The following is a 57,274-nucleotide window of genomic DNA, read 5'->3' as shown; positions in this document are numbered from 1 at the left end:
TACCCTTGCCTCTGCGACGAAGCCATGGGCGACGTTATAATCGGCCAGCTCTCGCTCATAATCACGTGCGATACCCGCTCCTCGGGGCAATACACCTTGATGGAAATCGGAAAACTCAACGCCAGACTCTTCTAACTTAAATGATGGTTCTTTATCAAAGCCTTTGATCTGGTCTTCACGAATAATTGACCGGCTTGCACTTATATGAAGATCCGTCTCTGATTGATTAAATGTTAGTACCACCGGTTTGGTAAGAAATTTTTTGAACTCACCATTGTAGGAAACCAATTTTGATACACGAGTAATCAACTGATTAGGACCATCTTCTAACTCAATATTACTTGGCGATTTTGTGAACGCCCCTAACGGCTTACCATTGATGGCCAAGAGTTCGACATCTCGTTCAAAAGACACGTTAACCGCAGCCTGTGAGTTTGCTGCCACGAGCAAAGTTGCTACTCCCAGCAATTTCTTCAGATTATTATTCATATGTCCCTCTTTATGAAAAATGCGAGCACCCGGAGATGCCCGCAATGTGTCATCTAATCAGTAGAATCATGCACTATTAGAAGTAGTACTCTGCACCAAACATGAAGCGTGTACCGTCATGTTCCTCATTATTACCTAGCATGTCGTAATTACGAACATCGAAGTACAGTGCAGTACTTGGCAGTAAGTACATCACACGACCTGTAATGGCTTGAGAGGCCGTGTCTTTAGTGAATACGCCATTGTCATCACGATCTACTGCTTTATCGGCATCTGTCGTTGCTGCATAACCTAGCTTATAGACCCAAGTCTGATCCATCATATATGCAACAGTTGCAGAGTATGCATCTTGCTGGTTATCAGTACGATCGTTCCACATTGGTTTGTAGGCAGCAGTGAAAGTGAAATCACCAAGGTTCAAGCTACCACCAACAATAGCGTAAGACTCATCACCCGCTTTTTCACCAGCGCCATTTGTGTAATCATTCTGCGTGTAGTAACCGGCATGAACGTTAAAGTTAGAGCCTGTGTAAGCCGCCGCAATCGAAGCAATCATTGCGTCTGTTGATGTATTCATACCACTAAGAGTCGCCTGGAAGTCAAAACCGCTCCAGTTAGCAGAGTCAAAGCGAATTGTGTGATTCGCACGGTCAGCAAAACCTGTCCCAATGGCGCTATGCCAATCGAACACGTTACCTAGGCCTGGGTTTGTGTGCGGCCAGTCAACGTAATCGTAAGCGGCGACTAGCTGACGGCCATATTTAATTTGACCAACGCCGTCAAACTCAAAACCGACGTAAGTGTCACGACCACCGAATGCCCCCCAGCCGTCATCATTACCTCCGCCACCATTATCAGCGTTACCTGTTTCCATCTGGTAAATGAAAGCAGGAGCCATCGCGTCGTATTCTACTTTACCTCGGATACCAATACGGGATTCAATTTCTACTGCAACATTATCATCTTCACCCTTGGCATCCGCACTCCAGTACTGCAAGCTACCTGCTGCCTGTCCGTACAGCACTACGTTCTCACCCATCAGCTCGATGGCTGCGTTTGCATTACCAGCAGCTGCACACATCGCGACTGCCGCGCCCAATAGAGAACGTTTGAACATCTTATCCATGGAAAAACTCCTAAAAATACTAGCTGTGTTTACTTGTGCCCAAAAGGTTGGCCGCCGAGGGCAACAAGTAACTCTCCCAATATGCAACCTGCCGAATGCAGCTTGCTATATTTTTTAAACTTAGATTGAACTATTTATTTCAACCTCTGTCCTTCTTCCCCCCTAAGACTACTTTCACATCAAAAAACATCAAACAGAACTTAATTTATTCTTTAAAAAATATGACTCAGTGCAAAGTTTTTTGCGATTAGTGATCCGGATCAAATCGCATTCTAAATAGATACAAACAAAACAAAAACATGATTAATAACAACAACTTGAACATATAAAAGTATCAACAACTTATAGCTACCTTTAAAATGATCTATCCATCACTAGTGCATTTGCCAGCACTTTTTTGTCTCAAAGACAGCTAAAAACCCCAAAGAATTCGCATCAAAAAATAACAAAGGGGTTTTATTTTTATGCAAAAAAAATAGCTCTAAAGACAGCACTTTAGAGCTATTTCACGTTAATTTCGTCAATAAATTAAATTTTGACGTTTTTAACGGTTTTACCGTGCCATGAAGTCAACAAGCTGCTGTTCATCCCAAATTTCGATGCCAAGTTCTTGAGCTTTGGTTAATTTTGACCCCGCAGCCTCCCCGGCAACCAGTAAATCTGTCTTCTTAGAGACACTTCCCGTTACTTTGGCACCAAGGTTTTGCAATGCCGCTTTGGCATCAGAGCGGGTTAGCTGTGACAAGCTACCTGTCAGCACAACCGTTTTTCCATCTAACGGTAATTCAACATCTTCATCACGTTGTTCAATCGCCGGCCAATGAATCCCCACTTCAATAAGCTCTTTAATCACAGTCAGGTTATGCTCTTCACGGAAGAAGTTGTAAACGTGTGCCGCAACAATCTCACCGACATCTTGAACCTCAACCAGTTGCTCTTTGGTTGCCGCCTCAATGTCAGGAAGTGTGCCGAAGTGCATGGCCAAGTTCGCAGCTGTTGCTTCACCCACTTCACGGATACCCAGTGAATACAGGAAACGAGGCAGTGTCGTCAGCTTTGATGAAGATAGTGAGTCCACCAGCTTTTGTGCCGATTTAGGGCCCATTCTTTCCAAAACCGTCAATACGCCCGCTGACAACTTGAAGAGATCGGCAGGTGTGGCCACCATTTCACGGTCAACCAGTTGCTCAATAATTTTTTCGCCACACCCATCAACATCCAGCGCTTTACGCGACACAAAGTGCTTGAGGGCTTCTTTACGCTGGGCTTGGCAGAAAAGTCCACCGGAGCAACGTGCAACTGCCTCACCTTCCACTCGTTCAACTTTGGACTCACACACTGGGCACACGTCTGGGAAAATAATTTCCTTGGCATCAGCCGGGCGGCGCGATTCGACAACAGATGCAATTTGCGGGATCACATCACCGGCACGGCGGATAATTACGGTGTCTCCCACCATGACACCTAAACGAGCAATCTCATCGGCATTGTGCAATGTCGCGTTACTTACCGTAACACCACCAACGAATACCGGCTCCAGTTTTGCTACTGGCGTTATCGCACCGGTACGCCCAACCTGAAATTCAACATTCTTAAGCGTGGTCAGCTCTTCTTGGGCAGGGAATTTGTAGGCAATCGCCCAGCGAGGGGCACGTGCAACAAAGCCCAAACGCTGCTGGATAGCAACATCATCGACTTTGATCACCACACCATCAATTTGATAAGGTAGCGCCTCGCGTTTTCCACCAATTTCCTGGTGGTAAGCGATCACTTCATCCATGCTGGCAAGTTGGCGAATTTCAGGGCACATCGGCAAGCCCCACCCTTTAAGCTGTACCAAACGATCATATTGGCTTGGTGCAAGCTCGAGCCCTTCAACTACACCCACAGAATAGGCATAAAAACTCAGAGGTCGTGTAGCTGTAATCTTAGAGTCAAGTTGTCGTAAGCTACCTGCCGCTGCATTACGCGGATTGGCAAATGTCTTTTCACCCTTCTTCAAGGCTTTTTCATTGAGTGCTTCGAAGCCTTTTTTCGGCATGAAGACTTCACCACGAACCTCAAGGCGTGCCGGCCAACCCTCGCCGCGAAGCTTAAGCGGGATAGAACGAATGGTACGCACGTTCTCTGTGATATTTTCACCGGTGGTGCCATCACCTCGAGTCGCTGCTTGAATCAGTACGCCGTTCTCATACATCAAGCTCACAGCCAAGCCATCAAGCTTGGGCTCACAGCAATAAGTCAGAGAGGATTCTGAGAGCAGGCGATCCAGCATTCGCTTTTCAAAAGCATGGAGATCTTCGTCGTTGAATGCATTGTCCAAAGACAGCATCGGGATTTCATGGGTGATCTGGGTAAAGCCGTCCAGCGGCTTACCGCCAACACGCTGACTCGGTGAGTCAACCGTAACCAACTCAGGGTTTTCGGCCTCAATCGCCAGCAACTGCTGCATCATACGGTCGTATTCAACATCAGGTATTTCCGGATTGTCTTCTACGTAATAGCGGTGACCGTGATAGGCAAGTAGTTCGCGCAACTCATCGAGCTGCTGCTGAATATCGTGGCTCATATATGTACCTGTACTTATACCAAGCGATTTCACCTTATTAAGGTATTGCTTGGGGGAGATATAAAAAAACAAGGCCCCTTATACCATATGTATAAAGGGCCAATTGTGTTCGTTAAAAGCTACAAAAAATTAATTAGCAGTATAGCGCTGCGCTTTGTCGCGGTAGCCATTAATACGATGCGGCGTGATAAGGTTTCGCTCATGGTCAAGCACATCACCGCCCAAGCTATCAGCAATACGCTGAACAGTTTGCAGCATCAAATTGAAGTTCTGATCAGCACGGCCAACCTCGCATGGCAGCATAAGGTAGAATGCTACCCCCGGCGTTTCAAAGCTTTCATTGCCACCTTCAGGGAAATGGGCCGGATGCACCATATTGGTCACCGAGAAAATAGCAGGCCCAGTACCCGCAGCATCTGCATGGCGGTGATACACCGAGTTTTCACCGAAGATCAGGTGGTTTTGTTCAAAAGCGTTAAATAGTCGGCTGCCACGGAACATCTCACCATTACGGGCGTGAACATTCAATACCAAGTAATCAGGTGGCAGCACTTCTTTCTCGACCTGCTGTTCCGGCTCTTCAACAGGCAGGCTTTGCTCAACAACTGGCTCTGAAACGGGTTCAATAACGGCTTCTTCCGTTCGTACCGTTTCTACCTCAACGTTAATTGGGGACTCAATCGCTACTGAAGCGGTAGCAATAGGTTCAGCGGTCTCTGGTTGCTGAGTCTCAGCTTGCGCAGGTTCTTCAAGCGTGACTTGCTCAGCGGTAGCAACATTTAGCACCGGCTCAACTTTTTCTGCCACCTTCTCTGTCGACTCTGGTGCCACAACTTTAGGGGCTGCCTGCTCTTGAGCTTGCGGTACAGGCTCTTGCTTTGGTGCTGCTACCGGTTTAGGTTCTGCAACTACAGGTTGTTCAACAACTTTTGGCTTGTCGACAACAACAGATGCCGGCTCTGGGGCAACCACTTGTTCGGGAGCGGGTGTCTCTACTGCAGTCATCGCTGGACTCGGTGCATTTTGCCCTTGGGTAGAAACTGAATCGTTGATGGCAGGGCCATCGAGTAATGGGTCAGCATCCAACTTTGCACCGAAGTGCAATTCGGGTTCTTTCCTTTCATGACGAGGTGCCTCGGCAACACTTGTATCAGAGCCCACCACTCTGACACTGCCTACACCATCTTTATCAAACCCTTCCGAATCTCGGGAAGACTTGTCCAACTTACCCAGTGGCTTCTCACCAAACTTTGCAGGTTTTTCTTTACGGCTACTCCATAGCCCATGAAGCAACAATCCTGCAATGGCAAGTGCACCGACAATAATAAGAACCAGACGCAATTCCTGCATACGAATACTCTGAATTAACTTGTAACCCATTACCGGGTAAATCAACATCTAGGTTACAGCCACTGCTCGCCAGTGGGTAACCTCTACTACTTAGCTTGTTACTTTTTATCATAGTCAGTCATACAGCTATGACAAAAAAGTGCAAATTAAAAAGCCAACTACAACCCTTCACTGAAGTAGTATACATCAGTCATTATGGACTTAACTTTACTCTAATGTATCAAAACTCAAATCAGAATGAGAAGGTGAAAGTCGTTATTCGTGCAAGATAGTGCTGCCGAGCACAAAAATGAACAAGCTTTGACCATTTTTGCTGTCATCAGAGCGTTCCCAAACGGCGTTAATTTGCTTATAGCTATTAATCACCGTTACTATCAGGCCAAGAATGATTACATCTTTATCCCATTTTCGACTTGCCAAGGAGCCTATATGCAATCTACCCGGCAGCCCCGCCCCCAGCTAACAGCCCCATTAAGTGGTGCCGGTTATTTCTTTCGTGGCATTTCACTGGCGACCCAACCTGGAACGCGTCGCTTTGTCCTCTTTCCTCTATTAATTAACATTGTGCTGTTTGGCACGGCCTTCGGATTGGTACTCAGTCAGCTGGGAACTTGGATTGATGGCTGGATGAATCAACTGCCAAGCTGGCTAGATTGGCTGTCTTACCTGCTGTGGCCTTTACTTGCTATCGCCACCCTAGTCACTTTCTCCTATTTATTCAGTACTATTGCCAACTGGATTGCAGCGCCATTCAATGGTTTGCTCGCTGAGCACCTAGAAGCCAAGCTGACTGGCCAAAAGGCCCCGGATACTGGGATCACCGGCGTCATGAAAGATCTCCCTCGGATCATGCACCGCGAGTGGATCAAGCTAAAGTACTACCTACCTAAAGCCATTGGGCTTTTCATCCTAATGTGGATCCCGGCTATTGGTCAGACTGTAGGCCCAGTTTTGTGGTTCTTGTTCAGTGCCTGGATGATGAGTATCCAGTACGCCGACTACCCGTTCGACAACCATAAGGTGCCATTTCCAGCCATGCGCGATGCCCTGAAAACTAAGCGCGGCACATCGCTAAGCTTTGGTAGCCTGGTAATGCTTTGCACCATGACCCCAATCCTCAACCTGTTCGTAATGCCGGTAGCAGTATGTGGCGCAACGGCTATGTGGGTTGACCATTACCGCGAGCAGCATAGAAATTACTAAATTAGGTCCTGGGTCCTGGGTCCTGGGTCCTGGGTCCTGGGTCCTGGGTCCTGGGTCCTGGGTCCTGGGTCCTGGGTCCTGGGTCCTGGGTCCTGCAGGATCTTTTAAAGCTATCTTTATCAAGTCAAGCTATTCGCTCTTCTCGCTTTTCTCAAAATCAGCTCCTCCTAGGAACTAGCCTCTGCTCTCCCAAGGACCTAGGACCATTTCTTCCCAGGACCAACTTCCACTGACATAAAGACTCACGCGAAACTTGTCGTATCCCACCTTAGTCCCTTGACCGTACATACTGTTGTTCCCATATAACAATAAGATATAACCACAAATTACTTTGCAAACCTCGTTTAGGGGTTATGCTTAACGTGTCTTATGTTTTTAAACGCGTTACGAAGGAACGACAACAATGAGCAAGATCTACGAAGATAACTCCCTGACTATTGGTAATACTCCGCTCGTTCGCCTTAACCGAGTAAGTAAAGGAAACGTCTTGGCTAAGGTTGAAGCCCGTAACCCGAGCTTCAGCGTTAAATGTCGTATCGGTGCCAATATGATTTGGGACGCCGAGAAGAAAGGTATTTTGAAAGAAGGTGTTGAGCTTGTTGAGCCAACAAGTGGTAACACAGGTATTGCTCTTGCGTTTGTTGCTTCTGCTCGTGGCTACAAACTAACGCTGACTATGCCAGAGAGCATGAGCCTTGAGCGCCGTAAGCTACTTAAAGCCCTAGGTGCAAACCTTGTTCTTACAGAAGCGCCAAAAGGTATGAAAGGCGCTATCGAAAAAGCTGAAGAAATTGTTGCTTCGAACCCAGACAAGTACCTTCTACTACAACAGTTCAACAACCCAGCCAACCCTGAAATCCACGAGAAGACAACAGGCCCTGAAGTATGGGATGCCACCGACGGTGAAATTGATGTCTTTGTTTCGGGTGTAGGTACCGGTGGTACGCTGACAGGTGTGAGCCGCTATATCAAGCAGCAAAAAGGCAAAGCCATTACTACAGTGGCAGTAGAGCCTACTGAGTCACCAGTTATCACTCAGGCCCTTAACGGCGATGAAATCAAGCCTGCGCCACACAAAATCCAAGGTATCGGTGCTGGCTTCATTCCTGGCAACCTAGATCTTGAATTAATTGATGAAGTTGAGCGCGTAAGCTCAGAAGATGCAATTGATATGGCACGTCGCCTGATGGAAGAAGAAGGTATCCTAGCAGGTATTTCTTCTGGCGCAGCAGTAGTAGCAGCAAACCGCATTGCTGAACGTCCAGAATTTGCAGGTAAAAATATCGTTGTTGTGCTACCAAGTTCAGGTGAGCGCTACCTGTCATCAGCACTGTTTGCCGGTATCTTTACAGAAAAAGAAACCCAACAGTGATCACACTTTCACATGTTGACGTAACGAATGTTACCCAAAAGCCTCCCTATGGGGGGCTTTTTTGTTGCATTTTGGCCGTAGCTTTAATATAAATCCGTTGTGTTTTATTTCTAGCTTCAAAATAAAGCGGTCAAAAAAAGGACGGCTAGAGGTTGGAACAGAGAGAAAAGTCACAAAAAATTGACTTGGATTAATCTCAAACACCGAACTGTTGGGTAGTTTATAATCCCAGATAGCGAGCTTAGCATAAACAGGTTAAGCTTACTTTCAGTTACGTTAATATTAAATAAATAATATCTATATCGGGGTGAAAAATGTATCAGAAGCAAGTTGAGATCACTGCAGAAAACGGTCTACACACTCGTCCAGCTGCTCAGTTCGTTAAAGAAGCTAAAGGCTTCGACGCTGACATCACAGTGACTTCAAACGGCAAAAGCGCAAGCGCTAAAAGCCTATTCAAGCTTCAGACTCTAGGTCTAGTAAAAGGCACAGTAGTAACTATCTCTGCTGAAGGTGCTCAAGCTCAACAAGCTGTTGACCACCTAGTTGCTCTAATGGACGAACTGCACTAATCCGCAGTCCGTTTATTACTTCCCCTAGTTTTAAGTCAATTTAAGGTAAGGCTATGATTTCAGGTATCCTGGCATCTCCTGGTATTGCTTTTGGTAAAGCACTACTACTGCAGGAAGAAGAGATTGTTCTAAACAAAGCTCCAATCGCTGCAGACCAAATCGAGAACGAAATTCAGCGTTTCTTCGATGCTCGAAAAAAATCTTCTGAGCAACTAGAAGTTATCAAAGAAAAAGCACGTGCAACCTTCGGTGAAGAGAAGGAAGCCATCTTTGAAGGCCACATCATGCTGCTGGAAGATGAAGAGCTTGAAGAAGAAATCATAGCCTTCATTAAAGACAACAATGCGTCTGCAGACCTTGCGATTCACTCAATCATCGAAGAGCAAGCATCTACGCTAGAATCATTGGATGATGAATACCTAAAAGAGCGCGCAACGGACATCCGTGATATCGGTAACCGCTTTGTGAAAAACGCACTGGGTATCAGCATCGTAAACCTAAGCGCTATCAACGAAGAAGTTATCCTGGTTGCTAACGACCTAACGCCTTCTGAAACTGCGCAAATCAACCTAGATTACGTTCTTGGCTTCATCACTGATATCGGTGGCCGTACGTCGCACACCTCTATCATGGCGCGTTCTCTAGAGCTACCTGCAATCGTAGGTACTAACGATATTACAGCTCAGGTTAAGAACGGCGACATGCTGATTCTTGATGCAATCAACAACACGATTGTTATCAACCCATCTGAAGCTGAACTAACCAAATTCAAAGCGATCCGTGACGCACACGTTGCCGAGAAAGAAGAACTGGCTAAGCTAAAAGACCTGCCAGCTATCACGCTTGACGGCAAGCAAGTGGAAGTTTGCGGTAACATCGGTACAGTTAAAGACTGTGACGGCGTTAACCGTAACGGTGGTGAAGGTGTTGGCCTTTACCGTACTGAATTCCTGTTCATGGACCGCGACGCACTTCCTACCGAGGAAGAGCAGTACGCAGCTTACAAAGAAGTTGCGGAAGCAATGCACGGCGAGCCAGTGATCATCCGTACTATGGATATCGGTGGTGACAAAGATCTACCGTACATGGATCTGCCACAAGAAATGAACCCGTTCCTAGGCTGGCGTGCGGTTCGTATCAGCCTTGACCGTCGCGAAATCCTACGTGACCAGCTACGCGGTATCCTTCGTGCATCTGCGCACGGTAAGATCCGTATCATGTTCCCGATGATTATCTCTGTTGAGGAAATCCGCGAACTGAAAGCTGCGATTGAAGAGTACAAAGCAGAGCTTCGTGCTGAAGGCCACGCGTTCGACGAAAACATCGAGATCGGTGTAATGGTTGAGACCCCTGCTGCAGCAGCGATTGCTCACCACCTAGCAAAAGAAGTTGAGTTCTTTAGTATTGGTACTAACGACTTAACCCAGTATACTCTTGCTGTTGACCGTGGTAATGAGCTGATTTCTCACCTTTACAACCCACTATCACCTGCTGTCCTAACTGTGATTAAGCAAGTTATCGACGCTTCTCACAAAGAAGGCAAGTGGACAGGTATGTGTGGCGAGCTAGCGGGTGATGAGCGTGCAACCCTACTACTACTAGGTATGGGTCTGGACGAATTCAGCATGAGTGGAATTTCGATTCCTCGCGTTAAGAAGATTATCCGCAACGCTAACTTTGCTGATGTTAAAGCAATGGCTGAGCAGGCGCTTGCTATGCCTACTGCTGCTGAAATTGAAGCTCACGTAGAAAAATTCATCGCAGAAAAGACCATCTGCTAATATAGCTGCAGATAGAATAAAAACGCTTAGGAGCAACGATATGGGTCTGTTTGACAAACTTAAGAAGCTGGTTTCTGATGACAACACTGAAGCTGGTGCTATCGAAATCATCGCACCACTTTCTGGTGAAATCGTAAACATCGAAGATGTGCCAGATGTTGTTTTCGCAGAGAAAATCGTTGGTGACGGTATCGCTATCAAACCTGCTGGCAACAAAATGGTTGCACCAGTAAACGGTACTATCGGCAAGATCTTCGAAACTAACCACGCTTTCTCTATCGAGTCTGACGACGGCATCGAGCTATTCGTTCACTTCGGTATCGACACAGTTGAACTGAAAGGTGAAGGCTTCACTCGCATCGCTGAAGAAGGCCAGACTGTTAAAGTTGGCGACACTATCATCGAATTCGACCTAGCACTTCTAGAAGAGAAAGCGAAGTCAACTCTGACTCCAGTTGTTATCTCTAACATGGACGAAATCAAAGAGCTGAACAAACTTTCTGGCGCAACAACTGTTGGTGAAACTCCAGTTCTTCGCATCAAGAAGTAAGATTGTCACAATCTTTGCCAAAAGCGCTGCCCTCGGGCGGCGCTTTTTGTTTATTGGAAGAACGGTTCTGTGGTCCTGGGTCCTGGGTTCTGGGTTCTGGGTTCTGGGTTCTGGGTTCTGGGTTCTGGGTTCTGGGTTCTGGGTTCTGGGTTCTGGGTTCTGGGTTCTACAAGCAGCTTTCGTTTATCGCTATGATACGTCAAGCACTTGCTTCTGCTTTTCCTAGGAACTAGGACCTGCTCTTCCTAGAACCGCCTTTCCTGATCTTCTAGAAACAAAAAATCCCCGATCAAAGATCGAGGATTCACTCAAAGTTTAGCTCCACAGGGCCTTAGGGCCATATAACCGCTTTTGCTTTTCCGTTCTTACAACGAATTCAACATCTCAACCGACGGGGCAAAGAAGTAAGCACCGGTTACAGCGGTAGTGAAGCGCAGCAGCTGGTCGGTCTTGCCGTCTGTGTGGCCGTACATGCTCTCTAGCATAGCTTTGAAGTTATGTTGGGTGTTGCAGTAGGCAATAAACAACAAGCCGTGGTCGCCGCTTACAGAGCCATATGGCAGGCTGTGGCGAACAATCTTAAGGCCCTTGCCTTCTTCTTTGATATCAACACGGCCTACGTGTGAGGCTGCTGGTACATCTTCAAGCTCTACAGAGTCTGGCTTGGTACGGCCAACCACTTTTTCCTGAGCTTGGATATTCAAACGGTTCCAAGCCGGTAGGTTGTGGACGAAACGCTGCAGCATCACAAAACTACCACCGGTAAAGTCACCTTCTTGGATCAAGGCTACATCCTGACGGGCTTCCAACGTTTTCGGGTTCTCGGTACCGTCGATGAAATCAGTCATATCACGGGAATCTAGGTATTTGAAACCATAGGTTTCATCCATGATTTCAACATGCTCGGCGATCGGTGAGATGAACTGGCGAAGCAGGTAGAAGTTCAGGTCGTGACGGCTTGAGTTAACATGAAGCAATACATCACCACCGGTTGCCGGTGCTGTCACTTTACCTTCACCTAGTGGTGTGAAGTCATCGAACTCTGCCGGCATGCCTTTTTCAAGTGATGCCCAAAATGTCTTACCAAACGCGATACTCGCTCGTAGCTCGGCACCCGGTTGTTGGTTATTGATCTCTTCAACCAATGTGTGGACTTGCTGACAGCGCTCAACAAGTGCCTTGTTTTCACCTGTTGCCTTCATAACAACATATAGTGCAAATGGTCCTGCTTCAGGCAAAATCAAAGGTTGTGCCGTAGCCATATTTTTCTCCTAATTTATTATCATTGCTGTACCAGCGTTATACTGCCTAAAGTATATCGATAATACAGCTCGGAAAATTGATCGTTATCAGCAGAGTGGGATTACATAATTCAAATCAATATGTGTCTTATAGAGATTTTCAATAACTTTAGCTACCACCTCAAGCATATTTCTGCCTCCTTACCGCCATTACTGAACGAAATAGACGCTGAAAAATGCTGAAATGTTCAACTTGTGTCTATTTTGACCTGCTAAGGTGGAGTAAAATTTATACAAACACAACACATTAGCTGATACCAATAACAAGGATTAGATCATGGAGACAGGTTCATCATCATTTCCGACCAAAGAGGTGGCTGGTACCCTTTATCAAGCCAAGCAAACACAGAAGCTGATAGATATCCATCAAAACAGTGCAAACAAGTTCGAAGATGATCCGAAAAAGGATCCTGACACTGTTGTGATCTCAGCCGACAACAAGGCCAAAACTCAGGAAGAGCGTTTGATCATCAAAAAGAAAGTGGCGGATGCCATCACCGATCACCGCCCCAAGCCAGATTTCTACAGCCAGAGCATTACCCCTGATCAGGGAACAGATAGCGGAAATATCCTTGATACCTCTGTGTAGTGTTTTCCTTTCTCTTGTCGTAAATGCAAAAAAGCCCGCATCGACTGCGGGCTTTTCAATTCGAGAAGTAGATAGAAACCTTATACCGACGTTACTTCCACCTGAAGCTTCACTTGCTGATCGCCGTTATTATCCAACCCTTCAAACATGGTTGGTGCATTCAAACCGGTAGAGAGCGTTGGAGACACCAATGTACGCCAACCGCCGTCATCAAGGCGCTCCTGAACTTTGAAGGCAATCTTCACTTCTTCCGCTGATACTTCCAGCAACTCTGCGCTGCCGACAAGTTCGCGACTATGATCTTCACTATCTATATTACTACCAAAGAAGACAGTTTCTTCTCCTGGCAATAGCGACAAAGATGTATTGACCGATTGCGTGCTTCCGGACTCACCGGTCAATTCGAAATTAACATCGAGTAGCCAATCGGCCATGGCTAACGGGCTTAGCAGTGCGCTGAACAGCACCAACCCTTTACCCCAATCATTCATTGTACTTACCTCTCTACGGGCTTGTCCGCGAATGTATTTCTGACCCTTGAGCTTCTGAGCAGGTACCCTCCTAGCCAGAATGTCAGCAGCAAGCTGATTGCCCGGGTCCAACTGAAGGCCCCGTGGGTCAACATCAGTTGGTACATTTGCAGAACACAATCTGTCGTAAAGCTCAGCAGCAGGATTCCCCTCCCGTGCAGCCATACGTAATTAATTAGTTTTTTGTTTTTATGTCGGTATCCGGCCATCCACATAAAGATAAGGGCCGGAAGGCCTAATAGCATTGCCAGATATAGGTTTTCTCGCAATGGATATAAAATCTCCAAGACTTGGGCCCCTTGCTGGCGGCTTGCGCCCGCCATGACAAAAATCACCCAGCCCTTGGCACTAAACAACCAGCACAGCCATAACATGGCAGATGGTTTCAACAAGCCATGCTTGTCGTAGGCGTCTATCGGATATAACACTCACTTTCCCCGTTTCTCACTGCTTAATATGCAATGGAGCTTTGCCTCTAGTATTTCAATAGCTAAGTTCGTTATTGGCAGCTATGGGCATAATTCAATTACTGGGGCCGATATAACAACACTGTTCAGTACTAGGCACACCTTAATCTATCTGCTCACAACTACCACCCAAAGAGGTAAATTCTGTGGTTCAACGCACTATTTGGGTGTTCGTCTTGTCGGAATGATCACGTTTTGTGGGATGAGATTGACGAAATTTCTAGTTTTATTACAAAAGTCACATCAGGAGTAAATATGTTCAACTTCCAGCAGTTTAGCTTAATAATCATTGAAATTCATGATGTTAATGAATATTAACGCAAATTACACCCTGTTCATATTTTATTCAGCTGATGTAAGATTCCTACCTCTTTAGGAGGGGATAATTACAGCAATGTGCCAAATCATGAAGGCACTGTATAATCTGGTCAAAGACCCATTCATAGGACAAACGATGGCCACCAAGAAGAGTCAAGGGACCCCTTCCCCAGAAACCCAAGCAGAAGCAATGAAGATTGCGCGAGCAACACAGAAACCCGGACAAAGCAAGGAACAAACCAAACTGATCGCCCAAGGGATCCAGCACGGTATCGAGCAATACAAAAAGCAGCAGAAAGCCAAATCCCGCGAGCGGGACAAGCTACGCAAGAAACAAGCAAGAGACAAAGTGCAAGACATAGAGCAAACCACTACCGACGTTCCTGCAGTAGAACAAGTGGTTGTGAGCAAGCAGCACTGGCTACCTTGGTTGTTGCTGGTTGTTTCTTGGATTGGATTTATTAGTTTCCTTCAACTCGGTTAACCATATAAGGAGTCATGGATGATCCAGCAACAAGGTTTTCGTTATATTCCTCTAGTCGCGCTTATGGCCATACTTACCGGTTGTGGCAGCCCAGATTCAGCCCATAGCAATGCCGTTAGAGTCAACCAAGTCTGCGGCGAGAAGCCAAACTGTGTCAGCACCTTGGATAACCGTGAAGAGCACGCCTTAGCCCCCTTTGAGCTCAATGAAACAGGGTTAGAGCAATGGGCAGATATCGAGCAACTCGCCCTCACCCTACCCGGCGCCTCCCTAGCCAAACGTACCGAGGAATACCTGCATATCGAATGCACCAGCACAGTATTCCGTTTTGTTGATGATTTTGAAGTACAGCGGCAATCAGGCCAACTTACCGTGCGTTCTGAATCTCGTACCGGATACTCTGATTTCGGTGTTAACCGCGAACGGGCAGAACAATTCCGAGCGCTATTGAATGAAGCAGGATATCTGAAGAAAAACTGATCCAGAGCAACAAAACAACTGTAAACAATTCTCATTTAGATCTAAAATCAAACTAGTTTCCTGATGGAAGATCGCTATGAGTATTGCCAGTTTTTTGTTATTCGGCATCCTAGGGTTCCTGAGCATGGTGTTGGTTAACCTTGTCGAGTCACTGTTACTCCCCGGCACCATGAACACTCTGACGCTGTGGGTTATTATCTACAGCCTTTGGCTCTTCTTGATTGCCTTGGGGGTATACCACTGGTACCGCGCCAAATAGCTTTCCAAGCAATAAAAAAGCCATGCTCGAGAGCATGGCTTTTGCTACATATACAACGAAATCTCGTTGCTAGATATTTTTGTCCTTGCCCAGCGACAATAGCCAGACACAAATCACAGCTACCGCAGCAAAACCAGACAGGATGATAACAGGCATGGCCGCATAGCCCAGTACATGCCAGAAGATCGATTCTAATGTACTCATTGTTGCTCCTTATCTGAGGCTTACTGCCAGCCTTCGATACCTGACATGTCAGGCAGTTTGTGGGCAATACCCTTGTGGCAATCTACACAGGTTTTGTCGCCGTTTGCCAGCGCCGTTGAGTGCTGCTTGGCACTGCGACTACCCTGCTCGGAAAAGTCCATGTACTCGAATTCGTGACAGTTACGACACTCCTGGGAATCATTTTCTTTCATCCGGTGCCATTCGCGGTTAGCCAAGTGGCTCCGCCGTGCCTCGAACTTCTCTTGGGTATCAATGGTTCCCATTGCGTGAGCCACCAACTCTTTCGAAGCCTGCACCTTACGCACAATTTTGTCGGTCCAGTTATGCGGTACGTGACAGTCAGAACAGATAGCACGAACACCAGAGCGGTTGGCAAAGTGAACGGTTTCACGGATTTCTTTGACAATCGGTGCGTGACAGCCAGCACAGAACTCTTCGGTGTTGGTCGCTTCCATACCGGTGTTGAATGCGCCCCAGAACAGCAAACCGCCCATAAAGCCCATGAACAACACCAGGCCGACCGCCACTTTACTCGGCGAGGAGAACCTGCGCCAAAATGCTTTCAATAGTTTCATCTTATAGCCCCTTTAGCACTGATGGCTATAATTAGCGCAACGCATCAACACGCTGGAAGTCATTTTCAACCAATGGCTTAGCATCAGCCTGTGGTACGTGGCACTGGAGGCAGAAGTAGCGTGCCGGTGACACATCAGACAACACCTGACCTTCACGCGGTGACTGGTAGTGAGTCACGCTGATCTTGGTTGCGCCCATTTCATTAGCGTTTTTCCAGCTATGGCAAGCCAGACACTTGTTGGCATTCTTCGATACTTCGTAGTTACGGATCGTGTGCGGAACCAAAGGTGGCTGGTAAACATAATCGCTGTCGATCGTGCCCTGATCACGAGGGAAACGCTTCATCGGATCCGCCGCTCGAGTCGCTTCCAGCTCGCTGGCACCACGTAGTGACTCAAGGCCACCGATACCACCCGGGTTGTGCAGCTCTTCTGCACTGTGTACAGCGCCAGCCAGCATCATGCCAAATGCTATTACTGCTAGAACTAATCGTTTCATTGTATTCTCCGCCTAGAGGCTAAATTCAGGTAAAGGTCGGGCTGCCCGGCAAAGTGCCAGACAACCAACCTCTTCAATTTGTTGCTATTTATACTTTGGTGATCTTCACAGGGCACTTCTTGAAGTCGGTCTGCTTGGAGAGCGGATCGGTCGCATCAAGAATCAACTTATTCACCAAAATACGGGCATCAAAGAATGGGATGAATACCAAGCCCGCAGGTGGACGGTTACGGCCACGGGTCTCAACACGGCAGCGCACTTCACCACGGCGAGAAGCAACCAGTACTTCATCACCACGACGTAGACCACGCGACTCAGCATCATCTGGGTGGATATAACACAGCGCATCTGGTACTGCTTTATAAAGCTCAGGAACACGACGCGTCATGGTACCTGTGTGCCAGTGCTCTAGAACACGGCCCGTTGACATCCATAGGTCATATTCTTCATCTGGCACTTCTGGTGCTGGCTCAAACGGTGCAAAGATGATGTTTGCCTTGCCGTCTTTATGGCCGTAGAAACGGAAACCTTCACCAGCTGGTACATAAGGGTCTGAGCCTTCAGCGAAACGCCATTGGGTCTCTTTGCCGTCAACCACCGGCCAGCGCAGGCCACGTACCTGATGGTATGTGTCGTATGGCGCCAAATCGTGTGCCTTGCCGCGACCAAATGCTGCATATTCTTCGAACAGGCCTTTCTGTACGTAGAAGCCCTGAGCTTTTGCATCATCGTTCAATGGCTGGGCTTCAGACATTGGGAACTTGTCGATCTGGCCGTTGCGGAACAGGATGTCGTACATGGTCTTGCCACGGTACTGCGGTGCTTTAACCAGTAGCTCTTCGCCCCACACTTCCTCAACCTTGAAGCGCTTGGAGAACTCCATGATCTGCCAAAGGTCAGACTTAGACTCGCCCTGAGTTTCAACCTGCTGGTACCATGCCTGGGTACGGCGCTCTGCGTTACCGTAAGCACCTTCTTTCTCTACCCACATTGCGGTTGGTAGAACAAGGTCAGCGGCTTGCGCTGTGGCTGTTGGGTATGGGTCTGAACAAACAATGAAGTTCTCTGGGTTACGGTAACCCGGTAGACGCTCTTCGTTAATGTTTGGACCGGCCTGCATGTTGTTGTTACACATTACCCAGTAAGCATTCATCTTGCCGTCTTTTAGCATACGGTCATGCAATACGGCGTGGTAACCCGGCTTCGGTGGAATTGTCCCTTCAGGCAGTTTCCAAATTTTCTCGGCAACTGCACGGTGCTTAGGATTCGCCACGACCATGTCAGCAGGCAGACGGTGGGCGAAAGTACCCACTTCACGCGCTGTACCACACGCAGATGGCTGACCTGTCAGGGAGAATGGGCTGTTGCCAGGCTGTGAGATCTTACCGGTTAGCAGGTGGATGTTGTAAACCAAGCTGTTCATCCACACACCACGGGTGTGCTGGTTCATACCCATGGTCCACAGTGACATCACCTTGGTGTTAGGATCTGCGTACTGCTTCGCTAACTCGATCAGCTTATCCTGCGATACACCCGACATTTCAGAGGCTTTCTCGACCGTGTACTCAGCAACAGAGGCCTTGTACTCTTCGAACGTCATCGCGTGCATTGCACCAGAGTTAGCGTTTTTCGCTTTCTGCTGGCGAGGGTCTTCGTCACGAAGGCCGTAACCGATATCGGTATCAGCACGCTTGAAGTTGGTGTGCTTGTTCACGAATTCCCAGTTAACCGCATCATTCTGGATGATGTAGTTAGCAATAAAGTTACCAATCGCAAGGTCGGTCTGTGGCTCGAAGATCATGCCATTGTCAGCCAACTCGAATGAGCGGTGGTAGTAAGTCGATAGCACGTTAACTTTAACGTGTGGGTTGCTCAGGCGGCGATCAGTCAAACGGGTCCACAATACTGGGTGCATCTCCGCCATGTTCGAGCCCCAAAGCACGAACGAATCTGCATTTTCAAAGTCATCATAACAACCCATCGGCTCATCGATACCAAAGGTACGCATGAAGCCAACAACCGCAGACGCCATACAGTGACGGGCATTCGGGTCGATGTTGTTAGAACGGAAGCCCGCCTTCATCATTTTCGATGCCGCATAGCCTTCCATTACCGTCCACTGGCCAGAACCGAACATGCCGACACCAGAAGGGCCGTGCTTCTTCAGGGCTTCTTTCCACTTCTCAGCCATCACGTCAAATGCCTGATCCCAAGATACTGGCTGGAAGTCACCATCTTTATGGAATTTACCATCTTTCATGCGCAGCATAGGTGTCTGTAGACGATCCTTGCCGTACATGATCTTCGATAGGAAATAACCCTTAATACAGTTCAAGCCTTTGTTAACGGCAGCTTCAGGATCACCCTGAGTCGCAACCACACGGCCATTCTGCGTACCAACCAGTACTGAACAACCTGTACCACAAAAACGACAAGGCGCTTTATCCCACTTAATTTTGGTTTCGTCAGAACTAACAATTAAGTTAGTTGCTGATGCTGGCAGCGAGATCCCCGCTACGGCTGCTGCCGATGCAGCGGCGTTTGCTTTCACAAACGCACGTCTTGTCATTTTCATGAATCTTCCTCAGATTGCGAGTCGAACTGTTCGATTTGGTGATACACTAAAAACGTGGTTAAAACGTGTTCTAAATTATTGATTTTATCTATTGTGTCAGTCACATAGCCCTGGTTTTCGGTTTCCAGAACCACTACGACCTTCCCTTCTTCACTGTCGCCGTATATTTCTGCATTCGGCATTGCTGCGATCTGCTCTTTGACAGAGGCCAGATATTCCGGCTTTACATGAACAACCAAGCTGGAAATGTGTACTTCTTGTAATGCCATCGCTAATTCTCTTCGTTATTGTGATTCACCATGGTGATCGCCGATGTCGGGCAAACCGACACACAACCGCCACATCCTGTGCAAACTGAGGTATCCAGTTCCGGGCGGGCAACGCCGCCCAATTGCAGTTTGAACCGAATCGCCATCACTTCGCAGGCATCGCCACAGCTTCGACACTCAATATTCTGGTGGGCCAGGCAACCCTCATTAACCTGTGCCACCAAAGGCCATGGCTGCTCTGATTGCGGCTGAAACAACGGCTCGGGACAAGCCTCTGCACAGCGGTAACAGAATGTGCACTCACCACGCTGAAAGTCGACGGTAGGGAAACCTCCGTCGCCTTTGGCAATAATTTGTGTTTCACATGCATTGATACACTTGTTGCACCGGGTACAGGTATCGGTGAAGGTTTCTTCATCGACCACCCAGGGCATTCGCTGCAGGTCAGGCTTGCGACGCCGCGTCAACAACCGACGACGGGAACGATCAAACATTGACTCAATCCTTCGTAAAATATTATTAATAAATAGTGATTACGGGCAGCAGCTTGGCTATATAAAACAAGGCGTACCAATTAACAGCCAAAATGAATTACAACAAATATTCACAAGCTGTCATTTTTTTACACGACAAGTGTAAATCCCGTAATAAATGCTTAAATACCTAGTAAGGGCTAATTAGGGGCTAAATTTGTCTTGGATCAATAAATTCAAATGCGTGCCCTCTCAGTATAAAAAAGCCAAGTTTTCTTTGAAGCGGCTAGCATTTATCTCAATTGCATTGAAAATCACCATTCCGTCTATTAAATATAGACCAGACTTAAACAGAAAAACGTTTTCTCCTTATCTTTAAGATAACGATTTAAAAGGAAAATCTGTGAAAAATAGGCCTCTAAAGCCCGTCACTACAACGATTGCCAGAGCCATGCTCGCAATCTTGCTTCTTTCTGTGGTTACCACCAGCTTTGCCCTGCTCACCCTTGCATCAAGTTTGAACGATGCCGAAGCAGTCAATGTATCCGGATCATTGCGGATGCAGAGCTACCGTTTGGCCTACGATATCCAAACCCAGTCCCCCCATCTGGAAGCTCATTTGGATATGTTCGAAAAGTCCTTATTCTCGCCTTCCATGGCAGCATTGGAACACTGGACGGTACCGACCAACATCAAGATGCACTACTACAACCTGATCGGCCGTTGGGAAGATCTGCACCCCTTATTGCATGATGGCAACGAGCGGTTATTTCTCAGCGAAGTAGCGAAATTTGTCGACCGGATCGACCAATTTGTCTACGAGTTACAAGAGTTTTCGATCATTAAACTGCAGGTATTATCTGTGGTTGGCGGGCTGGGTTTGAGCCTGATCCTTATCGCTGCACTGTTCACCATCCACTTTACCCAGCGTAAGATCGTCACCCCACTCAACCAGATGGTGACCGCCAGCGAACAAATCCAGGAAGGGAAGTTCGACCTTACGCTCGATGTCAAAAGTGACAACGAACTGGGTATCCTCGCCGGCACATTTACCACCATGGCGACAGAGCTCGGCAAGCTGTACCGCAACCTCGAAATGAAAGTCGACGAGAAAACCCGGCGCCTACGCCAAGCCAATGACTCGCTGCAGGTCCTCTATGATTGCTCGCAAGAACTCTCGCAAAGTCGCCTGAGCACCAAAAACTTTGCGGTGATGCTGGAAACTTTGCTTGATATTGAAGGACTGACGGCAGCCAAGCTAATCATCGAAGAAAGCAGCGGCAACAACACCGAAATCACCGCAGGCGAGCCATCTGGAAATAACTGGCACTACCATGACCTTGAGCTCGACGGCCAAGTACTCGGCCAACTGTGGTGGCAAGACACCCTGCCATGCCCCGACAAAAGTTTGATAGAGAACATTTCCCGTACCTTGGCCAGAGGGATCTACTACAATCGCGCCCAGAAACAATCAGAGCAATTATTATTGATGGAGGAGCGTGCTACGATTGCACGTGAACTTCACGATTCTTTGGCACAATCACTGTCTTATCTCAAAATCCAAGTTACTCTGCTAAAAAGGCAACTTGGCCAAGGTGATCAGCAACAGACGATGGCGATCATCAGTGATATTGATCATGGGCTATCAGGGGCTTACACCCAGTTAAGGGAGTTATTGAGCACGTTCCGCCTGACAATCAAAGAAGCAAATTTTGGTGAAGCATTGGTAGAGATGCTAAAACCATTGGAAGAGCAGAGTAACGCTTTGCTGATCATTGATAACCAACTTTCATCACTGAGTTTGGATGCCCATCACCAGGTGCACTTATTGCAACTGATCAGGGAAGCAGCGCTAAACGCAATCAAACATGCCCAGGCAGATGAAATCATTGTTACCTGCCTGCAAGAGTTGGATACCGTCACTATCACTATCAGCGATGACGGAATAGGTTTTAACCCGGCCGATGAAAAGCTTAATCATTATGGCCTAGCAATTATGACCGAGCGGGCATCACGCCTTCACGGTACACTGGAAATTAATACAACCAAGGGCACTGGCTGCGAAGTCACCCTTCAATTTCAGCCCGAATCCCAAGGATAACAATATGACGTGTTGGAAAATTATGATTGTTGATGATCACCCGTTAATGCGCAGGGGGATCAGCCAACTTCTCAGCTTTGAAAACGATTTCGAGATGGTTGGTGAAGCCAGTAACGGTGCTGATGCCGTACTGCTAGCTCAGGAGAAAGAACCCGACTTGATCCTGCTTGACCTCAATATGAAAGGCATGTCTGGTCTAGATACCCTCAACGCAATGCGCGCCGAAGGGATCCAGGCACGAATTGTCGTATTGACCGTTTCCGATAGCCGCTCCGACGTTAAGGCGTTGGTCAACGCCGGCGCTGATGGCTACCTGCTAAAAGACACCGAGCCGGATCAACTTATTGCCCTACTCAAAGAAGCGATGAGCGGTGGTCAGGCTTTCAGTGATCTGGTCCGCGAGTACCTGGCTGACAGTGCCGAACAGGACTCACTACTCGATACCCTGACCGACCGTGAGATGCAGATCCTCAAAGAAGTGGCAAAAGGTTACCGCAACAAACAGATTGCCGATAACCTGTTCATTTCAGAGGCTACGGTAAAGGTTCATATGAAGAGCTTGCTGAAAAAGCTGCAGGTTAAATCAAGGACCGCTGCCACAGTGCTTTACTTGGAATCACAAGGCCAGTAATGGGAAAATCTGGGGCTCTAGCCGTTTTACTGTCAGGAATGGTGCTAGCGGGGTGCAGTACCTCGCCCCTGCTTGTTGATGCTAGCCGTGTGGTACTAACTTGGGATGCCAATGATATACAAAATACCTGTGAAAGGCGGGGAACACTTATCGGCTCACAGGGGAGTTGGTACAACTATTGGTTTATCAGTGACAGGGATTTGACCCAAGGTGCGCTGAACCAACTGCGTAACCAAGCGGCGGCTCTGGGAGCCAATACGGTTTCACTTTATAGCCCGCCAGACTTTTCGACGTCTGTGACCTTAATAGGCAATGCCTACTACTGCCAATAAATATGGACATAAAAAAACCGCACGAGTGCGGTTTTTTTATTAACTCGAGACGGAAGAGATAATATCCCTTTCTTTCGATTCAACCCAGTGAACATCAAAGGGTCCCCAGTCGCTTAACTGGTAGTAGCCGTCATTATGACGTTTACCGTCTTGGATAAAAGCCAACTCAATGCCAAAACCTGGCAGGGCTTTGAGAACATCCTGAATGGTACGACGTGGCCAACCGGTAATTTCAATCAGCTTAGGAACATTGGGACGATCTAGCTGCTCCACAAGCAAAGCAAGATAAAGACGACGGGCAAAAACCGGATTCAATTCCATTGAGACCTCCATAATTTGAGGTTTTTATTATTCCGACTTCTGCTGGCAGGGTGTTGAGTTTGATCAATATGAGGGAGGATTTCCCTGTTTTGGTCGTTATTTTCAGTGATCACGGTCTCAAAATTTCATAACGTGTCATTACCGAAACAAAAAAGACATGTTTAAACAACAACTTGAAATATCACACAAATATTCTCATCCGTGTAATAACGAAAAGGCACAATCACAATTGTGCCTTCATAAACAGTGCGTTAGCTCATTGAATTAAAAACTATAGCCTGCAGTCACCATAAATACCCATGGGTCGATATCTGTACTGATCTTCTGTGCATCGCCTTGGTATTTAAATTTCACATCGGTGCTGATATCGGCATACCACACCGAAGCCCCAAAGAACCAGCTATCCTTCACCTGGTAATCAATACCTACATTGGCAGCAAGACCCCATGAATCTTCCAATTTTAGATCGCTCAGCTCTGCACCTTCGCCTGTGCCGTTAAAGTCTTCGTTAAAGAATGTGGTGTAGTTCAGTCCAGCACCGACGTACGGGCGGAACTTGCTAGCGCTGTCCATAAAATAGTACTGCAGCATCAGTGTCGGTGGCAGATGCTCAATCTCAGCAATTTTACCAACACCGTTTAACGAAACACTATGCCTGAACGGGGTTGCTGCCAACAGTTCAACACTGATGTTATCTGTGAGCATGTAGCCCACAGTGATGCCTAGTTGGGTGTTTGAATCAATGCCAAACTCACCAAGGCCAATTACATCATCACTGCTTTCGTTTGGAACAACCGTTGCCGTACCGGCACGAACAAGAATGTCACCTTGCTTGTGTGCCATAGCCTGAGGAGCAGCCATGATTGCGGCTAGGATAGCGACGGTATATAGATTCTTTTTCATTATTATTGACTCCATTCCTTTTGAATCCCGACATAGGGGAAAAATTGGGCTTCACGTTAAGCGGAGCAAAATGTAACCATTTGGAAACACAACCGTATTGATTGAAATCAATTTATAAAAATTAGTGACAACAAATAACTTTTGATACAGATCAATTACTTACATTAGCTGCATTGCACGAGACAAATGTGTAGCAGGAAGTGTTACCTAATCCACCCAAAAAGATTTATCTGACTCGCAGAAATGCTCTCTTATCAAAAATAAGCAACGCAAGTGTTAGCACTTTTTTGTTACTTATAAATATGCTCACAGACACCTATCAGTACTCACACTCAACACTTGTCACCTATACTTTGGGCAAACCTGCCATCTGTTGAAGGAGCCGCTATGACCCCTGCTTTCTGGTGCATTATCACCATGATCTTAATTAACTATTTATTGGCAGGTGTCGGTGGGTGGCTGACTGTCCGGCAGACTGGTAAGCTCGATATCAACCAGCCACGCATCCAAGATCGCGAGCTTACCGGGGCTGCCTCAAGGGTTAAAGCGGCCCAAGCCAATGGTTGGGAGATCCTATCGGTATTCTCAAGCTGTGTATTCATTGCCCATCTGGCAGGGGTACCCGCCCATGAATCTGCCCTCCCCGCCTACCTCTTTATCATCAGCCGGGTACTTTACTTCATTTGCTATGCTTTCAAGCTCAGCCCATGGCGTACCATCGTTTTTGTGCTGGGGATCTTGGCGAATATGTGGCTGATTAAACTGGCTATCCACTATGGCGGTTGAATCCGTTGCACCCCATGTCTATTCCCGCTATAAAGAGAGACCAAGTTCACAAAATAAGTCAGCCAGAATAATTATGAGTACAATTGCTTACGGCATCAAAAACTGCGACACCATCAAAAAAATGAAGAAGTGGCTAGAAGCCGAAAACATCGAATATACCTTCCATGACTACCGCGCCGACGGTCTTGACCGTGGCATGCTAGAGCTATTTGAAGCCGAACTGGGTTGGGAAGCCATGGTCAACAAGCGCGGTACGACATACCGCCAGTTGAGCGACGAGCAAAAAGCCGGCCTTGACCAGCAAAGCGCTATCGAATTGATGCTGGAGCACCCGGCAATGATCAAGCGCCCGCTGTTGGTTCATAACAACAGCTACCACTTGGGCTTCAAGCCTGCCCAATACCAAGAAATCTTCCAAACGAATTAAGAAAGGATACAAGGATGTCAGATAGCCCGGTTCTCGCTCTGGCGAAAGACTTTATTAGCCGCCAGTCAGTGACCCCTGAAGATGCTGGCTGCCAGGACGTGATGATCGAACGCCTGGAAAAACTCGGTTTTAACATCGAAACCATGGTGTTCGAAGATACCACCAACCTCTGGGCCCGCCGCGGCACGGAAGCCCCGCTATTTGTCTTTGCCGGCCATACCGATGTGGTACCCGCCGGTAACCTTGATAAGTGGCATACTGCACCTTTCGAACCAACCATTATCGACGGCTACCTACATGGCCGTGGGGCGGCTGATATGAAAGGTTCGCTGGCCTGTATGATTGTGGCCATTGAGCGCTTCCTTGCCGAGAACCCTGATCATAAAGGTTCTATCGCATTGCTGATCACCTCGGACGAAGAAGGCCCGTTTATCAATGGTACGACCCGTGTAATTGACACACTGGAAGCCCGCAATGAAAAAATTGACATGTGTATTGTCGGTGAGCCGTCAAGCACTCATGCAGTTGGCGATGTGGTGAAGAACGGTCGCCGTGGTTCGATTACTGGTGATGTTAATATCAAGGGGACGCAGGGCCATGTCGCCTACCCGCACCTTGCGGATAACCCAGTACACCGTGCTATGCCGGCATTGGCTGAATTGGCTGCGACAACATGGGACAATGGCAATGCCTACTTCCCACCGACCAGTTTCCAGATCGCAAACTTGTCTGCCGGCACTGGCGCATCGAATGTGATCCCGGGTGAGTTCCACGTCCAGTTCAACTTCCGCTTCAGCACCGAGCTGACAGCCGATGATATCAAGCGCAAGGTCCACTCAGTGCTCGATGCCCACGGCCTTGACTATGAGCTAACCTGGACTTTCAGCGGCCACCCGTTCCTGACCGATGAAGGTAGCTTGCTTGATGCTGTCGTGGAGGCAATTGAGGAAGTCAACCACAAGAAGCCAGAGTTGCTGACCACTGGTGGGACATCCGATGGCCGCTTCATTGCCCGCACCGGTGCGCAGGTTATCGAACTTGGCCCGGTCAATGCGACGATCCATAAGGTCAATGAGTGTGTAAAAGTGGCGGATTTGGAAAAACTGACCGACATGTACCAAAAAGTGATGGAAAAAGTCCTTTAATGGTTAACCACCCGACCCAAGCCCGGCAGCACACTGCCGGGCAACTCACCGGGCAAGAGACCAGCCACCTGGCCTCGCTAGCCCCCGATGGCGGGCATCCTTTTGTCCACCAGCAAATGCTCCCCGCCTTCGAAGCATTAAAAGAGGCAGCGAATAAAGCCGGCTTTGATCTCCAGATCGCCAGTGCTTTCCGCCCCTTTGAACGCCAGTTGCTAATCTGGAACAACAAATACCTCGGCAAGCGGCCGCTGCTAGATAGCGATAGCCAACCACTTGACCCCAGTTCACTGACCGATCTTGAAAAAATTCACGCCATCATGCGTTGGTCTGCCCTACCCGGTGCAAGCCGCCACCACTGGGGGACAGATATCGATGTCTACGCAGCAAACTGCCTGCCGGAAGGCGTACAACTGCAACTTGAGCCCTGGGAATACCAAACCGGAGGCCACCAAGCCGAGTTTAGCCAATGGCTAAACCACCATATGGCACGCTTCGGCTTCTACCTTCCTTACGCCGAAGATCGCAATGGTGTCGCCTGTGAACCCTGGCATATCAGCTACTTCCCAGTTAGCAAATATTTACTTTCACAGCTCACTCCTGACCTGCTCAAGCGCACACTTAGCCAATCTGAGCTTGCAGGAAAGTCGCACATCCTAGAAAACCTTGATAGTCTTTATACTAGGTACATAGAGAATATCTGTGAGGTGTAAATGGAATGGCTACTCAACCCGTGGGTTATCAGCATCATCGTCGTCAGCGTGGTGGTTAGTAACATTGCGGCGCTGAAATACACCGCTAACATGAAATTTGGCTACAAGGACAAAGTCAAATACATGTACGACAAGAACAAGCGCGAACAAGAACTTGATGAACTGATCGAGAAACAAGCGGCTAACGACGAAAACCAAGAGTTGAAGAAACTCAAAGATCAGGCGTGAACTACTCAGCGACAGCATAGCTGATCACTGAGCTTCTAAGGTGGCTAATCAGCCGCCTTGTCTATTTCCTCAGATCCCAAAGGCAACTTTACCAATGCAAAGACTTTCGTTTTAACGCCTAATTTTTGCTGAGTATTGGGTGATTTACTCGCCCTGACGACCGTTCCATTCGCCATTAAATCTAACTCACCTTTTCTTTCCACCGCTATTGCAGAAGAGTAGTCACGGTCACTGGCTAGACCACAACGAGTACAGGTGAAATATCTGTCCTTTAACGTCAATTTATGGTGCTGACCGCAACTTGAGCACACACCCGTTGTGCGCTCAAAGCGCCCAATTTCATGATGAATACCACCTCTTAATTCAACCTTGTACCTAGTCAAACCTGAGATTAGCCCCATGATATTGTCAGCGACCATTTTACCGTTAAATCTCTGCATACCCGCCACATTCAAATCTTCAAACACTACAATATCGCTTTCGTTGGCTATCCGATGAGCGGTCTTGTGTGCGAAGTCCATTCGCTTTCTAGCTATTGAACCGTGGAGATTATTTAGACGGGATTTAGCTTTCTTCCATCTAGCTGAGCCTTTCTTTTTCCTAGAAAGCTGTCGCTGTAATCTAATCAGTTTTTCTTTTTCTACTTTTAAATACTTTGGTTATCAACAACAAGACCATTAGAGCCTACAACCGTTTGTTTTGAGTTTATGTCATACCCTGCAATGCTTTGGAGTAGCTTTTTTGCTTCATCGCACTCAACCTCTTGGGTTAGGCTTACTTCCCATTTTCCGTGGCGCAACTGCACCGTTGCTGTCTTAATATTGCTCACTAGACTACGATGCAGAACTATAGGTACAGCACCGACTTTAGGAAGAGTGATGTTGCCATTCTCAACCCTAATGCAGTTGTTGTTGTTCACGGAGCGGTAGCTATCGTTGTGAAGTTTCTTAACTCGATAGCTCACTTTAAATTTTGGAAACTTTTGGTGGGACTCTTTGGATGTCCCTTTGCTTAAAGCCGAATCCAGATCGCGAGCGACCTGCTGTGCTGCGCCTGAATCAAAGGCTTTAACCCATGAGAATTCAGGCAATTTCTTTATATCTTTAATTTTTGAAGCCATTTCTTTATAAAAAACGAACGTTTTGTCGGCTTCATATTGACGTTGATTCTCAGACAGTAGGTAGTTCCACAACCCACGAGCGTATGAGCCAAACTCTATGAGTTTAGCCTCTTGCTGGATGGTTGGCTTCAGCCTGTAGTTGTATCTGAGAGTCTTTTTCATACACTGTACATTAACACAGTGTTTTGAGGTGTCAAATATGGAGTATCAAAAGAACTCACATTGTAAGTTTCTGATTGCACTACACCATATTTTAGTCGTTAAGTATCGAAAACGGCTGTTAGATGGCACTTTGGGTGTTGTTATCAAAAACGCATTACTTGAACTATCTCAAAGATCTGGGTTTAGCATTGAGCAGATGGAAGTTGACCAAGATCACATACATATTCTGATGACCATCTCGCCTCGCTATTCTGTGAGCCAGCATGTTAGAAGAATTAAACAACACACCACCAAAACTGTATGGCAAACCAACGACAGTTAAGTCACCATTTCTGGAAAGAGAAGACGTTTTGGTCAGATGGTTATTTTGTTTACTCTGTTGGAAATGCTAGTGCTGAAATCGTGACGAAATACATTGAGAATCAGGGCTAGGCGATTCATCCCAGCGACAGCAAGCTGATCACTGGGTTTTCTCGCCCACACCTATAAAAAAACGAGAGCATCTGCTCTCGTTTTTTTATATCTAACTCAATTAAGCACGTGGGAGGTAATTAGCAATACCTACCCACTTGTAACTTGTCAGCTCTTCCAGTCCCATTGGGCCACGAGCGTGTAGTTTCTGAGTCGATACTGCCACTTCAGCACCTAGGCCAAACTGCGCACCATCGGTAAAGCGAGTCGACGCATTGACATAAACTGCCGCTGAACCTGCCGCATTAACAAAGCGCTCTGCCGCCATCAAGTCATTGGTCATGATCGCATCAGAATGGCTAGCATTGTGCTTGCGCATGTGGGCGATGGCTTCTTCCACATCCTTAACGATCTTAACGCCAAGTGTGAAGCTCAACCATTCAGTGTCGAAGTCCCCTTCAGCCACACGGCGCAGGCTGGCGGCCTTGCCTTCAAGCAGTTCATAGGCAGCTTCGTCAGCGACCATGTCCACATTGCTGGCATTAAGGCGTTCTGCCAAACGAGGTAGAAAGGCTTCAGCAACCTGCTCATTAACCAGCAAGGTATCCAACGCGTTACAAGCCGATGGACGCTGTACCTTGGCATTTTCTACCACATCAAGACTACGGGACAGATCTGCCGTTGCGTCAACATAGACATGGCTGATACCAAAGCCACCGATGATCACCGGAATGGTGCTATTTTCCTTACACATCTTATGCAAGCCAGCACCACCGCGCGGAATAATCATATCCACATACTGATCCATCTTCAGCAATTGGGAAACCAGCTCACGGTCTGGTTTTTCAATGTACTGTACCGATGCTGTCGGCAGGCCGGCTTTCTCAAGCGCTACCTGAATCACTTTGACCAGCTCCATATTGGAATGGAAGGTTTCACGGCCACCGCGCAGGATACTGGCGTTACCGGTTTTCAGGCATAGTGCTGCAATATCAATGGTGACATTCGGGCGCGCTTCATAGATTACGCCTACAACACCAAGCGGAACACGGCGGCGGCTCAGGCGCATACCGTTTTCCAGCACCTTGCTGTCTAGCTCGGCACCAACCGGATCATTTAGGCTGATCACATTGCGCACGTCATTGGCAATTCCCGCCAAACGTTCAGCATTAAGCAATAGACGGTCAACCAACGCGTCTGTCATGCCTGCTTCTTTTGCCGCGGCGATATCTTTGGCATTAGCTGCCAAGATCACTTCTTGGTTGGCTTCCAGTTCATCGGCAATCACGGCCAATGCACGGTTTTTCTGTTCGGTTGCTGCCGTTGCCAGTTCAAAAGCAGCCTGCTGCGCCGCTTGGCCCATCAGTTCAAGATTCATGTTCTTTTCCCTTACGTTTCAATACGTGTTAGATAACGACCAAGTCGTCACGGTGTACAGCAACCGGGCCATATTCGTAGCCCAACACCTGATAAATATCCTGGCTGTGTTTGCCGGCAATTTTCGCCAGATCTTTGCTGGAGTAGCGGCTAATGCCTCGGGCCAGCAGCTCACCTTGAGCGTTGAAAATCCGGGCAACCTCACCGCGCTCGAACTCACCTTTTACTTCGGTGATCCCTTTTGACAGCAAGCTACTGCCACGCTGTTGTACGGCAGCCGCCGCACCTTGGTCGATTACAATATCACCCGCTGGCGGGGGGCCGGCCAAGATCCAACGCTTACGGCTCTCGAGTGGTGATTCCAACGGCAAGAAACGCGTACCGACTGATATTCCCTGAGCCAGATCAGCAACCACATCCGGGCGGCTACCTGCTGCAATGATCACTTCGATACCAGCACGACGGGCAACATCCGCAGCCTGTAGTTTGGTTGCCATCCCACCGGTACCAAGGCCACCGACACTACCGCCGGCAATCTTGCGCAGGGTTTCATCGATAGTATGGACTTCACGGATCAGCTCCGCGTCAGGGTTGTTACGCGGATCAGCCGTGAACAAGCCTGGCTGATCAGTCAGTAGCAATAGCTTATCGGCACCAGCCAAAATGCCCACCAATGCCGACAGGTTGTCGTTGTCACCCACTTTGATTTCCGTCGTGGCAACCGCATCGTTTTCGTTAACCACCGGAATGATGCCGTTGTCCAGCAAGGCAACAATCATGTCGCGGGCATTGAGGTAGCGCTCGCGGTCATCCAGATCGGCACGGGTTAGCAGCATCTGCCCCACGTGTAGACCGTAGATACCAAACAGGCTCTCCCATTCTTGGATCAAACGACTCTGGCCAACAGCAGCCAACAACTGCTTGCTCGCCATGTTCTTGGGCAGTTCGGGGTATCCTAAATGTTCTCGGCCGGCGGCAATCGCGCCAGAAGTTACAATGATGACCTTGTGGCCCTGCCGGCGCAGTTGTGCGCACTGGCGAACCAACTCAACCATATGGGCACGATCCAGCTTTAGCGTACCGCCTGTCAACACACTGGTACCCAGCTTGACGACGATAGTCTGTGAACTGTGCCTAACCTCTTGGTTTTGAGACTCATTGTTAGAGTCTGCGGTTACCAAGTCCTTGTTTTGCTCATTTAGGATATTTGTCTCTGCCATGGGGATAAAACAAAAAGAAAAGTAGAATGATGTTGTATCAATACCCTTTATAAATCACAAGAAAAATGCGCCAATCAGGCGCATTTTTCTTCATTTAAGGTAAGGCTTGCAAATCAGGCTACGCTACCAAGCTCAGGCTCTTTGAGCACTTTTGAAGGGGATAATGTCAATTCAAACTCATCTTGCAACAAACCTTCCAATTTCGGATAAAAATCCTCTAACGTTTGCTGTACTGCCTTCTCATGTTTTGCCGGTACCGGATCCTTGATCCATTCCCCCGCATCATCATAACGGCCAAAGCCGTAGTGATACTCAAAGCCGTCATCGTTGGCTTCAATGATGAACCACCAGCCCCAGAATTCACGCTCTTCAGGTGCCTTTTTCGCACTGACACAACTTGAAAGGCAATCAAAGAAAAAATGCCCTTCGGAAGACAGAGGCTGACGCAAGTATGGTCCCAAGGCCGTCAGCTTAGTCATCAAACGCCCATGCGGCGGGAAAGTCTTTTCTGTCGTCATAATCATCTCCATCCCTAGCAATAAATTACCTAATCCATTTAAGCCGTAAACTGCTTATTTGGCAACAATTTATTTACAACATCAGCGTATTGATAACTTCCCTACTCGGCTAATTTTTCCTTCAGCCAATCAACAACCGTTGTCATGGCCCGATGATACCCATCGTGTAGCGGTTTATCCGGTAGCGTAATCGCCTTACCGCCACGGCTTGACATTGCGATCAGCTGATTATCAAACTCTGAGCAAACTGGATCGCTCTTCAAACCAATACCTAGCATTGGTACATCAATCTTACGACGGCCCACTAACCCCTGGTTCTTAAGGGACCAAGCTGGTAGGTGTGACACCAAGCTTGTCTTTGACACACCATGCTTACCAAGGCGTGAAGCTATCATATCAAGGTACATCCGCGGCATGGCATCGAGACGTTTTGGATCGGCTAGGCCACTGTGAATAATACCGCCGACACTGACGCAGGTTTTCAGGCGGGTCGGCTCAAGAAAACCTAACCTTATCGCAGCATTACCGCCGAACCGAAGACCCAGCATCGCCACCCGGGTATGATCAACCCAAGGAACATCTTTTACCTGCTGCAGCAACGCTTGGTGCAAGCGGCTGGTATCTTCAGTCAAAGACCAATGGCTACTATGACCAACTGATGGCATGTCCAACGTGATCATCGCAAAACCAGCCGGACCTAAGTATTTCTGGTAAAGGCGCAACAAATCAGACTGCAGGGTATCCAAGCCACCACTGACAATCACCGTGGGTAATAGTTTGTCAGTACAAGGCAGATGGATAAAGGCTTGGAACGTTTTGTTCTCGTATTTGACATCAATGGTACGCATCTGGTGCGGCATATTATCCATTGCATCACGGTAGGCTTGATTGGCTTGTAGTTCAGCTTGAGCAGCCAAATCATCCCCTTTCAGGTGAGGGTAGGCCGCGATACTGTAATACATACTGGCAGTAATGAGTTGCTCGGCAGCCTTTTCCTTTTCCCCTTGATCTAACAAGGCTCGTGCAGCCTTATGGTACATCCCACCTGACTGGCACCACTCATACACCCAGTTCCCAGGCTTATAGCCAATCACCGTATCAAGCAAATCGTCGCGGGTACGCGGCGCGTCACTTTTGGCAATCCGAGCCAGAATCGCTTCTAGTTCTATCGGGTCGATCCCCTGCCAAATCCATTGCGGGCGTCGCATTACCCGATACCAGCCAATTTCAGTATCACCATCCAGCGCACTGTGGATCGGGGCATCGACAACATGGGCTAATTTCACCAGGCTCGATGTCTCTTTGGAGGTTTGCCTTGGGGCAAAGAGCTTTTCGGAAAGATTAGTTTTGGACGGTTCAGACACATTCTGCTCCATATCGGTTCACACATACCTACTATGCAGGCCCGAGCACTTCCGGTCTATAGCAAAAGCACGTTAATCCGGTTCGGCCTAGGGGATGTGCTTATTGTGGTTTTATGTCTAAAGTATACCACCCAACAGATACTTACTGTATGAGCCGGCAGACAATTCCCGTGAGTTGCACAAGCGGTACTGGGGAAATACCAGGACTCAGCTATGCTTTTACTTACCTATCAGTACTTCATACGGTGGTAAGTATGCGATATGTCCTTTGTCTTTGTGCTTCGCTTTTTTTCTCTACATCAGTCCTCGCGTTTGGTAGCGGTGGTTCCCTAGGTGGTAACCCCGGAGAGGCATCCGGTGGTGTCAATGCCAAAACCCCACTTTGCCTTGATGTCACTGGCGAACGTATTCCTGACAGCTACCAAACCAAATACCAGCGCCAATGCGAGATAACCGGTAATACCATGGTTGATCTCATCAACTACAACAACTATTACCGTAATAAGCCCAATGGCGAATCCCTGTCGGATATTAGAGCCAAAGCCAGCTAAGCTCGACATAGCAGGTATAAAAAAAGGAGCCCAAGGCTCCTTTTTTACTCGCTTTAAGCGATATTATTTTTTCGCGATTGGATCAACGAAAGTCACGGCCATATCCCATGGCTGCTCGATCCAAGTTTCCTGCGGGATGTCTACCACGTAGTCATCAACCAGGTGTTTACCTGCAGGCTTCGCACATACAGTCACGAATTTTGCTTTCGGGTACATGTGACGGATCATTTCCGCTGTACCGCCAGTGTCCACCAGATCATCGATAACGATGAAACCTTCACCATCACCTTCTGCTTGCTTCAGTACTTTCATCTCACGCTGGTGATCGTGGTCGTAGCTAGAGATACATACTGTATCAACATAACGAATACCAAGTTCACGCGCCAAGATTGCAGATGGAACCAAGCCACCACGGCTAACGGCAATGATACCTTTCCACTGGTCGGCAGGAAGCAATTTCTCTGCTAGCTGGCGGGTATACATTTGCATGTTGTCCCAAGTGATGATGAACTTATTACTCATATCCGATGAACCTCTGAGTCAGCAGAAAAACTGCTGTATGTATTTATTTACTGTTATAGAAAAATAATTTTAGCAACAAATAGGGCCGCAATAACCCAAACGCTAATATTTACATCGCGACCTTTGCCACTCATCGTTTTGACGGCAGCGTAGGTGATAAAGCCAAGGCCAATACCTTCAGCGATGGAGTATGTTAACGGCATCAGTAGGCAAACTACAACTACTGGTGCTGCTTCTGTTAAGTCACGCCAGTCAACGCTAACCAAGCCAGACATCATTAGGATGGCTACGTAGAACAAAGCACCTGCTGTCGCATAGGCAGGAACCATACCTGCTAGCGGCGCAAAGAACAATGCCATTAGGAACAAAACGCCTACTGTCACCGCAGTAAGACCGGTACGGCCACCCACTGCAACACCTGATACACTCTCAACGTAAGAGGTCGTGTTCGATGTACCCAATACTGCACCAACAGAAGTAGCAGTACTGTCTGCTAGAAGCGCACGGTTTAGGCGAGGTAGCTTACCGTCTTTGTCGATCAATTCAGCTTTAGTTGCGACGCCGACCAAAGTTCCCGCCGTGTCGAACAGGTCAACAAACAAGAACGCGAACACAACTGAAATCAAACCCACTTCCAGTGCACCAGAGAAATCCATCTGCATGAAAGTCGGCGCAATGCTTGGTGGAGCTGAGACAATACCGCCGTAAGCCACTTCACCAACAAGAACACTGATTGCCGTTACCGCTAAAATCGCAATCAATACAGCCGCTTTATAACCACGGTGTACCAAGGCAATCGTTAGGAAGAAGCCTAATGACGCCATCGCTGCAGGGAAGCTAGTGAAATCACCAACTTGAACTAGCGTTGCTGGGTTGTCGACAACAATGCCAGAGCTTTGCAGGGCAATAAACGCCAGGAACAAACCAATACCCGCCGAGATCCCGATCCGGAGCGCATGGGGAATCGAGTTGATAATCCACTCACGGACGCGAAGTACGCTCAAGGCGATAAAGCACAGACCCGAAAGGAATACAGCAGCCAGTGCCACCTGCCAAGTGTGGCCCATACCCAATACAACACCGTAGGTGAAGAAGGCATTAAGGCCCATACCCGGCGCCTGAGCCACTGGGTAGTTAGCCACGAAGCCCATAATAAAACAGCCCACAACTGCAGCCAGACAGGTTGCGACAAATACCGCGCCCTGATCCATACCTGTTGCCGATAGCATAGATGGGTTTACAAAAATGATGTAAGCCATCGTCAAGAAGGTAGTCAGACCCGCTAGCAGCTCGGTACGGACATCAGTACCGTTCTCTTTGAGTTTAAAAAGTTTCTCAAGCATTGCTCTCGATTCCTTGGAGATATTAAGCAATTGATATTGGTTTATTGGATATGCCGAAGCCGGTTCTCAGTTTCCACACATCACGAACATTCAAGAAATAGAAAACGATTGCGTCTCTATTTTGGGTGGCGATTATATGCTCGATAATTGTCAATTTCCAGTAAATAACGCAATTATCATCAATCAATATCAATAACCGAATAAAAAACCGGCCACCTCAAAACAAAACAAAAATAAAGCCATAAAAAACAACAATTTGAATTTTTAACAGTAAGGTTACATTTTATTCAATTGATATTTTCCACCTATGCGCAAACGTTAATATCACCCATCAAATTGCATGAATTAACAGCTAACGAGAAATGTAATCGAATACAGCCAAAAGGCATAAAATACAGCTATAGATAACGCAGATAAGGTTGGCCAGAAAAGGCATGGTGGTAAAACAAGAGGATAAAAAAAACGCCACTCCAAATGGAAGTGGCGTCAAGAATGTAACTATAAACCGAAAAGCGGTTTTAAGAGATTCTTAAACAAAGGGGGTGAACAAAAAATTGACCACTCAGATCTGCCCGACAATGTAGAACCGGACAAACCACAGAATTAGTAACCGAACGAGCTTGGGTATTTAAAGTTACCGGTGTATACAGCGCGGTTGTTCCAAAACTTGTTTACTGATTCAAATACTTTCATTTTTATCACCTTAACTATTAAGCAATGACTACACGTAATACGTGTTTGGCCGTCTTGGCCTGACTTAAACTCGGTTCCTTGGAGGCGATATCTCGGGCTCATCCTAGAGCAAAATTTTGTGTCGTTCGTCTTCGTTCAGAAGATGGTGAAACTATAACCCAGCCGTAATAAACTTTCAAGCATTTTCTTTAACTGCGTCACACTTTTTCCTTTTTTGAGTATTTGGACACCATAAACTGTAATTAAATTACAGAATAGATCTTTATGCCTTTACTAAACCGCGACCAAAGTACAACTATTACCCCCTTGAATAATTACATCGTTACAACATATATCCGCCAAGTAATTGCCAATGGACAAAGTCAGGAAAACCCTGTCAGCCACTTCAAGATTTAGCTGTTACCGTTTCGGGCACAGTGGTATCCTTGAGGTTAACCGCGATAGTTAATTGTTCTGAAATACTTTGCAATATAGTTAATTTCTCACCAATTTATCGCTAATAACTAAAAGTTTATAAAGGAGACTGCTGTGTCAGAAATCAGTCAACTGTCACCTCAACCTGTGTGGCAATTCTTCGATCAGATCTGCTCTATCCCTCACCCTTCCAAGCATGAAGAAGCGCTAGCCCAGCACATTATCCAGTTCGCTCAAGGTGAAGGCCTTGAAGTGCGCCGTGATGCTGTGGGCAACGTCTTCATCAAAAAACCAGCAACACCAGGTATGGAAGATCGCAAGGGTGTTGTTCTTCAGGCGCACATCGACATGGTGCCGCAGAAGAATGAAGATACCGACCATGATTTCCTGACCGATGCTATCCAGCCTTACATCGATGGCGAATGGGTAACCGCAAAAGGAACAACCCTGGGTGCCGACAACGGCATGGGTATGGCAGCATGTCTTGCTGTGTTGGCTTCGAAAGAGGTTGAGCACGGCCCACTTGAAGTACTACTGACCATTGACGAAGAAGCCGGTATGACAGGCGCCTTCGGCCTTGAAGAAGGCTGGCTGGAAGGTGATATCCTGCTGAACACCGACTCTGAGCAAGAGGGTGAAGTCTACATGGGCTGCGCCGGTGGTGTAGACGGCTCATTGGTACTGGACATCCAGCGCGAAGCAACGCCTGCCGATTTCCAAGCTGTTAAGCTAGTTGTTAAAGGCCTGAAAGGCGGCCACTCTGGCTGTGATATCCACACAGGCCGTGGCAATGCCAATAAAATCCTAGGTCGCTTCCTGTTCGGTCACGCCGAAGAGTTAGGCCTACGCCTGACCTCCCTGACTGGCGGTAGCCTACGCAACGCTATCCCACGAGAGGCAAGCGCGGTTGTTGCCCTGCCTGCTGCAAACGTTGATAAGCTAAACGAGCTATTCGCTTACTACCAAGAACTGCTTGTGGCTGAGCTTGGCCGTGTCGAAACTGACATCAACCTATTTACCGAAGCCGCAGAACAACCTGCAGACGTTCTAGTCACTGCTGACCAGCAGCGTTTCATCAACATGCTGAACGCAACACCAAACGGTGTGATCCGCATGAGCGATGATATCGAAGGTGTGGTTGAAACCTCACTGAACGTTGGTGTGATCACCACTGAAGCTGACAAAATTACAGTACTGTGCCTGATACGCTCATTGATCGACTCTGGCCGCAGCAATGTTGAAGGTATGCTAAAAGCAGTTGCTTCACTTGCTGGCGCAAACTGCGAGTTCTCTGGCACCTACCCGGGCTGGAAACCAGATGCTGATTCTGAAGTCATGCACCTGTTCCGCGAAACGTACGAGAGCATCTACGGCCGTGTACCGAACATCATGGTTATCCACGCCGGCCTTGAGTGTGGCCTATTCAAGAAGCCATACCCGAACATGGATATGATTTCTTTCGGTCCGACCATCAAGTTCCCGCACTCGCCAGACGAGAAAGTTCAGATCGAAACCGTTGCCCTATTCTGGGAGCAAATGGTCGCTATCCTGAAGAATATTCCGGTAAAGGGTTAATTTCCCTTAACCTAGTATGACAAAAGCAGGCTCCGGCCTGCTTTTTTGATCGCGAAATCGGTCCTGGGTCCTGGGTCCTGGGTCCTGGGTCCTGGGTCCTGGGTCCTGGGTCCTGGGTCCTGGGTCCTGCAAGCAGCTTTCGTTTATCGCTGTGATACGTCAAAATCTTGCTTCTACTTTTCGCTTTTCCAAGGTTCTGCTCTTCCGAGGGCCTCGTTCCCGCTTTTCCTAGGACCCGCTATCAAAACAACGACAACTGCTGCGCCCTTGCCCCTAGCTCAAGCCCGACACTGATACCAATAAGGCGGATCTCCCTGTCTTGCTGGCGGGTCAGGGCTTCCTTGAGCAGCCCTTCGAACTGGGATTTATCTAATTTAGGCTGAGTATGCTCCACCGTGGTTTGCTGGAAGTCGGCAAACTTCACCTTCACGCCTTGCTTGGCAATGTTGAGCTCGGGGCGTACGCGTTTAAGACGCTTTTCCAACTCAGGAAACAGGCGCTCTATCACCTCCCAGCATTGCTCGTAAGTACTGATATTCTGCGAGAAGGTACGTTCTACCCCGACTGACTTGCGCTCGCGCTCAACCACGACCTCTCGCTCGTCAATACCATGGGCACGGGACCATAGTGACTGGCCAAACTTGCCGAACTGCTGCAACAGCAAATGCCTGTCGTACTGTTGGACATCTTTGCCAACATACAAACCTTTGTCGTGCAATTTCTGGATAGTGACCTTGCCAACACCGGGGATCTTCTCGAGTTTCAGGTCTGCTACAAAATCAGGGATCTGATCCGGCGTCACCACATATTGGCCATCTGGCTTGTTAAGATCCGAGGCAATCTTGGCGATGAACTTAACCGGCGCAATGCCTGCGGAGGCTGTCAGGTTCAACTCTTCCCGAATAGCGCGGCGGATATCTTCGGCGATCAAGGTCGCCGAGCCATGGCAAAGTTCACAATCGGTGACATCGAGGTAGGCTTCATCAAGGGAAAGCGGTTCGATCTTATCGGTATAGCGCTGGAAGATTTCGCGGATCTGAGTCGAGACTTCTTTGTAAACGCTCATGCGGCCAGAGACTAGGGTCAGGTGGGGACAAAGCTGCATCGCCCTTCCCGTCGGCATCGCCGAGCGCACTCCATACTTACGCGCCAGATAGTTACAGGTACTGATCACCCCACGCTGCTCTGAACGCCCACCGATTGCGATAGGGATATCACGCAGATCAGGGTTATCGCGCATCTCTACTGCCGCAAAAAAACAATCCATATCGACATGGATGATCTTTTTCTGGGCCTTGGTAGGCTGTTGGGAAGACAGAGACATTCGTGGGGCTACCTGATTACTGTTTTTTTATACAGTAACATTATAGAGGCTACTGCAGGTACTGTGAAGCCCAACAAAAAGCCCGGCATTGCGTGCCGGGCTTGGAGTTCAGTTAGCAAGTGCTCGCTGATCAGATAATTTGGTTTTTCTTCCATTCTGCTGCACGGGCTTCACGCGCTTCACGTTTCAGGCGGGCATCACATGGCTCAGGGCAGTCACACTCTTTGGCAATGCCGATACCGTCAAGACCACCGCAGCTACCGCTTACGCTTTTACGCTGGAAGATGTAGCCAACAGCCATCGCAGTGATGACCAGCAAAAACACAGCAAAGGTAGTTAAATAGATAACCATTTTTCAATCTCTACTTTTGATTCATATAAGGGGCAAAAGCGTCAGAGATATACTCCTTGAAGCCTTGCTCTGTTTTCACAACCAACAACAATGGAATTTGCTCTTGGTTGGCCAATGCCAGTGCCTTCTCCTCGCCCATCACTGAAAACGCTGTCGCCAACGCATCTGACGTCATGCTTGATGGGTGTAGCACTGTTACCGATACCACATGGTTGGAAATCGGCATACCGCTGTTTGGATCAATCAGGTGTGAGTATCGCACACCGTCTTCTTCGAAGTAATTACGGTAATCACCCGATGTTGCCACGGCCATGTCACCCGGTTCAATCACTTCCTGAATAGCACGGCTACCGTCTTCGGTAGGCTTTTCAATCGCGATGCGCCAAGGCACACCCTCAAGGTTATTACCTTTCAGGCTTAGCTCACCACCGATCTCAACCAGGTAGTCAGCGACACCTAGATCATCAAAGTAATCGGCGACTACGTCAACCCCAAATCCCTTGGCAATCGAGGACAGATCCACATACAGATCCGGGATATCTTTGATCAGGCTGTTGCCTTCTACGCTCAAGTGGTGAATACCCACTACCTTGCGGCGCTCGGCCAGCTCTTGCTCGGTCGGTGTTTTCTCAGGGCGCGCTTCCGGGCCGAAGCTCCACAAGTTCACAATCGGACCTACCGTCACATCCAAAGCGCCGTCGGTCAATTTTGCCAAGCGGATTGCCTCAGTTACTACCTTGGCAGTGTCTGCCGACACTTCAAACGGCTCACTCGAGCGCGACTGGTTAAATTGGCTGAGCTCGGAATGCTTACGGTAAGTCGACATCTGGTCGTTAACCAGTTCCAGTCGACGGTCAATTTCTGCCTGTATATCCGTGGCAGGCGGTAAGCCTTCCTGCTTAATCAACTTAATTGAATAGTAGGTTCCCATGGTCGAACCGTTCAGGTGGATCATCTCACGCTGATCGCTACAGGCCGACAGGGTAATAACCATCGCAAGCATCAGCAGTGCGCGGTGCAGTAACGTCTTCATCCAACTACTCCCCAAATGAAAGACAGTCATTGTTATTTGTTATGGGTAAGCGCCAAGTATAAAAACCTTAGCTTACATACCGTTATTATGCGCTTATTACGAAAAAAGGCTGACCCCGGTTGGGATCAGCCAGTTTTTCAGTGTGCGGCTAATTAGCCACCGAAGTCATCCAGTAGGATGTTTTCGTCTTCAACACCAAGATCTTTCAGCATGCCGATAACAGCTGCGTTCATCATTGGTGGACCACACATGTAGTACTCACAATCTTCTGGCGCTTCGTGATCTTTCAAGTAGTTCTCGTAGATCACGTTGTGGATGAAGCCTGTGTAACCATCCCAGTTATCTTCTGGTAGTGGATCAGACAGGGCTACGTGCCACTCGAAGTTCTCGTTGTCAGCCGCTAGCGTATCGAAATCTTCAATGTAGAACATTTCACGCTTAGAACGCGCACCGTACCAGTAAGTCATCTTACGCTTAGATTTCAGGCGTAGAAGCTGGTCGAAGATGTGCGAACGCATAGGAGCCATACCTGCACCACCACCGATGAATACCATTTCGTTGTCAGTTTCTTTCGCGAAGAACTCACCGAATGGACCAGAGATAGTACAAGTGTCACCAGCCTTCAGAGACCAGATGTAAGATGACATTACGCCAGGTGGTACATCTGGGTTGTTAGGCGGCGGCGTTGCAATACGTACGTTCAGCTTGATCAAGCCTTTCTCTTCTGGGTATGACGCCATAGAGTATGCACGGATTGAGTGCTCTTTCACGATAGACTCGTAGCGGAACAGGTTGAACTTGTCCCAGTCTTCACGGTATTCCTCAGGAATATCGAAGTCAGAGTACTTAATGTGATGAGGTTCAGCTTCGATCTGGATGTAACCACCCGCACGGAAAGGAACTTCTTCACCTTCAGGGATCTTAAGCACAAGCTCTTTGATGAAGGTTGCTTCGTTATCGTTAGAGATAACAGTACATTCCCACTTCTTAACACCGAAGATTTCTTCTGGAAGCTCGATGTCCATGTCAGATTTCACGTTAACCTGACACGCTAGACGCTCGCCTTCACGTGCTTCACCTTTAGTGATGTGGTCAAGCTCAGTCGGTAGGATATCACCACCACCAGACTTAACTTTAACGCGGCACTGGCCACAAGAGCCACCGCCACCACAAGCAGATGAAACGAAGATGCCGCTTGCTGAAAGTGCATTAAGCAGTTTGCTACCGGCAGCGGTTGTAATCGCTTTTTCCGGATCGCCATTTACTGAGATAGTAATGTCACCTGATGGTACCAGCTTAGATTTAGCGAATAGGATCACTAGAACTAGAGCCAGGATAATCAGGGTGAACATGACTACGCCAAGAATAATATCCATTGATTATTCCTTTTATCCTGATTACAGCTGAACGCCGGAGAAGGACATGAAGCCCAACGCCATAAGGCCAACGGTGATGAATGTAATACCTAGGCCACGTAGACCTGGAGGTACGTCTGAGTACTTCATCTTCTCACGGATACCCGCAAGAGCAACGATTGCTAGCATCCAACCGATACCAGAACCAAGACCGTAAACTACAGATTCAGCGAAGTTATAATCACGCTGTACCATGAATGATACACCACCGAAGATCGCACAGTTTACTGTGATCAATGGTAGGAAAATACCTAGCGCGTTGTATAGCGGCGGGAAGAAGCGGTCCAGAACCATTTCCAGGATCTGTACCAGTGCCGCGATAACACCGATGAACGTAATAAAGTTCAGGAAGCTAAGGTCAACGCCTGAAACAATGGCGCCGTCTTTTAGCAGTAGGTTGTAGATCAGGTTGTTCACAGGAACAGCGATCGTTAGTACAACGATTACCGCTACACCCAGACCGAAAGAAGTTTTAACTTTTTTCGATACGGCTAGGAATGTACACATACCTAGGAAGAACGACAGTGCCAAGTTCTCGATAAAGATCGAACGAACTAGAAGGCTTAGATAATGTTCCATGTTCCCCTTACTCCTTCGCTTCGACTTGTTCTGGACGGATGATACGGATAGCCCAGATCATGAAACCAATCAGGAAGAACGCTGATGGTGCTAGGATCATCATACCGTTTGGCTGGTACCAACCACCGTCAGACACTAGCGGCAGGATTTCCACGCCGAATAGTTTGCCTGAACCGAATAGTTCACGGAAGAAAGCTACAGTGATAAGTACGAAGCCGTAACCAAGACCGTTACCGATACCGTCAACAAGTGATGGTAGAGGCTCAGACTTCATTGCGTATGCTTCAGCACGACCCATAACGATACAGTTCGTGATGATCAGACCAACGAATACAGAAAGCTGCTTAGAAATATCGTAAACAAACGCTTTTAGTACCTGGTCAACCACGATTACCAACGATGCGATGATCGCCATCTGTACGATGATACGTACGCTGTTTGGAATGTGGTTACGGATCAGGGATACGAACAAGTTAGAGAATGCACAAACGAATGTTACCGCTAGGGTCATTACGAATGCTGTCTCTAGTTTGGTAGTTACTGCAAGCGCAGAACATACACCAAGAATCTGAAGCGCGATCGGGTTGTTGTCGATAAACGGCGCGAACAGAATCTTCTTCATTTCTTTAGAATCAGCCATTGTTTAGGCCTCCTTCACGAACTTTAGCCAGGAATGGACCAAAGCCCATGTCACCCAACCAGAAGTCGAAGGTGTGCTGAACACCATTTGCAGTCAGGGTTGCACCAGACAGACCATCTACACCGTGGATGTCACCCTCAGGTGCACCGCCTTTAACGACGCGGATAGCTGGCTTGTTGTTGCTGTCGAACAGTTCTTTACCAACAAACTGTGCACGCCAGTTCGGGTTCTCGATCTCACCACCAAGTCCAGGAGTTTCACCCTGCTCGTAGTAAGTGATACCCGCAAGCGTGTTGCCGTCAGTTTCTACTGCGATGAATGCGTACATCATTGACCATAGACCACCACCGTGTACCGGTAGGATCAGCTTGTCGACGTTGTCGTTCGCATCTTTCACTAGGTAAACTGTTGCAACGTTGGCACGACGGATGATCTTCGCTAGGTCTTGGTCACCTGATAGGCGGATAGACTGCGCTGGATCTTTCGCTGCGTCACGCTGGCTGTAGTCAGATGCAGTTGCACCTTCTTCAGTCTGCTCAATGAACTCACCGGTTTCCAAGTCAACAAGCATAGGCTGGATGAATTGGTCGTAAGCTTCAGTGATGTTGGTGCCGTCTTGCAGAAGGCCCGCTACTGAAAGGATATTGCGCTGAACGTCAAGTACAGCATTCTTCTGCTGCAGTGGACGCAGAGCAACCGCTGCTGCTGATACCACGATTGAGCACACTAGGCTCAGTGCGATAACAACAATTAGCGTCTTTTTAATGCTATCGTTATTACTTGACATGACGAGCTAGTCTCCGCTTGATGTTGCCCTGAACTACTAGGTTGTCAAATAGAGGTGCGAATAGGTTAGCAAATAGGATTGCTAGCATCATACCTTCTGGGTACGCAGGGTTAACCACACGAACCATAACAGCCATTGCACCGATTAGTGCGCCGTACCACCACTTACCTTTATTGGTAAATGCAGCAGACACAGGGTCGGTAGCCATGAACATCATACCGAATGCGAAGCCACCTAGAACTAGGTGCCAGTGCCATGGCATGCTGAACATTGCGTTAGTGTCAGAACCGATAATGTTGAATAGCGTCGCTGTCGCGATCATACCGATCATAGTACCCGCGATGATGCGCCATGAAGCGATGCCCATGAACACGATCATTGCGCCACCAAGGATGATAGCCAGAGTCGAAACTTCACCGATAGAACCAGGGATACGACCGATGAACGCGTCCATCCAGCTAACAGCATCGCCAGTTACAGTGTTCATCACTGCAGCCTGACCGCCGTGTGCCCACTGGCTTAGTGCTGTTGCACCAGAGAAGCCATCTGCCGCTGTCCATACTAGATCGCCAGAGATCTGAGCTGGGTATGCGAAGAATAGGAACGCACGACCTGCCAAAGCAGGGTTCAGGAAGTTACGGCCAGTACCACCGAAGATTTCTTTAGCAACTACAACACCGAAGGTAATACCTAGTGCTGCCTGCCAAAGCGGTAGTGTTGGCGGTACGATCAGTGCGAAAAGGATAGAAGTTACAAAGAAACCTTCGTTAACTTCGTGCTTACGCACCATACAGAATAGGACTTCCCAGAAACCACCTACCGCAAATACTACTGCGTAAATAGGTAGGAAGTAGGTCGCACCCAGTAGCATTTTGCTACCCCAGCCAGCGTCTGCTGACATAGTGCCGCCTAGCATTTCTGTTAGCCAGTAGTGCCAGTCGCCAGCAATGATAGTTGCTAGCTGCTCACCCACGTACATGTGGTTAAGCGCTGTAATAGCCTGGTGGCCTGTGTTGTACATACCCCAGAACATTGCTGGGAAGACCGCGAACCACACCATGATCATGATGCGCTTCAGGTCAACGCTGTCACGTACGTGCGCGCTTGTACGGGTTACCTGGCCCGGTGTGTACATCAAAGTTGCAAACGCTTCGTAAAGCGCAAACCATCTTTCATGCTTACCACCTGGCTCAAAGTGGTGTTCAACCTGCTCGAGTAAATTCTTGAGGCTCATGAATTACCCTTCCTTCTCAATTGTGTCCAGGCACTGACGTAGCATAGGACCAAATTCATACTTACCTGGGCATACGAACGTACATAGTGCTAGATCTTCTTCATCTAGCTCTAGTGCGCCTAGCTGCTGAGCGCTGTCTACGTCACCTGCACACAGGTCACGAAGAAGCAGAGTCGGCTCGATATCAAGCGGCATTACTTTTTCGTAGTTACCGATTGGCACCATCGCACGCTCAGAACCGTTCGTCGTCGTGGTCATGTTGAATAGCTGACCTGGGAAGAACTGGCTTAGGAAAGAGCGAGTCACTGAGAATTTGTTTTTGCCTGGCGCGATCCAGCCCATGAATTCTTTTTCACGGCCTTCGCGAAGGGCAGAAATCTGCAGATGGTAGCGACCTAGGTATGCGTGAGGACCCGCAGCGTTAACACCGTTCAGTACTGAACCAGAAAGGATACGCAGTTCGCCCGGCATCATTTCAGAATCAGTGATCTGCTCGATAGACGCACCGATTTGGGTACGAACTAGGCGAGGGTTGTTAACAACAGGACCAGCCAGAGAAACCACACGGTCAGTGTATAGCTCACCAGTCAGGAACAATTTACCGAATGCGATAACGTCCTGGTAGTTGATGTGCCACGCCACGTTTTCGATGCTTGCACCGAACAACGTGTGGATGTGAGTACCCACTAGACCCGCAGGGTGCGGACCGTTGAATACATGCTCTTCCACATTGGCTTCACTGCAGCGAGGTAGACTTGCACCAGACTTACATACCAATACTTTACCGCTTGTTAGGCGTGACAATACTGTCAGACCTGCAGTAAACGCATCGCTCTGCTCGTTGATAACAACTTCTGGGTTAGCTGCTAGAGGGTTAGTGTCGATAGCAGTTACAAAGATAGCCTGGGTTTCAGCGTCGATCGCAGGGACCTTGCTGAAAGGACGCGTACGAAGCGCTGTCCACATACCAGACTCAACTAGCTGGTCTACCAGTACAGAACGCTCAAGTTGAGCAATCTGGCCAGCATCGTAGCTGTTGAATGTAATCTGCTCGTCGCCTTCTACATCAATCACAACGGACTGTAGAACACGCTTTGCACCACGATTGATTTCTGCAACCTTGCCGCTGGCTGGAGCAGTGAACTTAACGCCAGGGTTCTTCTTGTCTTCAAAAAGAACCTGACCTTTTTTCACTACATCCCCTACGCGGATATGCATTGTAGGACGCATACCAACATATTCTTCGCCAAGCAAGGCGACACGTGTGATGGCCTTGCCATCATTTATCGCCTGGGCAGGAGTCCCTGAAATTGGGATATCCAGACCCTTTTTTATTGTAATCATACGCACTTGCACTACATTAACGGGAAAAAATTATTTTCTATTGCGCAATATTAGACACGACTTTCCTTCGTCCGAAGCCGGCTTGATCCGCTACCAGCAACGCAACATCCTATTCACTTACCTGTCACACATTCGGCGACGAGTAATTTTGAGGCCGGAATTTTAGCACTATTTGGTTGGAATTTACCATGGCAAACAGCGCTAATCGGGCTGAAAATCGACTAACTCTTTAAACGCAATATCTTTGTTGGGTAATATTTTTGAACTGACACACAAAAGTGATAATCATCTGGAATTATCATTTTTTTCTCATCGGCACCAGTAAGTTAATAAAAAACCAACAATTACCATACAGTCACAACAATGGGGCAAAAAGCCCCATTATTATATGTTTCAATTATGTCGCCATGTTAATCGCTGTTAACAACTTAGCGCCACGCCACTATCGGTAGAAAGCGCTTTTCCACCATAGGGTCTATTAAAAATCGTAAGTTTCTACCATCGGCTGGGACTTACCGCTTGCAGTTAACCGCAGCAATACCCCTTTCGGTACTCGAGTTCTTCTTGATGGCAGCATTTTGCTTTACGCCACCAGCCCCAAGTATAGACACCGGAGCCAAAATGGCAGGCCTAACCTGAGGTACTCAATCGATATACCGCAGGTTGCCATCCCAATCATAGGCCGTATCTCTGCAATAGTACGAAATCGGAATGAGAAATAATGCCGTAAGTCTCAAAAATCTGGATAAAAAAACCGCAAACTTTGCGGTTTGTTATACAGATTCAGCTGACAGTCAGCCCAATTTGCTGCCACCCCGGCAGGCTGGTGAAGCCGGTGCGCCGTCTTGCTGACCCTGCCATTCGGCTTCGGTATAGGTGTGAATAGCCAATGCGTGGATATGGTTAGCCAATTCATCCGCCAGGGCGCCATTAACGGCACGGTGACGGCCAATCAGGCGCATACCTTCAAATTGCTCACTGACAACAATGACTTTGAAGTGACTTTCCGAGCCTTCAGGGACATTGTGCATGTAACTCTCGTTGATCACTTCGAGGTGAAGGGGGGCGAACGCTTGCTGTAATTTCTCTTCTATACGTTCCTGGATCATGGTTTACCTTCTCCGACGGTAAAATCATCCCTGCCGCCGTTAGAAAAATTGGCGGTAGCGATAAATACCCAATAAAGACTGACATAAAATTGGTTTTAAGTAGTGGCTGGTTTTGCGAAAATACCAACCAATGAGTAAACATACCGTAAAGTAACCGTTAATGAAACCAGAGCTAAACCTTCACGAGCGAACGCTGACCCTTCAGCGTTACCCAGTAAGGAAAAATGAAACCCTGCAGGCATGGGACGCGGCAGACGAGTACCTGATCAACCACGTCAAAGAGGCTGATATTACCCTCGATCCGGCACGCCCTATCCTTATCCTAAACGACAGTTTCGGGGCGCTGAGCTGCTGGTTTGCCAACGACGGCAAGGTAACGACGGTTACTGATTCATTTATTGCCAAACAAGCTTGCCTTGCCAACCTCACTGATAACCAACTACCTGAAGTCAATATCGTTGATTGCCTAGCTGAGCTGCCGCAAGACCCACAGCTAGTATTGATGAAGCTGCCAAAAAACAACCGCTTGCTGGTTTGGCAACTGCAGCAACTTTGCCAACTATTACCTGCTGACTGCACCGTTATTGCTGCCGCCAAAGCGCGTGATATCCACACTTCGACCTTAAAGCTGTTCGAAAAGCATCTTGGCGAGACCAAAACCTCTTTGGCAGTTAAAAAAGCCAGATTGGTTTTCTGCCAGGCTAACCCTGGACTGGCACAGCCACTACCTGCCCCGCAGCAATGGGATGTCCCTGAACATAGCATCACCTTGAAAAACCACGCCAACGTGTTTTCAAGTGATAGCTTGGATATTGGTGCCCGCCTCCTTCTAGAGCACATCCCTAGCGGCAGCCAATACCAAGACATTATCGACCTTGGTTGTGGTAACGGCGTGATTGGAATTAAGGCTGCCCGTCTCAACCCGCAGGCCAATGTGGTATGCGTCGACGAAAGTTATATGGCTGCAGCATCAGCAATGATGAATGCCGAGCTAAACCTAGACAATCCGTCACAGCTTACCGCCAAGGTAAACAACTGCCTTGATGGCTTCCCTGCCCAGAGTACGGATATGGTCTTGTGTAACCCTCCATTCCACCAGCAAGCGGCCATTACCGACCATATCGCATGGCAAATGTTCTGTGATGCCAAGCATGTCTTGCGCCCAAGTGGCAAACTGATTGTGATTGGCAACCGCCACCTGGGCTATGGCGGAAAGCTAAAACGTCTGTTTGGCAATGTCACCGTCATTGCCCAAAATAACAAATTTGTCGTTTATCAATCAGATAAGTAAATTACAATATCATTTTTAACTGGGAGCTTGCGCAGCCCCCGCTTTTACCCAAGGATAGAATGACTATGAAGAAGCTTCTTGTTGCTGCCTCTGTACTGGCCTTGACGGCCTGCTCATCCCCGTCTGAGCCCCAACTCACCATTAATCCCGAGCCTGTGATTGCCTCGCAACCTATGGTGCACGGCAAAAGCGTGAATCTGGACAGCCGCGATCTTCGTACTGCCCAGTTTATCGCAGTTGTCGACAGCGGCCGTGAGAATGTCCAGCCACTGCACAGCAATGAAAACCTGCGTACAACATTGGAAAGTGCTCTTTCCCGCCAGTTGACCTCGCAGGGTTACACCCTATCCGAAGACAGCGATGGCACATTGCGCCTAGACATCCTTGAAGCGATGGTCAATGTTAAACACAGCGTAATGAGCCACGACCTAAGCAGCAAACTGCAATTGCAGCTTGTGGTAGAAACACCAAAAGGGAAATTCGTCAAACGCTACTCAGGCAAATCTTCCCGTAACGGCGCAATGAGTGCGTCAGTCGATGATATGGAACTGGCAATGAACAATTTGATCACTGCCGTGCTTAAAGACATCTATGCTGATCCAGAGTTGAACGCTTATATGCAGGAGAACCTATAATGCGTCGTTTGCTATCGACCCTACTATTTTGTTTAGCGCTACCAGTTAGTGCTGCAACCCAAGTGTCTGTTACTACCAACCTGGGTGAATTTGTGATTGAGCTAGAGCAGGATAAAGCGCCAGTCTCAAGTGAAAACTTTTTGCGCTATGTCGAAGATGGCAGCTATGAAGGCACGATTTTCCACCGTGTGATCCCGGGCTTCATGGCTCAGGGTGGTGGTTTTGATAAAGATCTGAAGCGTCGTTCAAGCTATGACCCAATCAAGAACGAATCCACCAATGGCTTGAGCAATGCCAAGGCAACAGTCGCAATGGCGCGTACCCAAGCACCAGACTCGGCGACCCGCCAGTTTTACATCAACTACCAGAACAACACCTTCCTTGACGCCCAAGGTAGCCGTCCTGGCTATGCGGTATTTGGTAAAGTTGTGAGCGGCTTCCCAGTTATTGAAAAAATGGCTGAAATTCCTACTACAACTATCCGCTCTATGGGTATGAAAGATGTTCCCGAGCAGCCTATAGTTATTGAGAGTGTCAAAATTATTAAAAATTAGACACAAGTTAATGTCACCTGATCATTAGCTTGTGATCAGGTGACGACCATGCTCAAACTTGTCTCATCCCAACCGGATACTTCGGCTGAGTTGATCAGCCAACACATTGCCGACCATGCACCGGCCATCGCCCTGAGTGTACTGGGTACTATCAATGGCAGTGTCAACTATGACTCCATGAAGATCACTGTCACTGAACACCTCAATGATTGGTGGGAATTATCCGTCCCTTCAGGCTCGCCCGACAACCATTACGAATCAACATACTGGTACCTGATCCATCTACTTGAATCATTAGAAGAGCACGAGTTACTAGGCAACAACTTCATGCAGTACAAGGTGTCTTCTGCCGCCCAGTTCTTGCTTGGTATCGGTGAACGACAGGAAAAAATGCAGGGGATCCGGCCATAGCACGGCAAGGCTTACTCATATCTCCCCTGTATCACCTCCCACTGCTTTGTTTCTGCCATAAATAAGTTTCATACTTTGCCACCACCTTTTACTGTATTTTTACTTAATTACTCGGTAGCTTGCAGGCATACCCTACCTGCTTGGGGTTATACTACTGGCTGCTTAATCAGAACGACCTGAGGGATCCATGGAGCAATCGATTGAAAATGAAAAACTTGGCTGGCGAGTTTATCTAGAGAAAAAAGTCCTCATCATGTTGGCACTGGGCTTTTCGTCCGGCCTGCCGCTGCTGCTGGTATTCGGTACCTTGTCTTTCTGGCTCCGCGAAGCCGATGTCAGCCGCACCGATATTGGTTTCTTTAGCTGGGTTGCGCTGGCGTATGGTTTCAAATGGGTCTGGTCCCCGCTCATTGACCGCTTCCCTATCCCCATCTTATCTTCATTGCTGGGCCGCCGGCGCGGCTGGATGGTGTTCTCGCAACTACTGATCATCGCTTCCCTTGTTGGTATGGCTGTCAGTAACCCGCAGGGCGATTTGGTCCAGCTGGCCATTTTTGCTGTCATCGTGGCTTTCTCATCAGCCTCGCAAGATATTGTTATCGACGCCTACCGGATTGAATTAGCTTCTGAGCGGCTACAAGCGGCATTAGCTGCTGCTTACATGACAGGTTACCGCTTGGCCATGATCATGGCAGGTGCCGGTGCGCTGGCCTTTGCAGCCTGGTTTGGCTCCAACACCGGCTACGATCCAGAAGGCTGGAAATATGCCTACTTCATCATGGCAAGTTTGATGGGGGTTGGCTTGGTTACTGCCCTTTGCATCCATGAGCCGACTATTGACAGCTCAGAAATCGATAATGTCGAGCAAACCTACCGCCAGCAACTGATCGATAATGGCACATCCCCTCGTACTGCACGCCTTATGGCTTGGTTCTATACCGCTGCAGTCATGCCATTCAAAGATTTCTTCGACCGTTATGGTAAGCAAGCCTTGCTGATTCTGGCATTGATCGGATGCTATAGGATTTCTGATGTAGTCATGGGGGTGATGGCAAACGCTTTTTACGTTGATATGGGCTTTACCAAAACCGAAGTGGCCTCGGTATCGAAAATCTATGGTGTGATCATGACGCTGCTAGGGGCTGGCCTTGGCGGGATTCTTGTCAGCAAGTACTCAACCATGCGTATTCTTGCCTTGGGGGCAGTGCTCGCGGCTATCACTAATATGGCCTTCATGGTCTTTAGCTATATCGGTAACAGCCTACCGATGCTGACTTTGGTCATTTCGCTCGATAACCTCAGTGCCGGTATCGCAACAGCCGCTTTCATTACCTTTATGTCTAGCCTGACCAATGTTGCATTTTCTGCAACACAGTACGCATTATTCAGCTCCATCATGTTGCTGTTCCCGAAATTCATTGCCGGATTCTCGGGCCTTTATGTCGACATGTTTGGATATAATATCTTTTTCTTCACCACAGCCCTGATCGGCCTGCCGGTTCTAGGACTGATTTATATCGTCAATAAACACTCAGACACACTGGCTACAGAGAATAGTTAGCAACAATAATTCGCTTACAGCCCAAAAAAACACGTTAAAAAGGAAGTATTCTGTTGAGTATGAATACTTCCTTTTTGATTTATCCATCTTTCCATGCTGTAAATAGATAGCAAACCAGCGCTTAGAGTGCGCCCTTCACACTTAGTTCAGAAAAATTACCATCAAATGCACAAAAAATACGCTAAAGATCACTTTTTGCCATAAATGTAATGGATTACAGTCGATCGAGATCACATTTAGCAAAGGATTGCGCAATCGTTACATTCACAAAGGTGACATAAAGCAATAAACTCTCCGCCAACAGAACACGGGCAGACAAAAGTCCGGTCTTAAAACACAATTAGCGAGAGTTCACCCCATGCGTAAATCACTAGTAGCACTAAGCGTTCTAGCTGCTTCTGCTGTTCCAGCAGTTAATGCGGCAGATTACTCTGACGACATCCACAAAAATGACTACAGCTGGTCTCAGTTCAACCTGATGATGGCTGTTGACGAACTACCAGGCAAATCTACCCACGATTACCTAGAAATGGAATTCGGCGGTCGTTCAGGTATCTTCGATCTTTACGGTTACGTTGACGTTTTCAACCTAACTGGTGATTCAAGCAGTGACAAAGCTGACTCTGATGCAAAAATCTTCATGAAGTTTGCACCGCGTATGTCTCTTGATGCTGTAACAGGTAAAGATCTGTCTTTCGGTCCAGTTCAAGAGCTTTATATTGCAACTGAGTTGACTTGGGATGGCAACACAACTAACGCTGATAAAGATACTTTCGGCGGCAACAACTACAAAGTAGGTCTAGGTTCTGACGTAATGGTGCCTTGGTTCGGTAAAATGGGTCTAAACCTATACGGAACTTACGACATGAACGCTAAGGACTGGAATGGTTTCCAGATCTCTACCAACTGGTTCAAGCCTTTCTACTTCTTCGACAACGGTTCATTCATCTCATACCAGGGTTACATCGACTACCAGTTTGGTATGGATGATGACAAAGAAGGTGCATCTTCACACGGTGGTGCAATGTTCAACGGCCTATACTGGCACACTGACCGCTACTCTGTGGGTTACGGCCTGAAAGCGTATAATGACGTTTACGGTATCAAAGATTCAAGCGGCTTCAAGTCAAGCGGCGTTAGCCACTACTTCAGCGTTGGCTACAAGTTCTAATACTGAACTTGCCAATGGCGATAAAAAAGCACCTTCGGGTGCTTTTTTGTGGCTACAGCCTTCCACTCATCCCTCCCTCTCAAAACTAAGATAGAAATTACTTTCGAGACACGCAGTCTTTGTTGTTCATTTTTGGCACATTTTTCCAGTATCCAGATTTTCATACGCAAGATCCTTGCCGCAGTTGTAAGACAACCTCCCAGCCATAAACCGTTCCGCTAGCCTTTAATTAGCACTGGACTACGCCAGACAACATGGCAACCCAGTGCTCATAGGCAATGGCAAATGGCTAGCGAGACATTATCATGTATAAAAACCTAACCGCTTTGAGTATCAGCACCGCACTGATGCTACCGGCAACAAGCTTTGCTATCGACTATTCAGATGATATCCGCAAAAACGACTATAAATGGATAACATTTAACCTGATGCAGAGTATCGACAATAAAATCCCTTTTGGATTTCAAGACGACACCTACTTTGAAATGGAATTTGGCGGCCGCTCTGGGTGGCTCGACGTTTATGGCTACCTTGATGTGTTTGACATCTTCAACTCCAGCACTTCAGACAGAAACAAACCGCAGGGCAGCGATGATTTCGCTGACAACTTTTTCTTCAAATTTGCCCCCCGTTTGTCAATCGATGGCATGACCAAAAAAGATCTCTCCTTTGGCCCCGTACAAGAACTGTACATAGCAACGGTAACCAATGTTGGGGATAATGCCTTGTTTGAGCATTACATTGGACCTGGCTCAGATATCAATGTGCCTTGGTTTGGTAAGATGGGCTTCAACGCCTATGCCCGCTACGTACGAGAAAACTTTGGGGCAGCAAATGAAGGTAAGTGGGATGGGTACATGGTGTCGACCAACTGGTTCAAACCCTGGTACACCTTTGCAAGTGGTCATTTTGTCACCTACCAAGGTTATCTAGACTACAAGTTTGGCGCATCTAAGATAACAGATGACCCAAACCGAAGTACTACGTCACTTGAATGGTTCAATGGTATCTATTATCACACGCCTCAATGGGCCTTCGGTTACGGTCTTAAATATTACGATAACATGGCCCTATTTAAGGATGGTGGAATTGCTGGTGAGACAACAGGCTTTGGCCACTATTTTTCGGCTAACTATAAATTCTAACCCCAGCAAATACCTACTCAACCTCCGCTCAAGGAAGAGTGGAACACTCCCAGACCTTCAGCCATAAATGTTATCATCGCGATATTGAAACGAAACACGGAAGCACGTTGTGAACATTTCCATTATAGGGGCTGGTGCCGTTGGCAGGTTATGGGGCTGTAAACTGGCCGCTCAACACACAGTTCACTTTTGGACCCGTGATAATTGCCAACAGATGGCAATTCACTTATCGGGTACAGAAGCGACAGATTCCATCACGCAAGAAACCAGCTTTCAGTTTGACGCTAACCAACCTGCTTTACTGGCTAATAGTGAGTTAGTACTCGTCACTGTCAAAGCCTTTCAGGTAGAAGCCGCTATCCTAGCGATCAAAGCGCACCTAAATCCAGACACCGCTGTCGTTATCATGCACAACGGTATGGGAAGCCAACAAACGGTATTGGAGCTGCTACCAGATAATCCAATCATATACGCAACTACTGCGCAGGCTGCATTTCGCCCTAGTGAAAAAGACGTCCGTCATACCGGCCTTGGCCCCACTTTGCTTGGCGGCATCAACCCTCAGGCTGCCGAATACCAAGCTCTGGGGCAACTATTCGACAATGCCCTGCCCCCTTGCCAATGGCAAGACGACATTAACCTTCCGCTATGGCGCAAGCTGGCGATCAACTGCGCCATCAATCCGTTGACCGCTTTGCACAACTGCAAAAATGGTGAGTTGGCCCAAAGTAAATTCAACAATGAACTCACCGGAATTTGCTTGGAAGTTGCCGAGGTAATGAGCGCTGAAGGGTATCTTGTGACTGGGGCTGAGCTAAGACAGCAGGTCGATACGGTGATAAATGCAACAGCTGGCAACCTTTCGTCGATGAATCAGGACATTTGCCATAAAAGGCAAACCGAAATCGACTATATTAGCGGATATCTCATTGCCCGGGCGGCAACGCACAACATCAGCGTCCCTCACAACCAAAGTCTGTGGCAAGCTATAAAAGATTTGGAGAAACAATACCATGACCAATGACAGCATTAACCAGAAGCCGATCACGGTCGTCGTGTGCATCGCACCTGGCACCGAAGAAATGGAAGCCGTCACGACTGTTGATATGCTGGTCCGCGCCGGCTTTTCTGTCACCACCGCTAGTGTGGCCTCGGACGGTGCCTTGATCATGGAAGGCTCACGTGGAATCAAACTGGTGGCAGATACCGCCTTGGTAAATATTGCCGACGAACCTTTCAACTGCGTGGTGCTTCCTGGTGGGGTTGGCGGTGCGGAGTGCTTCCGCGATAGCCCATTACTGATAGAGTTCGTCAAACAGCACAAATACGATGGCAAGTTGATTGCTGCAATCTGCGCCGCTCCTGCAGTGGTACTTGAGCACCACCACTTGTATCCAGAAGCGCTGATGACCTCACACCCAAGCTTCCATGACCATATCCCAGCAGAACGCCTTCGCACCAAGCGTGTGGTTTACGATATCAACAACCACCTACTGACCAGCCAAGGCCCGGGTACCGCAATGGAATTTGCCTTCGAGATCATCAACCACCTTGCTGGCAAAGAAAAAGCTGCCGAAGTCGCTGAACCAATGGTGGTGTGGCCGAATATGCATTACACCGTTTTACCAAGGAAATAATGCCGAGGAAGTAGCCCCCAAAAAACAAAAAACGAGAGCAAATGCTCTCGTTTTGGGTCCTGGGTCCTGGGTCCTGGGTCCTGGGTCCTGGGTCCTGGGTCCTGGGTCCTGGGTCCTGGGTCCTGGGTCCTGGGTCCTGGGT

The 57,274-nt window shown here is 48.0% G+C and carries 61 protein-coding genes and 1 pseudogene (1 of these 62 cut by a window edge); 29 read left to right on the top strand and 33 right to left on the bottom strand.

From position 1 onward, the window contains the following. The 4 genes from C9J01_RS16780 to zipA form a co-directional block, all read right to left on the bottom strand. On the bottom strand, nt 1-489 hold the 5' portion of the coding sequence (locus C9J01_RS16780; RefSeq protein WP_107299284.1) for a DUF2057 family protein. The gene continues 177 nt to the left of window position 1, outside the view; the window shows 489 of its 666 coding nt (coding positions 1-489); the start codon lies at nt 487-489; the stop codon falls past the left edge of the window. A 76-nt stretch (nt 490-565) separates the two neighbouring features. Beyond that, nucleotides 566-1,615 carry a porin gene (locus C9J01_RS16775; protein ID WP_107299283.1) on the bottom strand — a complete coding sequence of 350 codons (1,050 nt, stop codon included), beginning with the start codon at nt 1,613-1,615 and terminating at the stop codon, nt 566-568. A gap of 553 nt (nt 1,616-2,168) precedes the next feature. Further along, the gene (ligA, locus tag C9J01_RS16770; protein WP_107299282.1) at nt 2,169-4,184 is read right to left on the bottom strand and encodes an NAD-dependent DNA ligase LigA; all 2,016 of its coding nucleotides are present in this window, start codon (nt 4,182-4,184) and stop codon (nt 2,169-2,171) included. Nucleotides 4,185-4,313: 129 nt separating this feature from the next. Next, the gene (gene zipA / locus C9J01_RS16765) at nt 4,314-5,582 is read right to left on the bottom strand and encodes a cell division protein ZipA (RefSeq protein ID WP_237156995.1); all 1,269 of its coding nucleotides are present in this window, start codon (nt 5,580-5,582) and stop codon (nt 4,314-4,316) included. A gap of 381 nt (nt 5,583-5,963) precedes the next feature. On the opposite strand from zipA, the gene cysZ reads away from it, so the two are divergent. The 5 genes from cysZ to crr all read left to right on the top strand — a co-directional run bounded on the left by cysZ (nt 5,964) and on the right by crr (nt 11,012). Beyond that, nucleotides 5,964-6,737, top strand: a complete 774-nt coding sequence (gene cysZ, locus C9J01_RS16760; protein WP_107299397.1) for a sulfate transporter CysZ — start codon at nt 5,964-5,966, stop codon at nt 6,735-6,737. 403 nt (nt 6,738-7,140) lie between these two features. Next, entirely contained in the window at nt 7,141-8,109 is a 969-nt protein-coding gene (gene cysK / locus C9J01_RS16750; RefSeq protein WP_107299280.1) for a cysteine synthase A, read from the top strand. Nucleotides 8,110-8,423: 314 nt separating this feature from the next. Next, on the top strand, nt 8,424-8,681 hold the full coding sequence (ptsH, locus tag C9J01_RS16745) for a phosphocarrier protein Hpr (protein ID WP_007466533.1): 258 nt from the start codon (nt 8,424-8,426) through the stop codon (nt 8,679-8,681). A 53-nt stretch (nt 8,682-8,734) separates the two neighbouring features. Then, a complete protein-coding gene (ptsI, locus tag C9J01_RS16740; RefSeq protein ID WP_107299279.1) occupies nt 8,735-10,462 on the top strand; it encodes a phosphoenolpyruvate-protein phosphotransferase PtsI in 1,728 nt (575 codons plus the stop codon). A 40-nt stretch (nt 10,463-10,502) separates the two neighbouring features. Beyond that, nucleotides 10,503-11,012, top strand: a complete 510-nt coding sequence (gene crr, locus C9J01_RS16735; protein WP_039460662.1) for a PTS glucose transporter subunit IIA — start codon at nt 10,503-10,505, stop codon at nt 11,010-11,012. 365 nt (nt 11,013-11,377) lie between these two features. Here the strand turns inward: crr and C9J01_RS16725 are convergent, their stop codons facing one another. After that, on the bottom strand, nt 11,378-12,274 hold the full coding sequence (locus tag C9J01_RS16725) for a Dyp-type peroxidase (RefSeq protein ID WP_107299277.1): 897 nt from the start codon (nt 12,272-12,274) through the stop codon (nt 11,378-11,380). A gap of 316 nt (nt 12,275-12,590) precedes the next feature. Between C9J01_RS16725 and C9J01_RS16720 the strand changes: the two genes are divergently transcribed. Continuing rightward, entirely contained in the window at nt 12,591-12,902 is a 312-nt protein-coding gene (locus C9J01_RS16720; protein WP_107299276.1) for a hypothetical protein, read from the top strand. 80 nt (nt 12,903-12,982) lie between these two features. On the opposite strand, the gene C9J01_RS16715 is transcribed toward C9J01_RS16720, so the two are convergent. Both C9J01_RS16715 and C9J01_RS16710 read right to left on the bottom strand, forming a co-directional pair. Continuing rightward, nucleotides 12,983-13,393 (bottom strand): hypothetical protein, encoded by a 411-nt coding sequence (locus tag C9J01_RS16715; RefSeq protein WP_107299275.1) that lies wholly within the window; start codon nt 13,391-13,393, stop codon nt 12,983-12,985. Nucleotides 13,394-13,398: 5 nt separating this feature from the next. Beyond that, a complete protein-coding gene (locus tag C9J01_RS16710; RefSeq protein WP_107299274.1) occupies nt 13,399-13,860 on the bottom strand; it encodes a DUF2919 domain-containing protein in 462 nt (153 codons plus the stop codon). Between the two features lie 493 nt (nt 13,861-14,353). Here C9J01_RS16710 and C9J01_RS16705 point away from each other — a divergent pair, with 493 nt between their 5' ends. From C9J01_RS16705 to C9J01_RS16695, 3 genes are all read left to right on the top strand, one after another. Beyond that, nucleotides 14,354-14,701: a DUF2956 domain-containing protein gene (locus tag C9J01_RS16705; RefSeq protein WP_107299396.1), complete on the top strand. Its 348-nt coding sequence runs from the start codon at nt 14,354-14,356 to the stop codon at nt 14,699-14,701. Nucleotides 14,702-14,764: 63 nt separating this feature from the next. Next, nucleotides 14,765-15,181, top strand: a complete 417-nt coding sequence (locus C9J01_RS16700; RefSeq protein ID WP_107299395.1) for a DUF1499 domain-containing protein — start codon at nt 14,765-14,767, stop codon at nt 15,179-15,181. A 76-nt stretch (nt 15,182-15,257) separates the two neighbouring features. After that, on the top strand, nt 15,258-15,440 hold the full coding sequence (locus C9J01_RS16695; RefSeq protein WP_107299273.1) for a hypothetical protein: 183 nt from the start codon (nt 15,258-15,260) through the stop codon (nt 15,438-15,440). Between the two features lie 69 nt (nt 15,441-15,509). Here the strand turns inward: C9J01_RS16695 and C9J01_RS16690 are convergent, their stop codons facing one another. From C9J01_RS16690 to napF, 6 genes are all read right to left on the bottom strand, one after another. Continuing rightward, nucleotides 15,510-15,644, bottom strand: a complete 135-nt coding sequence (locus C9J01_RS16690) for a TIGR02808 family protein (protein WP_107299272.1) — start codon at nt 15,642-15,644, stop codon at nt 15,510-15,512. Between the two features lie 20 nt (nt 15,645-15,664). Further along, nucleotides 15,665-16,240, bottom strand: coding sequence for a NapC/NirT family cytochrome c (locus C9J01_RS16685; protein WP_107299271.1), 576 nt, complete (start codon nt 16,238-16,240; stop codon nt 15,665-15,667). Nucleotides 16,241-16,271: 31 nt separating this feature from the next. Then, nucleotides 16,272-16,703 carry a nitrate reductase cytochrome c-type subunit gene (locus tag C9J01_RS16680; protein WP_370577310.1) on the bottom strand — a complete coding sequence of 144 codons (432 nt, stop codon included), beginning with the start codon at nt 16,701-16,703 and terminating at the stop codon, nt 16,272-16,274. Nucleotides 16,704-16,827: 124 nt separating this feature from the next. Further along, entirely contained in the window at nt 16,828-19,314 is a 2,487-nt protein-coding gene (napA, locus tag C9J01_RS16675; protein WP_107299269.1) for a periplasmic nitrate reductase subunit alpha, read from the bottom strand. Further along, nucleotides 19,311-19,583: a chaperone NapD gene (locus tag C9J01_RS16670; RefSeq protein ID WP_107299268.1), complete on the bottom strand. Its 273-nt coding sequence runs from the start codon at nt 19,581-19,583 to the stop codon at nt 19,311-19,313. The genes napA and C9J01_RS16670 overlap by 4 nt, the downstream gene beginning before the upstream one ends. Nucleotides 19,584-19,585: 2 nt before the next feature. Further along, nucleotides 19,586-20,077 (bottom strand): ferredoxin-type protein NapF, encoded by a 492-nt coding sequence (gene napF, locus C9J01_RS16665; RefSeq protein WP_107299267.1) that lies wholly within the window; start codon nt 20,075-20,077, stop codon nt 19,586-19,588. 382 nt (nt 20,078-20,459) lie between these two features. Here napF and narQ point away from each other — a divergent pair, with 382 nt between their 5' ends. From narQ to C9J01_RS16650, 3 genes are read left to right on the top strand one after another with little or no spacing between them, the layout of a single operon-like run. Continuing rightward, nucleotides 20,460-22,157 (top strand): nitrate/nitrite two-component system sensor histidine kinase NarQ, encoded by a 1,698-nt coding sequence (gene narQ, locus C9J01_RS16660; RefSeq protein WP_107299266.1) that lies wholly within the window; start codon nt 20,460-20,462, stop codon nt 22,155-22,157. Nucleotides 22,158-22,161: 4 nt separating this feature from the next. Further along, complete coding sequence (locus tag C9J01_RS16655; protein WP_107299265.1) at nt 22,162-22,788, top strand: response regulator; 627 nt, start codon at nt 22,162-22,164, stop codon at nt 22,786-22,788. Then, nucleotides 22,788-23,120: a DUF4156 domain-containing protein gene (locus tag C9J01_RS16650; RefSeq protein WP_237156993.1), complete on the top strand. Its 333-nt coding sequence runs from the start codon at nt 22,788-22,790 to the stop codon at nt 23,118-23,120. The genes C9J01_RS16655 and C9J01_RS16650 overlap by 1 nt, the downstream gene beginning before the upstream one ends. Before the next feature lie 39 nt (nt 23,121-23,159). Here the strand turns inward: C9J01_RS16650 and C9J01_RS16645 are convergent, their stop codons facing one another. Both C9J01_RS16645 and ompW read right to left on the bottom strand, forming a co-directional pair. Continuing rightward, complete coding sequence (locus C9J01_RS16645; RefSeq protein ID WP_107299264.1) at nt 23,160-23,441, bottom strand: winged helix-turn-helix domain-containing protein; 282 nt, start codon at nt 23,439-23,441, stop codon at nt 23,160-23,162. A gap of 264 nt (nt 23,442-23,705) precedes the next feature. Continuing rightward, the gene (gene ompW / locus C9J01_RS16640; protein WP_107299263.1) at nt 23,706-24,344 is read right to left on the bottom strand and encodes an outer membrane protein OmpW; all 639 of its coding nucleotides are present in this window, start codon (nt 24,342-24,344) and stop codon (nt 23,706-23,708) included. Between the two features lie 387 nt (nt 24,345-24,731). Here ompW and C9J01_RS16635 point away from each other — a divergent pair, with 387 nt between their 5' ends. The 5 genes from C9J01_RS16635 to C9J01_RS16615 all read left to right on the top strand — a co-directional run bounded on the left by C9J01_RS16635 (nt 24,732) and on the right by C9J01_RS16615 (nt 27,640). Beyond that, nucleotides 24,732-25,130: an MAPEG family protein gene (locus C9J01_RS16635; RefSeq protein ID WP_107299262.1), complete on the top strand. Its 399-nt coding sequence runs from the start codon at nt 24,732-24,734 to the stop codon at nt 25,128-25,130. A 73-nt stretch (nt 25,131-25,203) separates the two neighbouring features. Then, complete coding sequence (locus tag C9J01_RS16630) at nt 25,204-25,557, top strand: ArsC family reductase (protein ID WP_107299261.1); 354 nt, start codon at nt 25,204-25,206, stop codon at nt 25,555-25,557. Between the two features lie 14 nt (nt 25,558-25,571). Continuing rightward, nucleotides 25,572-26,702, top strand: coding sequence for a succinyl-diaminopimelate desuccinylase (gene dapE, locus C9J01_RS16625; protein WP_107299260.1), 1,131 nt, complete (start codon nt 25,572-25,574; stop codon nt 26,700-26,702). After that, nucleotides 26,702-27,412: a M15 family metallopeptidase gene (locus C9J01_RS16620; RefSeq protein WP_107299259.1), complete on the top strand. Its 711-nt coding sequence runs from the start codon at nt 26,702-26,704 to the stop codon at nt 27,410-27,412. Before dapE ends, C9J01_RS16620 begins: the two co-directional genes overlap by 1 nt. Continuing rightward, a complete protein-coding gene (locus C9J01_RS16615; RefSeq protein ID WP_107299258.1) occupies nt 27,413-27,640 on the top strand; it encodes a DUF2897 family protein in 228 nt (75 codons plus the stop codon). A gap of 44 nt (nt 27,641-27,684) precedes the next feature. Here the strand turns inward: C9J01_RS16615 and C9J01_RS30045 are convergent, their stop codons facing one another. Both C9J01_RS30045 and C9J01_RS30040 read right to left on the bottom strand, forming a co-directional pair. Beyond that, on the bottom strand, nt 27,685-28,266 hold the full coding sequence (locus C9J01_RS30045) for an RNA-guided endonuclease InsQ/TnpB family protein (RefSeq protein ID WP_272898727.1): 582 nt from the start codon (nt 28,264-28,266) through the stop codon (nt 27,685-27,687). Nucleotides 28,267-28,286: 20 nt separating this feature from the next. Beyond that, nucleotides 28,287-28,922: an RNA-guided endonuclease InsQ/TnpB family protein gene (locus C9J01_RS30040; protein WP_272898726.1), complete on the bottom strand. Its 636-nt coding sequence runs from the start codon at nt 28,920-28,922 to the stop codon at nt 28,287-28,289. A 37-nt stretch (nt 28,923-28,959) separates the two neighbouring features. Between C9J01_RS30040 and tnpA the strand changes: the two are divergent. Then, nucleotides 28,960-29,354 (top strand): annotated as a pseudogene (gene tnpA / locus C9J01_RS16605) (IS200/IS605 family transposase). A gap of 100 nt (nt 29,355-29,454) precedes the next feature. Here tnpA and C9J01_RS16600 read toward each other — a convergent pair. From C9J01_RS16600 to frsA, 4 genes are all read right to left on the bottom strand, one after another. Beyond that, nucleotides 29,455-30,711 carry a glutamate-5-semialdehyde dehydrogenase gene (locus C9J01_RS16600; RefSeq protein WP_107299257.1) on the bottom strand — a complete coding sequence of 419 codons (1,257 nt, stop codon included), beginning with the start codon at nt 30,709-30,711 and terminating at the stop codon, nt 29,455-29,457. 28 nt (nt 30,712-30,739) lie between these two features. Then, entirely contained in the window at nt 30,740-31,930 is a 1,191-nt protein-coding gene (gene proB / locus C9J01_RS16595) for a glutamate 5-kinase (RefSeq protein WP_158264553.1), read from the bottom strand. Between the two features lie 113 nt (nt 31,931-32,043). Beyond that, nucleotides 32,044-32,448: a sigma factor-binding protein Crl gene (gene crl, locus C9J01_RS16590; RefSeq protein ID WP_107299256.1), complete on the bottom strand. Its 405-nt coding sequence runs from the start codon at nt 32,446-32,448 to the stop codon at nt 32,044-32,046. Nucleotides 32,449-32,549: 101 nt separating this feature from the next. Continuing rightward, nucleotides 32,550-33,812 (bottom strand): esterase FrsA, encoded by a 1,263-nt coding sequence (frsA, locus tag C9J01_RS16585; protein WP_107299392.1) that lies wholly within the window; start codon nt 33,810-33,812, stop codon nt 32,550-32,552. A 254-nt stretch (nt 33,813-34,066) separates the two neighbouring features. On the opposite strand from frsA, the gene C9J01_RS16580 reads away from it, so the two are divergent. Beyond that, nucleotides 34,067-34,363 (top strand): hypothetical protein, encoded by a 297-nt coding sequence (locus C9J01_RS16580; protein WP_107299255.1) that lies wholly within the window; start codon nt 34,067-34,069, stop codon nt 34,361-34,363. Nucleotides 34,364-34,426: 63 nt separating this feature from the next. On the opposite strand, the gene gpt is transcribed toward C9J01_RS16580, so the two are convergent. Further along, nucleotides 34,427-34,885 (bottom strand): xanthine phosphoribosyltransferase, encoded by a 459-nt coding sequence (gene gpt / locus C9J01_RS16575; protein WP_107299254.1) that lies wholly within the window; start codon nt 34,883-34,885, stop codon nt 34,427-34,429. Nucleotides 34,886-34,938: 53 nt separating this feature from the next. Beyond that, complete coding sequence (locus C9J01_RS16570) at nt 34,939-36,228, bottom strand: NCS2 family permease (RefSeq protein ID WP_107299253.1); 1,290 nt, start codon at nt 36,226-36,228, stop codon at nt 34,939-34,941. 1,221 nt (nt 36,229-37,449) lie between these two features. Here C9J01_RS16570 and C9J01_RS16565 point away from each other — a divergent pair. After that, entirely contained in the window at nt 37,450-38,910 is a 1,461-nt protein-coding gene (locus C9J01_RS16565; protein ID WP_107299252.1) for an aminoacyl-histidine dipeptidase, read from the top strand. Between the two features lie 241 nt (nt 38,911-39,151). On the opposite strand, the gene dinB is transcribed toward C9J01_RS16565, so the two are convergent. The 10 genes from dinB to bolA all read right to left on the bottom strand — a co-directional run bounded on the left by dinB (nt 39,152) and on the right by bolA (nt 48,727). Then, nucleotides 39,152-40,234 carry a DNA polymerase IV gene (gene dinB, locus C9J01_RS16560; RefSeq protein WP_107299251.1) on the bottom strand — a complete coding sequence of 361 codons (1,083 nt, stop codon included), beginning with the start codon at nt 40,232-40,234 and terminating at the stop codon, nt 39,152-39,154. Nucleotides 40,235-40,364: 130 nt separating this feature from the next. Then, complete coding sequence (nqrM, locus tag C9J01_RS16555; RefSeq protein WP_107299250.1) at nt 40,365-40,586, bottom strand: (Na+)-NQR maturation NqrM; 222 nt, start codon at nt 40,584-40,586, stop codon at nt 40,365-40,367. A 10-nt stretch (nt 40,587-40,596) separates the two neighbouring features. Then, nucleotides 40,597-41,607 carry an FAD:protein FMN transferase gene (locus C9J01_RS16550; protein ID WP_419687203.1) on the bottom strand — a complete coding sequence of 337 codons (1,011 nt, stop codon included), beginning with the start codon at nt 41,605-41,607 and terminating at the stop codon, nt 40,597-40,599. 164 nt (nt 41,608-41,771) lie between these two features. Then, entirely contained in the window at nt 41,772-42,995 is a 1,224-nt protein-coding gene (gene nqrF / locus C9J01_RS16545; RefSeq protein WP_107299248.1) for an NADH:ubiquinone reductase (Na(+)-transporting) subunit F, read from the bottom strand. A 21-nt stretch (nt 42,996-43,016) separates the two neighbouring features. After that, a complete protein-coding gene (gene nqrE / locus C9J01_RS16540; protein ID WP_039460611.1) occupies nt 43,017-43,613 on the bottom strand; it encodes an NADH:ubiquinone reductase (Na(+)-transporting) subunit E in 597 nt (198 codons plus the stop codon). A 7-nt stretch (nt 43,614-43,620) separates the two neighbouring features. Beyond that, nucleotides 43,621-44,253 carry an NADH:ubiquinone reductase (Na(+)-transporting) subunit D gene (locus C9J01_RS16535; protein ID WP_107299247.1) on the bottom strand — a complete coding sequence of 211 codons (633 nt, stop codon included), beginning with the start codon at nt 44,251-44,253 and terminating at the stop codon, nt 43,621-43,623. Continuing rightward, complete coding sequence (locus C9J01_RS16530) at nt 44,246-45,040, bottom strand: Na(+)-translocating NADH-quinone reductase subunit C (RefSeq protein ID WP_107299246.1); 795 nt, start codon at nt 45,038-45,040, stop codon at nt 44,246-44,248. The genes C9J01_RS16535 and C9J01_RS16530 overlap by 8 nt, the downstream gene beginning before the upstream one ends. Then, the gene (locus tag C9J01_RS16525; protein WP_107299245.1) at nt 45,030-46,274 is read right to left on the bottom strand and encodes an NADH:ubiquinone reductase (Na(+)-transporting) subunit B; all 1,245 of its coding nucleotides are present in this window, start codon (nt 46,272-46,274) and stop codon (nt 45,030-45,032) included. Before C9J01_RS16525 ends, C9J01_RS16530 begins: the two co-directional genes overlap by 11 nt. Before the next feature lie 3 nt (nt 46,275-46,277). Next, nucleotides 46,278-47,618, bottom strand: a complete 1,341-nt coding sequence (locus C9J01_RS16520) for a Na(+)-translocating NADH-quinone reductase subunit A (RefSeq protein WP_107299244.1) — start codon at nt 47,616-47,618, stop codon at nt 46,278-46,280. A gap of 794 nt (nt 47,619-48,412) precedes the next feature. Continuing rightward, complete coding sequence (bolA, locus tag C9J01_RS16515; protein WP_107299243.1) at nt 48,413-48,727, bottom strand: transcriptional regulator BolA; 315 nt, start codon at nt 48,725-48,727, stop codon at nt 48,413-48,415. Nucleotides 48,728-48,887: 160 nt separating this feature from the next. Here bolA and C9J01_RS16510 point away from each other — a divergent pair, with 160 nt between their 5' ends. The 9 genes from C9J01_RS16510 to yajL all read left to right on the top strand — a co-directional run bounded on the left by C9J01_RS16510 (nt 48,888) and on the right by yajL (nt 57,132). Further along, entirely contained in the window at nt 48,888-50,018 is a 1,131-nt protein-coding gene (locus tag C9J01_RS16510; protein WP_107299242.1) for a methyltransferase, read from the top strand. Nucleotides 50,019-50,083: 65 nt separating this feature from the next. Further along, nucleotides 50,084-50,653 (top strand): YajG family lipoprotein, encoded by a 570-nt coding sequence (locus tag C9J01_RS16505; protein ID WP_107299241.1) that lies wholly within the window; start codon nt 50,084-50,086, stop codon nt 50,651-50,653. Beyond that, nucleotides 50,653-51,207, top strand: coding sequence for a peptidylprolyl isomerase (locus C9J01_RS16500; RefSeq protein ID WP_107299240.1), 555 nt, complete (start codon nt 50,653-50,655; stop codon nt 51,205-51,207). Before C9J01_RS16505 ends, C9J01_RS16500 begins: the two co-directional genes overlap by 1 nt. A 48-nt stretch (nt 51,208-51,255) precedes the next feature. Beyond that, nucleotides 51,256-51,618: a hypothetical protein gene (locus C9J01_RS16495; RefSeq protein ID WP_107299239.1), complete on the top strand. Its 363-nt coding sequence runs from the start codon at nt 51,256-51,258 to the stop codon at nt 51,616-51,618. Nucleotides 51,619-51,805: 187 nt separating this feature from the next. Continuing rightward, nucleotides 51,806-53,179 (top strand): AmpG family muropeptide MFS transporter, encoded by a 1,374-nt coding sequence (locus tag C9J01_RS16490; protein ID WP_107299238.1) that lies wholly within the window; start codon nt 51,806-51,808, stop codon nt 53,177-53,179. 358 nt (nt 53,180-53,537) lie between these two features. Beyond that, nucleotides 53,538-54,350 (top strand): nucleoside-specific channel-forming Tsx family protein, encoded by an 813-nt coding sequence (locus C9J01_RS16485; RefSeq protein WP_107299237.1) that lies wholly within the window; start codon nt 53,538-53,540, stop codon nt 54,348-54,350. Between the two features lie 305 nt (nt 54,351-54,655). Next, complete coding sequence (locus C9J01_RS16480; protein WP_107299236.1) at nt 54,656-55,495, top strand: nucleoside-specific channel-forming Tsx family protein; 840 nt, start codon at nt 54,656-54,658, stop codon at nt 55,493-55,495. Nucleotides 55,496-55,604: 109 nt separating this feature from the next. After that, entirely contained in the window at nt 55,605-56,519 is a 915-nt protein-coding gene (panE, locus tag C9J01_RS16475) for a 2-dehydropantoate 2-reductase (RefSeq protein ID WP_107299235.1), read from the top strand. Continuing rightward, on the top strand, nt 56,509-57,132 hold the full coding sequence (yajL, locus tag C9J01_RS16470) for a protein deglycase YajL (RefSeq protein WP_107299234.1): 624 nt from the start codon (nt 56,509-56,511) through the stop codon (nt 57,130-57,132). Before panE ends, yajL begins: the two co-directional genes overlap by 11 nt. Nucleotides 57,133-57,274: the final 142 nt, after the last annotated feature.

This window comes from Photobacterium rosenbergii (genome assembly GCF_003026455.1).
Lineage (GTDB): Bacteria > Pseudomonadota > Gammaproteobacteria > Enterobacterales > Vibrionaceae > Photobacterium > Photobacterium rosenbergii.
This window is presented reverse-complemented; position numbering and strand designations above follow the sequence as displayed.

Coding starts and splice junctions, on each gene's coding strand:
- C9J01_RS16615 (WP_107299258.1), top strand. CDS start 27,413: ATGGAATGGCTACTCAACCCGTGGGTTATCAGCATCATCGTCGTCAGC.
- yajL (WP_107299234.1), top strand. CDS start 56,509: ATGACCAATGACAGCATTAACCAGAAGCCGATCACGGTCGTCGTGTGC.
- crr (WP_039460662.1), top strand. CDS start 10,503: ATGGGTCTGTTTGACAAACTTAAGAAGCTGGTTTCTGATGACAACACT.
- C9J01_RS16480 (WP_107299236.1), top strand. CDS start 54,656: ATGTATAAAAACCTAACCGCTTTGAGTATCAGCACCGCACTGATGCTA.
- C9J01_RS16690 (WP_107299272.1), bottom strand. CDS start 15,644: ATGAGTACATTAGAATCGATCTTCTGGCATGTACTGGGCTATGCGGCC.
- C9J01_RS16485 (WP_107299237.1), top strand. CDS start 53,538: ATGCGTAAATCACTAGTAGCACTAAGCGTTCTAGCTGCTTCTGCTGTT.
- C9J01_RS16645 (WP_107299264.1), bottom strand. CDS start 23,441: ATGGAATTGAATCCGGTTTTTGCCCGTCGTCTTTATCTTGCTTTGCTT.
- ptsI (WP_107299279.1), top strand. CDS start 8,735: ATGATTTCAGGTATCCTGGCATCTCCTGGTATTGCTTTTGGTAAAGCA.
- dinB (WP_107299251.1), bottom strand. CDS start 40,234: ATGTCTCTGTCTTCCCAACAGCCTACCAAGGCCCAGAAAAAGATCATC.
- C9J01_RS16495 (WP_107299239.1), top strand. CDS start 51,256: ATGCTCAAACTTGTCTCATCCCAACCGGATACTTCGGCTGAGTTGATC.
- C9J01_RS16535 (WP_107299247.1), bottom strand. CDS start 44,253: ATGGCTGATTCTAAAGAAATGAAGAAGATTCTGTTCGCGCCGTTTATC.
- bolA (WP_107299243.1), bottom strand. CDS start 48,727: ATGATCCAGGAACGTATAGAAGAGAAATTACAGCAAGCGTTCGCCCCC.
- napF (WP_107299267.1), bottom strand. CDS start 20,077: ATGTTTGATCGTTCCCGTCGTCGGTTGTTGACGCGGCGTCGCAAGCCT.
- napA (WP_107299269.1), bottom strand. CDS start 19,314: ATGAAAATGACAAGACGTGCGTTTGTGAAAGCAAACGCCGCTGCATCG.
- C9J01_RS16695 (WP_107299273.1), top strand. CDS start 15,258: ATGAGTATTGCCAGTTTTTTGTTATTCGGCATCCTAGGGTTCCTGAGC.
- dapE (WP_107299260.1), top strand. CDS start 25,572: ATGTCAGATAGCCCGGTTCTCGCTCTGGCGAAAGACTTTATTAGCCGC.
- C9J01_RS16510 (WP_107299242.1), top strand. CDS start 48,888: ATGAAACCAGAGCTAAACCTTCACGAGCGAACGCTGACCCTTCAGCGT.
- proB (WP_158264553.1), bottom strand. CDS start 31,930: ATGGCAGAGACAAATATCCTAAATGAGCAAAACAAGGACTTGGTAACC.
- C9J01_RS16505 (WP_107299241.1), top strand. CDS start 50,084: ATGAAGAAGCTTCTTGTTGCTGCCTCTGTACTGGCCTTGACGGCCTGC.
- C9J01_RS16500 (WP_107299240.1), top strand. CDS start 50,653: ATGCGTCGTTTGCTATCGACCCTACTATTTTGTTTAGCGCTACCAGTT.
- ompW (WP_107299263.1), bottom strand. CDS start 24,344: ATGAAAAAGAATCTATATACCGTCGCTATCCTAGCCGCAATCATGGCT.
- C9J01_RS16635 (WP_107299262.1), top strand. CDS start 24,732: ATGACCCCTGCTTTCTGGTGCATTATCACCATGATCTTAATTAACTAT.
- ligA (WP_107299282.1), bottom strand. CDS start 4,184: ATGAGCCACGATATTCAGCAGCAGCTCGATGAGTTGCGCGAACTACTT.
- C9J01_RS16525 (WP_107299245.1), bottom strand. CDS start 46,274: ATGAGCCTCAAGAATTTACTCGAGCAGGTTGAACACCACTTTGAGCCA.
- C9J01_RS16725 (WP_107299277.1), bottom strand. CDS start 12,274: ATGGCTACGGCACAACCTTTGATTTTGCCTGAAGCAGGACCATTTGCA.
- C9J01_RS16600 (WP_107299257.1), bottom strand. CDS start 30,711: ATGAATCTTGAACTGATGGGCCAAGCGGCGCAGCAGGCTGCTTTTGAA.
- C9J01_RS16680 (WP_370577310.1), bottom strand. CDS start 16,703: ATGATGCTGGCTGGCGCTGTACACAGTGCAGAAGAGCTGCACAACCCG.
- crl (WP_107299256.1), bottom strand. CDS start 32,448: ATGACGACAGAAAAGACTTTCCCGCCGCATGGGCGTTTGATGACTAAG.
- ptsH (WP_007466533.1), top strand. CDS start 8,424: ATGTATCAGAAGCAAGTTGAGATCACTGCAGAAAACGGTCTACACACT.
- C9J01_RS16650 (WP_237156993.1), top strand. CDS start 22,788: ATGGGAAAATCTGGGGCTCTAGCCGTTTTACTGTCAGGAATGGTGCTA.
- C9J01_RS16685 (WP_107299271.1), bottom strand. CDS start 16,240: ATGAAACTATTGAAAGCATTTTGGCGCAGGTTCTCCTCGCCGAGTAAA.
- C9J01_RS16580 (WP_107299255.1), top strand. CDS start 34,067: ATGCGATATGTCCTTTGTCTTTGTGCTTCGCTTTTTTTCTCTACATCA.
- nqrF (WP_107299248.1), bottom strand. CDS start 42,995: ATGGATATTATTCTTGGCGTAGTCATGTTCACCCTGATTATCCTGGCT.
- C9J01_RS16655 (WP_107299265.1), top strand. CDS start 22,162: ATGACGTGTTGGAAAATTATGATTGTTGATGATCACCCGTTAATGCGC.
- cysK (WP_107299280.1), top strand. CDS start 7,141: ATGAGCAAGATCTACGAAGATAACTCCCTGACTATTGGTAATACTCCG.
- nqrE (WP_039460611.1), bottom strand. CDS start 43,613: ATGGAACATTATCTAAGCCTTCTAGTTCGTTCGATCTTTATCGAGAAC.
- C9J01_RS16720 (WP_107299276.1), top strand. CDS start 12,591: ATGGAGACAGGTTCATCATCATTTCCGACCAAAGAGGTGGCTGGTACC.
- gpt (WP_107299254.1), bottom strand. CDS start 34,885: ATGAGTAATAAGTTCATCATCACTTGGGACAACATGCAAATGTATACC.
- C9J01_RS16670 (WP_107299268.1), bottom strand. CDS start 19,583: ATGGCATTACAAGAAGTACACATTTCCAGCTTGGTTGTTCATGTAAAG.
- zipA (WP_237156995.1), bottom strand. CDS start 5,582: ATGTTGATTTACCCGGTAATGGGTTACAAGTTAATTCAGAGTATTCGT.
- C9J01_RS16715 (WP_107299275.1), bottom strand. CDS start 13,393: ATGAATGATTGGGGTAAAGGGTTGGTGCTGTTCAGCGCACTGCTAAGC.
- cysZ (WP_107299397.1), top strand. CDS start 5,964: ATGCAATCTACCCGGCAGCCCCGCCCCCAGCTAACAGCCCCATTAAGT.
- C9J01_RS16490 (WP_107299238.1), top strand. CDS start 51,806: ATGGAGCAATCGATTGAAAATGAAAAACTTGGCTGGCGAGTTTATCTA.
- C9J01_RS16570 (WP_107299253.1), bottom strand. CDS start 36,228: ATGCTTGAGAAACTTTTTAAACTCAAAGAGAACGGTACTGATGTCCGT.
- nqrM (WP_107299250.1), bottom strand. CDS start 40,586: ATGGTTATCTATTTAACTACCTTTGCTGTGTTTTTGCTGGTCATCACT.
- C9J01_RS16705 (WP_107299396.1), top strand. CDS start 14,354: ATGGCCACCAAGAAGAGTCAAGGGACCCCTTCCCCAGAAACCCAAGCA.
- C9J01_RS16630 (WP_107299261.1), top strand. CDS start 25,204: ATGAGTACAATTGCTTACGGCATCAAAAACTGCGACACCATCAAAAAA.
- C9J01_RS16530 (WP_107299246.1), bottom strand. CDS start 45,040: ATGTCAAGTAATAACGATAGCATTAAAAAGACGCTAATTGTTGTTATC.
- C9J01_RS16775 (WP_107299283.1), bottom strand. CDS start 1,615: ATGGATAAGATGTTCAAACGTTCTCTATTGGGCGCGGCAGTCGCGATG.
- C9J01_RS16700 (WP_107299395.1), top strand. CDS start 14,765: ATGGCCATACTTACCGGTTGTGGCAGCCCAGATTCAGCCCATAGCAAT.
- C9J01_RS16520 (WP_107299244.1), bottom strand. CDS start 47,618: ATGATTACAATAAAAAAGGGTCTGGATATCCCAATTTCAGGGACTCCT.
- C9J01_RS16620 (WP_107299259.1), top strand. CDS start 26,702: ATGGTTAACCACCCGACCCAAGCCCGGCAGCACACTGCCGGGCAACTC.
- C9J01_RS30040 (WP_272898726.1), bottom strand. CDS start 28,922: ATGAAAAAGACTCTCAGATACAACTACAGGCTGAAGCCAACCATCCAG.